This window comes from Hymenobacter negativus (genome assembly GCF_016056375.1).
Classification (GTDB): Bacteria; Bacteroidota; Bacteroidia; order Cytophagales; family Hymenobacteraceae; genus Hymenobacter; species Hymenobacter negativus_A.
In genome coordinates this window covers 114,301-171,316 of the sequence record NZ_JAEDAE010000011.1, presented here as the reverse complement: position 1 = coordinate 171,316, position 57,016 = coordinate 114,301, and the positions used below count along the sequence as shown (strand labels likewise).

Sequence of the window (57,016 nt, the reverse complement as noted above, 5' to 3'; positions counted from 1 at the left end):
CGCTGAAACAGAAAACGTCGTGCCGAGCAATGCTCGGCACGACGTTTTCTGTTTCAGCGGGTCGGCAACCGCGAATCCGGGACTCAGTACGAAAAAAAATCACGTATTTCTACCTTATTCCAGCAACGAAATTTACCGGAGCTTTGGCTGCACGAATTCTAACACTTTCAGCAGCTTATGAAAAAGCAATACCTTCTACCGGCCGTACTATACCTCGGCCTTGGGCTGAGCGGATGCTCCTCGAACAACTCCGAATCGGAGACGCAGACTACCACTGCGGCCCCGTCCACCAGCGAGATGGCCGTGGGTACCGATAAGCAGCCCACCGCGATGCTACAGGCGGTTGAGATGACCAGCGGCCAGATTCCGGGCTACAAATTCCCGGAAGACAGCAGCACCATTAATGGCTGGATTGAGCGGCGCGATGCCGCCAGCATCGACCGCCACGGCTGGGGCATCTGGACCACTTTATCGGCTCCGGCAGGCCAGGGGCCGGATATGCCCCGCGTGTACGAAACCTGGCCCACGGCCGATGAGGTGCAACAGCAGCAGGAGCCCGGCACCGAGCAGTCCCCCACCATGCTCCTGAAGCGGCCCAGGCCGGTGCGGCGGCTACGCATGCCGCGGCAGTTCCTGCGCGACCCAAACCTGGTGAGCCGCCGGCCGGCCCGCGCCGACCTGGCCCAGGCCCATGCCATGACAGGCAGCTCAACGCAAAACGCGTTTGAGTCGGTGGCCTACAACCCGGCCGCCGCCACGTTTATCGCCCAAAATAAGCTTTTTCTGACGGCCACCCTGCAAGGCATGCTGAACGGCCACAAGGGCGAAATTCCGGAACTGCCCCGCGAATCCATCGCCATCAAGCCCGTGTACGAGATAGTGCCGGCCGCCCCGAGCGCCGCCGCGCCCCTGTACGAGATGAAAGTATGGACGGGCACCACCGATAAGCAAATCCCCTACGGCCAGGCGGCGTGGGCAAGCACCATCTACGTCGACATCAAGAACCAGGGCCAAGGCAATGGCGCGGTAGCCGCGGCCGGGGCCAAGCCTACCCCCGCCACCACGTACAACCTGCGCGACTTCGTCTACTACCGCCTCACCCAGGAAGAAGCCGATGCGCTGAACGCCGAGATAAAGGATACCTCGAACCATTACAACCAGGTGCCGGTGAACAAGGGCGACTACGCCATTCTGGTGGCCATGCACATCACCACCAAGGAAATCAAGCGCTGGACCTGGCAAACCATGTGGTGGGCGCCCAACTCGGCCAATGCGCCGCTGCCTAGCAGCAGCGCCATTGCCGCGCACCGCCCCGCGCAGCTGACGGGGGCCCCGCGCCACTACGCCATGTCCATTGCCTACCAGATGCTTGCCCCCGTGCAACCCTACGCGGGCGGCAAAAGCGTGGGCCAGTCCATCTACGCGTTCAACCCCTACCTGGAAGCGGGCTTCAGTCCGCAAACTTTTTCAAACAATAAACACTTCCAGGAACCCTCCCGTGTGCTGACCAAAGGCCTGTGGGTCACCAACAACGTAGGGGTGCGTACCAATTGCATGAGCTGCCATGCCCAGGCCAGTTTCACGTCGGTAGAGGGGCCAAATCCCCGGCTGCCGCTCGGCTACCTCGGCAACACCTACGTGGACATGGGCAGTCCTAAGTTCAAAGGCCGCCTGCGCACCGACTTCCTGTGGTCGATTGCCGACCGGGCTACGCCGTAAACGCCCCGGCCACCCGCTGCCGCCCCGGCCTGTAGCCACTGCCTGGGTCATGGCTGGTTTTCATCCATTTTTTCCACCCGAACGTCGTGCCCCACCGCTTCCCAGCGCGGGGCACGACGTTCTTTTTTTGCCGGGCTATTTGTCCCTGCCTCAACTTCCAAACTAAACCGCACTGAGTCACAAGCCGCGAGCAAGCCCGGGGTAAAGCGTAGCTTTCGGCCCGGCGCTTTATCTTCACCCAAAATTTATTCGCCCGTGGCCTCTTCCCAACAGCTTGCGCAACTCGACCGCCTGGAGCGGCAGATTACCACCTTAGTGGCTGCCTATCAGCAATTGCGTGAGGAGCTGGCCGATGCCAACACCACCGTGCAGCAGCTCCGGGCCGATGTGCGCGAGAAGGACCGGCAGCTAAAAGAGCGCCAAAACCAGGAAAATATCGTTAAACTTGTACACACCATAGCTGGGGAACCCACCCACGCCAACGAACTTAAACTGCGCCTCAACGAATACATCCGCGAACTGGACAAGTGTCTTGCCTATTTGAGAGACTAAACCGACTGACCCCTCACCCCACCGCTGTAACCTTCGCCCTATGAGCGAATTAGCCATTAAAATTCGTATTGCTGACCGGGACTATCCCATGCGCGTTGACGTGCAGGATGAGGAACGGCTGCGCCTGGCGGGCCGCCTGCTGGGCGACAAGCTGCGCGAATTCAGAGAAGGCTACGGCATTCAGGACAAGCAGGACTTGCTGGCCATGGTTGCGTTGGCCACCATGGCCGACCAATTGAAAGTGAGCAAGGAAAAGGATGGCACCGATGCGGCGCTAACCGAACGGCTGGCTCGTTTCGACGAGCTACTATCCGGCGTGGTGCTAGCGGGGTAATACCCCCGACTGGCACGCACACAACTCGTTGGCCCGGCAGGGCGGCGCGGCAATCGGCCGCTTCCGCCCGGCCCGGGCATAATCGTTCTACCTGGTTATGGTTTTTACCCCACCCCAAAAACCATAATTACATGTCACCCACCATATTATACTGTATACTTACTGCGGTAGCTGCCCTTGTGGCGGGCTTCGTAGTAGGTAAACAGCTGGCCGGCAAAGCCCGGCTGGACCACGAGGGCGAGGCCCAGGCCCGCGCCCAGCAAATCCTCCGCGACGCGGAGGAGAAAGGCAACCGCCTTCGCGACGAGAAAATCAAGCAGGCTGATGAGCGCTTGGAGCAGTCGAAGAACAAGTTCAAGTCGCTGCGCAACGAGTTTGACCAGGAAAGCCGCCGCCTCAAGAATGAGCTGGACAGCGAGCTGACCCAGCGCCGCCAGGGCGTGGTGGAGCAGGAACAGAGCATCAAAATGCTCACCGAAACTACCCAGCGCCAGCTCGAACAACTGCAGAAAAAGGAAGCCGACCTTGACCGCCAGCGCGAAAAAAACCAGACCGACACGCAGCAGCTGCGCGATAAGCTGGAAGCCCAGGCCGAAAAACGCCGCCTCGACCACGAGGAAACCATGGCCGAGCTGGAAGCCAAGCAGCGCGAAGCCGACGAGCAGCTCCACAACGTGCAGCGCCAGCTCGAAACCATTGCCAACCTGACTGCCGCCGAAGCCCGCGAGCAACTGGTGGAATCGCTGAAAAACGAAGCCCAGATTCAGGCCAGTTCCTACGTGAAGGACACCGTGGCCCAAGCCCGCCTGACCGCCACCAAGGACGCCAAGAAGATTGTGCTCGAAACCATTCAGCGCACCGCGTCGGAGCACGCCATTGAGAATTGCGTGTCGATTTTCAACATTGAAAGCGACGACGTGAAGGGCAAAATCATCGGCCGCGAGGGCCGCAACATTCGCGCGCTGGAAGCTGCCACGGGCGTGGAAATCATTGTGGACGATACCCCGGAGGCCATCATCATCTCGGGTTTCGACCCGGTGCGCCGCGAAATTGCCCGCCTTTCGCTACACTTGCTGGTGAAGGACGGGCGCATTCACCCGGCCCGCGTGGAGGAAATCGTGGCCAAAACCCGCAAGAACATTGAAGAGGAAATCGTCGAGATTGGCGAGAAAACCATCATCGACCTTGGTATTCACGGCCTTCACCCCGAGTTGATTAAGATGGTAGGCCGCATGCGCTTCCGCTCCTCTTACGGACAGAATCTGCTGCAACACTCACGCGAAGTAGCTAACCTCTGCGCTACGATGGCTGCCGAGATGGGCCTTGATGTGAAGAAAGCCAAGCGCGCCGGCCTGTTGCACGACATCGGCAAGGTCAGCACCGAGGAACCCGAGCTGCCCCACGCCATCCTGGGCATGGAAATGGCCAAGAAGTGGAAAGAGCATCCCGACGTGGTGAATGCCATCGGGGCTCACCACGACGAGATTGAGATGACGGCCATGATTTCGCCGCTGGTGCAGGCCTGCGACGCCATTTCAGGCTCGCGCCCCGGCGCCCGCCGCGAGATGATGGAAAGCTACATCAAGCGCCTTAAGCAGCTGGAGGAAACCGCTAACGGCTTCAAGGGTGTGAATCAGTGTTTTGCCATTCAGGCCGGCCGCGAGCTGCGCGTGATGGTGGACGCCGAGAACGTGACCGACGAGCGCGCCGCCGAGCTGAGCTTCGAGATTTCGCAGAAAATCGAGAAGGAAATGCAGTACCCCGGCCAGATTAAAATCACCGTGATTCGGGAGATGCGCGCCGTGGCCTACGCCAAGTAGCGCGGGCGGCCGTCTTGTTACCGGAAGCCCTTGAAGCAGTTGCTCCAAGGGCTTCTTTTTTGCTGCTGTACCGGCAGCTTCGTTGTTTAATTCGTTTCTGATGAAGGCCTGTTTACCTTCCTTTTGTTTTGCGGCAGCCTTGGCCTTAAGTGCCTGCGCCGCCTCCAAAAATCCCTACGCCGCCACCAACAAGTCGTACAAAGCTCAGGTGAAGGCTTATGCCGATGCCTTGCGTGCTACGCCAGTTATTACACCGGGGGCCGATAGCCTACTGGGCAAATACTGGGTGGGCACCACCAATTTCAACCTGCGCAAGCCCAACTACGTCGTGATTCACCACACGGCGCAGGACTCCACGGCGCAGACGCTCAAGACGTTCACCATGCCGAGCACGCAGGTGAGCGCGCACTACGTCATCGGGCGCGACGGCCGGGTGTACCACATGCTCAACGACTACCTGCGGGCCTGGCACGGCGGCGTGGCCCGCTGGGGCAACACTACGGATATCAATTCATCGTCCATCGGCATTGAGTTGGACAATAACGGTGTTGAGCCTTTCGCCGAAGCCCAGATTACCAGCCTGATGCACATTCTGGCCGGGCTGAAGAAAGCCTACGGCATTCCCACGGCCAACTTCATCGGCCATGCCGATATTGCGCCCAGTCGCAAGAATGACCCCAGCGCATTGTTTCCCTGGAAGCGCTTGGCGGACAATGGTTTCGGCCTGTGGTACGATGCCGGGCCGCTGCCCAGCCCCTTCGTGGCCGACAGCGCCGTTGCCCTGGCCGGCCGCCTGCTCGCCCCGCCCCTGCCGCCGGCCGACGACGTGCCCACGGCCACCCTCCAGCCCGTGGACACCAGTCGGGTAGATGCCCAGCTGGCGCGGCTCAACGGGCCGATTACGGTATTCAGCCCGCGCGAGGCCTTGCGGATTATCGGGTACGACACGCGGGATTTACCGGCGGCCATCCGGGCATTTAAGCTGCATTTTATTCAGCAAAACGTGGGGGCGCCGCTCACCGATGCCGACAACCGGATTCTGTATAATCTGTACAAGAAGTGCTTGTGAGCGACAGTACGCCGTTATATTTAGCCAATTGAGGGGGCTGGCGGCTAGTGCTGCGCCGGTCGGATAATTGATTCTATTGTATGCCAGAAGTATCTAAGCGCGGGCAGGCTATGCCCGTTTCGCCGTTTCGCAAGCTGCTGCCTTATGCCGACGCCGCCCGCCAACAGGGCAAAACTGTTTATCCCCTCAACATCGGCCAGCCCGATGTGCTGACCCCGCCCGAAATGCTGGCCGCCGTGCGCGAGGCCGACATCGCGGTGCTGGGCTACGCCCCCGGCGCGGGCACCGACAGCTACCGCCGCAAGCTGGAAACCTACTACCAGCGCGCCGGCATTCCGGCTCGTTTTGAAGATATTATGGTGACCACGGCGGGCAGCGAGGCCATCCTCTTCGCCATGCTCACCTGCCTGAACCCGGGCGATGAGGTGATTGTGGCCGAGCCGTTTTACGGCACCTATACCGCGTTTGCCATTGCCGCCGGGGTGAGCATTGTGGCCGTAACGGCGCATATTGAGGACGGCTTTGCGCTGCCGCCACTGGCCGATTTCGAGGCCGTGATTACGCCCCGCACCCGCGCCATTCTCATCTGCAACCCCAGCAACCCCACCGGCTATGTGTACCGGCGCGACGAGTTGGATTCCCTGCTGGGTTTGTGCCAGCAGCACGACCTGTACCTACTCTCGGACGAAGCCTACCGCGAATACTGCTACGATGGCGCCCGGGCCACCAGCGCCCTGAGCCTGGTGGACGGCGAAAAGCACGTGGTGGTGCTCGACACCATTTCGAAGCGCTATAGCGCCTGCGGGGCACGAGTGGGCGCCCTGGTCACCCGCAACCCCGACGTGTGGCTGGCCGCCTTCCACTTCGGCCAGATGCGGATTTGCCCACCGGTGCTGGAAATGGTGGCTGCCGAAGCCGCCGCCGACCTGCCGCCCTCCTACTTCGACGGCACGCGGGCCGAGTACCAGGCGCGGCGCAACCTCACGGTGAACGCGCTGCGCGCCATGCCGGGCGTGGTGTGCCCGGTGCCGGGCGGGGCCTTCTACGTGGTGGCCCGCCTGCCCGTAGACGATGCCGAGAAGTTTGGCCAGTGGCTACTTGAGGAATTTACCCTTGACAACCAGACCCTGATGCTGTCGCCGGCCAACGGCTTCTACCACACGCCGGGCCTGGGCCGACAGGAAGTGCGCCTGGCCTACGTCATCAACCAGGTCGATTTGGCGGCGGCCATGCACTGCCTGGCACACGCGCTGCTGGTTTACCCCGGCCGCACCGAACCCGTGCCCGCCACGACCGTAGAAGCCGGCATTGCCCTCCCCGTTTGACCTTTTGCCATTCCGCTCCATGAACGAAACCATTGCCCCCGCCGTCGAAGTACCCATCAAGGATTACCGGGGCTCCATCCGGTTCTGGCACTGGGCCAATGCGTTGCTGATTAGCCTGCAGCTGATGACCATTCTGTTTCAGAAGGTGATTGTGAAGGCCAAAACGGCGGTGCCGGAACTGCAGTCGTCGGGCAAGGAGGTTTCGGTGCCGCAGGCGCGCGAATTGGCGCACATCATCAGCGAGCGCATCTGGGCATGGCACATCTACTTTGGCTGGGCGCTGGTGGCGCTGTGGGTATTCCGGCTGGGCCTGCAGCTCACGGGGCCTTCCGAGCTGCGCTTCTCGGCGCGGCTGATGGAGATTTTGCGCCGCTACCGCCTCGCCCCGCCAGCCGACAAGAGCCAGGCCGGCAAAATCCTGTTTGCCAAAACCACTTACGCGCTGTTTTACTTATTTATCACCATCATGGTGGCCACCGGGCTGATTTTGATATTCGAGGACGTATCGTGGCTGCGGGGCATTCATCATCTGGCCGAGGAAACGCACAACGTAACCATGTTCCTCATCATCGGCTTCATCCTTATTCACGTGGTGGGCGTGGTGTGGGCCGAAAGCAAGGAAGACCACGGGCTGATTTCGCGCATGGTGGGCGGCGAGGCTCCGAATATTGCGCCGAAGGCGTAAGGTCTGTCATTGCGAGTGGAGCGCGGCGGAACGCGGTAATCCATCCTCTCTTCGACCAACTGTAGGATGTGACAAAGCCCTATTTGAAACACAAAAAGCCCCAGCACTACGCAGTGCCGGGGCTTTTTGCATTATCAGGCTGATTGCATTGAGTGGACGGGCTGTTGCGCTCCACTTGCAATGACGGGCGACTAGTTGCCGCTGCTGCCGGGCTTCTGCTCCAGCTTCTGCATGGGGCTGGCCGAAGCTTTGGCGGCTTGTTGCATGGGGTTGGCCGGGGCCTGCGGGCGCTGCTGCTCAAACAGCTCGAAGCGCGAGGCAGCGGGCTGACGTGGGAAGGCGTTATTGCTCAAATCTGTGTCGGCCGTTTGCTGGAATGGGTCGATAACGAAGCTGATAACGGGCTTTTTGGTCACAATGACTTTCGTGACTTGGGCGTTGTTTTTGCGCCAGATTTCGGCCGGGATGGTCTGAATTTCCTGAGTGTTGTCGGCGTAGGTCATTTGCAACACAATGGGCATCACGAGGCCGCCCACGTTGCGGAAGCTCAGCTCGTAGAAGTTGCTCTGCGAGTCGTTGAGGCGCTGCTGCTGCTCGGGCGTGAGGCTGCTCAGCATGGCGGTGTAGCGCTGTTGTTCGGCAGGCGTCACGGCCAGCGGGTCGTAGCTGTTGTAGAAGTCCTTCAGCTCGGGCTTCTCCTCCACCAAGGTTTGCTTGATGTCATTGGCGTTGCGCTGGGCCGTGATGGACTGCGGCGCGGCGGCTTTCTGCTGCTGCAGGCGGGCGTTTTCCACCTGCGGGTTGCGGGTGCTGGCATTGTAGGATTTTACCGATTCGAGGGCCAAATCGGTGTGCTCGGTGGTGTAGAACCAGCCGCGCCAGAACCAGTCCAAGTCCACGGCCGAGGCGTCTTCCATGGTGCGGAAGAAGTCGGCGGGCGTGGGGTGCTTGTAGGCCCAGCGCTGGGCATAGGTCTTGAAGGCGTAGTCGAACAGCTCGCGGCCCATCACCGTTTCGCGCAGGATGTTGAGGGCGGTGGCGGGCTTACCGTAGGCGTTGTTGCCGAACTGCAGGGCCGACTCCGAGTTAATCATAATCGGCGACTGCAGGTTGTCGGCCGTGGCCATGTAGGCGGCGATGTTGCGCGGCTCGCCGCGGCGGCTGGGGTAGTTGCGCTCCCACTCCTGCTCGGTCAGGAACTGCACGAAGGAGTTCAGGCCTTCGTCCATCCACGTCCACTGCCGCTCGTCGGAGTTGATAATCATGGGGAAGAAGTTGTGGCCTACCTCGTGGATAATCACCGAAATCATCCCGTATTTCACCTGCTGCGAGTAGGTGCCGTCCTTCTCAGGCCGGCCGCCATTGAAGCAAATCATCGGGTACTCCATGCCACCCACCGGGCCGTGCACCGAAATGGCCACGGGGTAAGCGTAGGGAATCGTGAATTTCGAGTAGGTTTTGATGGTGTGGGCCACCACCTGCGTCGAGTACTGGCCCCAGAGCGGGTTGCCCTCCTTAGGGTAGTAGCTCATGCACATCACGGGCTTGCCGTTTTGCTTAATCTGCATGGCATCCCAGATGAACTTGCGCGAGCTGGCCCAGGCAAAGTCGCGCACGTTTTTGGCGGCGAAAGTCCAGGTTTTGGTGCCGGTGGCGCGGCTGCTTTCGTTCTTCACGGCCTCGTCCTGCGTCACCATCAGTACGGGCTTGGTAGCCGATTTGGCCTGCTCCCAGCGCTTGAGTTGCGTGCCGGTGAGCACCTGGGCGGCGTTCTGGAGCGTGCCGGTAGCGCCCACGATGTGGTCGGCGGGCGCGGTGATGCTCACTTTGTAGTCGCCGAAGGGCAGCGTGAATTCGCCGTTGCCGAGGAATTGCTTGTGCTGCCAGCCCTGGTTGTCCGAATACACGGCCATGCGCGGGTAGAACTGGGCCATCTCGTAGAGGTAGTTCTTGTCATCGGCGAAGTATTCGAAGCCGCTGCGCCCGCCCTGCTTGTACTGGTCGGTGATGTTGTAGTGCCACTTCACGCTGAACGACACCGACTGACGCGGCAGCAGCGGCGCGGGCAGGTCCACGCGCATCATGGTGTTGTTGGTCACGGTGTGCAGGGCGCGACCGTCCTTGCCGGTCACGGCCTCAATCTTAAAGCCGCCATCGAAATTGGATGTCATCGCATCGACCGACTGAAAAGACATCTTATCCTGCAACTGGCCCACCTGCGTGGCGTTGGCGATGGAGTTTTTCTCGAAAATGTTCTGGTCGAGCTGTACCCAGAGGTAGGGCAGCGCATCGGGCGAGAGGTTGGTGTAGGTGATGGTTTCGCGGCCGGTAAGGGCCTGCTTGGCATCATCCAGGGTGACTTTGATGTCGTAGTCGGCGCGCTGCTGCCAGTAGTCGGAGCCGGGGGCGCCGCTGGCGGTGCGGTAGGAGTTGGGCGTGGGCAGCATCGTTTCGAGCTGCGCAAATTTGTCGGTGCCGGAGTTGGTGGTCTGGGCAGTGGCGGCCTGCTGGCCCGCTACTGCCAGCACCAGGCCAGCCAATAGAATACGACGCATAGAAAAACCGTAAATTGGAAAAATCAGAAAAAGCGAAAGCCGAGAAAGTCGCTAAAGTTACGGCGGAGTTGCGTGAGAGAGCGAAACGCCACACCAGCTAATGACTAGTCCCGTTCTGCTCTTATTTCTATGGCCCCTACGGCCACAACTGTTGCAGCAGCAATACCGTGGCAATGCCCAGGGCCGCGCCGCTGGTGGTTAGCAGCCAGTCGCGGCGCGCCACGCGCAGGCTGCCCAGCAATACCGCCCCAACCAGCAAGATGGCCGATACGATAAGGATTTGGCCCAGCTCCACCCCGATGTTGAACGCCAGCAATTCCTCCACCGGCCGGCTGTTAGGTCCGAGCAAGGCCCGCAGATAGTTGGAAAACCCCAGCCCGTGAATCAACCCGAAACCCAGCGCCAGGGCATTGGGAGCCGCCGCCAGCATGGGGGCCCGGCGCGTGATGAGCCGGCCTGCGCCGCGCAGGTTCCACAGCGCTGTGACCATGATGGTGACCGGAATCAGCGCCTCAATAACAGCCGGCTTGAAAGCCACCAGGCCCAGCGTGGCCAGGGCCAGCGTGAGCGAGTGCCCCACCGTGAAGCTGGTAACCAGCGCCAGCACGCGCCGCCAGTCGGCCAGCACGTAGGGCGCGCACAGGGCCAGCAAAAACGTGAGGTGGTCGGCCGCGTGCGGCGTGCAGATGTGCAGAAAGCCGAGTTGCAGGTAGGTCTGAAAAACGGAAGCCATAAGACAAAGCTAGCGGCTTCAGATTTGGGGGATGCATTTCTAACTTGTGCCGTTTTTCCACTTCCTTTTCTATTTATGCTGAAACGCTACCTGTTGCTTTTTCTCCTGCTTCCCCTCGGCGCGGCGCGGGCCCAGGCCCCGGCCAATCCCGCCCCGGGCACTTTCTACCTCACGCGCCAGGACTCAGCCCGGGCCGTGCACGAATTATTTAAGAGCCGGCGCGGCGGCGGGTTTGGGTGGCTGGCCTTTGGCGCGGCGGGAATGGCGGCCTCCATCATCCCCGCCCAGCAGGCCACCAGCGCCGGCGTCTGGACGCCCGGCGTCGTCATCGGCTCGGCCATGGCGGTGCTGGGCACCAAAAAATTCATTCAGTTCGGGTGGGGGCGCGAGCGGCGCGTGCTGCGAAACCTGGCCGCCACCGGCCACCTGCCCGCCGACGTGCAACGCCGCCTGCACGGCAATTTCGCGCCCCTGCACGGAACAGCCTCTGCACCCAATCCGCTGCTGGCCTACGGCAAAGCCCCCGGCAATGCACCGGTGGCAAACGATGCGGCTCCAGCCACAACGCCGGTTCAGGCTCAGGCCCAAACCCTGGCCGATGCCCGGCAGGATACGCTCGATGCCGTGCAGGGCCTGTTCAACGCCAAGCGTCTGGCCGGGCAGCTCCCCATCCTGCTTGCCCTGCCCGGCCTGCGCCTGATGACCGGGGCCACCAAAACCGGAGTATCGTCGTCGCCCTACGGCCAAACCCAGAGCGCCGACCCGCCAGCGGGCCAGATAGCCCTCGGGCTGGCGTTGATGACGGGCGGCGTGGTGTATATGTTCGTGCACAACGCCCCCTACTCCGACGCGAAGTTTAAGCTGTTGCACGACGATTACCTAGCCGGCCACCCGCTCCCACCCGCTCTGCGCGCCCAGCTCAAGCCCAAGCACATTGAAGCCGGCCGTACCTATCGAGAAAAAATGGAGCGACGCGCCAGCCGCCGCCGATAATTCGGCCCGCCCCGCCGTGGCCGGGGTAGCGAAAGCTTCTCCAAGACGTGAAATAGCAAGACTATTGCGCAGCAGAAAAATGCTTTAAAAGCTTGCCTCGCTTGGAATATATATTCTGCACCTTGAAATAAGGAATAGGGTCACACGCATATATGCCTCCGCCCCCACCATACGCGCCACCTTCCCCGACGCTCATTGTTTCCCCGAAATAACCACTTACAATAACCGTGTCCTCTTGCCCCGACTTTACTAGATGAGCATAGTATTGATGAAACTGGGTTGTGTCTCGATAATGCCCTATTGGATAAGGCACAATAAATTTCTCGTTGCTATGGAATAGTCGAATAAAACTATTGGATGGACTTACGCGAATTACTGGATAGGCTTCATGAAATTCATCACAGCCCCAAGTGCTAGGCCAAGTAATAACTACACGACTAGGCCCTGAAAACCTATAGGCCATGTTAAAAGAACTGTAGTAAAGCACACAAATTAGAATCAGGAAAGTCATTATAGATAAGCACCCAAACCGCCTTGAAATTTTCATGATTTAAATCTACAATTGATAAATAAAAAGCCCCGCCAGCATCACGCCAGCGGGGCTTTCCCATTCAAAACCTAGCAGATTACACCGCCGGCATCTCCACGTTCTCAAATTTCACCTGCCCGTCTTCTAGCACGGCTTCCACCACGGCGTCTTTGCTCACTTTGCCGGCGAGGATGTCCTTGCTGAGTTCGTTGAGAATCAGGCGCTGCAGCACGCGTTTGAGCGGGCGGGCACCGAAAGTCGGGTCGAAGCCCTGCTCGCCGAGGAAGTCGAGCACCTCGTCGGTAGCTTCGAGCTGGATGCCCGACTCGGCCAGACGCTGCTGGATTTGCTTGAACTGGATGTCGACAATCTTGCGGATTTCCTTGCGCTTGAGCGGCTGGAACATCACGATTTCGTCGATGCGGTTCAGGAACTCGGGGCGCATGTGCTGCTTGAGGCGCTCGACGACTTCATCACGGGTGCGGTCCACCACTTCGTCGTGGTTGTACTCGTTCAGCTCCTTGAAGTTCTTCTGGATGATGTCGGCACCTGTGTTGGAGGTCATGATGATGATGGTGTTCTTGAAGTTCGCCACCCGGCCTTTGTTGTCGGTGAGGCGGCCATCGTCGAGCACTTGCAGCAGGATGTTGAACACGTCGGGGTGCGCTTTTTCAATCTCGTCGAGCAGCACCACCGAGTAGGGCTTGCGGCGCACGGCCTCGGTAAGCTGGCCGCCCTCGTCGTAGCCCACGTAGCCGGGAGGGGCCCCGATGAGGCGCGACACGGCGTGCCGCTCCTGAAATTCGCTCATGTCGATGCGGACCATCGCATTCTCGTCGTTGAAGAGGTACTCGGCCAGGGCCTTGGCCAGCTCGGTTTTGCCCACGCCGGTGGTGCCCAGGAAAATGAACGAGCCGATGGGCCGCTTGGGGTCTTGCAGGCCGGCGCGGGAACGACGCACGGCGTCGGAGATGGCCGCGATGGCTTCGGACTGTCCTGCTACTCGTTTGCCCAGCTCGGCTTCGAGGTTGAGCAGCTTCTCGCGGTCTGACTGCAGCATTTTGCTGACGGGGATGCCGGTCCACTTGGCCACCACTTCGGCGATGTCCTCGGAGGTGACGACTTCCTGCAGCATCGAGCCGCCGTCTTTGTTGGCGTTGGCCTGGTCCTGCAGCTGCTTCAGCTTCTGCTCGGCTTCCTGGATTTTGCCGTAGCGCAGCTCGGCCACGCGGCCGTAATCGCCCTGGCGTTCGGCCTGCTCGGCTTCGAGCTTGAAGCGCTCTATTGCTTCTTTCTGCTCCTGGATGCCGGTGAGCACGCCTTTCTCGCTTTCCCAGCGAGCTTTGAGGCTGTCGCGCTTCTCGCCCAGCTCGGCCAGCTCCTTGCTGAGCACGGTTTCGCGGTCTTTGTTGTCTTCGCGGCGGATGGCTTCGCGCTCAATCTCGAGCTGCATGATGCGGCGCTGCACCTCGTCGAGCTCCACGGGCATGGAGTTCAGCTCGATGCGGAGCTTGGCGGCGGCTTCGTCCATGAGGTCGATGGCCTTGTCGGGCAGGAACCGGTCGGTGATGTAACGCGAGCTCAGCTCGACGGCCGCAATCACGGCGTCGTCGGTGATGCGCACGCCGTGGTGCAGCTCGTACTTCTCCTTGATGCCGCGCATGATGCTGATGGCGTCTTCCTGCGAGGGCTCGTCCACCATCACGGCCTGGAAACGGCGCTCCAGGGCCTTGTCTTTCTCGATGTACTTCTGGTATTCCTTGAGCGTGGTGGCGCCGATGGCGTGCAGCTCGCCGCGCGCCAGGGCGGGCTTGAGCAGGTTGGCGGCGTCCATGGCGCCCTCGCCCCCGCCGCCGGCCCCGATGAGGGTGTGCATCTCGTCGATGAAGAGCACAATCTGGCCGTCGGAGTCGGTCACTTCTTTGATGACGGCCTTGAGGCGCTCCTCAAACTCGCCCTTGTACTTGGCGCCGGCCACGAGCAGGCCCATGTCGAGGCTCATGATGGTTTTGTCGCGCAGGTTTTCGGGCACGTCGCCGGCCACGATGCGCTGGGCCAGGCCCTCCACGATGGCGGTTTTGCCCACGCCGGGCTCGCCGAGCAGCACGGGGTTGTTTTTGGTGCGGCGCGAGAGGATTTGCAGCACGCGGCGGATTTCCTCGTCGCGGCCAATCACGGGGTCCATTTTGCCGCTGCGCACCTGCTCGTTGAGGTTGCGGGCGTAGCGGTTCAGGCTCTGGTACTGGTCTTCGGCGCTTTGGCTGGTCACCTTGCGGCCCCCGCGCAGCTCCTGGATGGCGGCTTTGGCGTCCTTCTCGTTGAAGCCGGTGTCTTTCAGCAGGGTGGCCACGGCGTCGCGGCCGCCGAGCAGGCCCAGCAGCAGGTGTTCCACCGACACGAATTCGTCGCCCATGTCCTTCATGGCGGCGTTGGCGCGCTGCACGGCGGCGGCGGCCTCGTTGGCGAAGTAGGGCGAGCCGCCGCTCACTTTCGGGTAGGCGGCCACGATGGCGTCGAGGCGCGGGGTGAGGATGTTGAGGTTGGCCCCGAGCTTGTTGGCCAGAAACGAGAAGACGTTCTCGTCGCTCTGGAAGAGGCCCTTCAGCAGGTGGCCCGTCTCGACGGCCTGCTGCTGGTTGCCCCCGGCGATTTCGGTGGCCTTTTGCACGGCCTCCTGCGCCTTGATGGTGAAGTTTTTAAAGTCCATGTTGCGTAGTCTCTTTAGGTAGGTGCTTCGGGTTAGGAAGTTTGTACGAGGGGACTAGCAAAGGGGGTGCAAATTGCATTTTCCGGTCAAAAAGTCCGAAAAATGCAATCTTGACCTCAACATTTTATGACAAGTTTTCAGCACCTTACATACCACAAGTGCGGTTAGGTCTAACAGTGGGTACAAATTAAAACAGCTTTTTTAAGTCGTCAATCCATTCTGGTATTTCATACGCATCAGAGATTCCTTCCACATATTTTTTTGCAAATGAGAATTTAACGCCTTCTTTATCAAAGAAATTTTCCAAAAGCTGGCTCTTTGTAGGTGATAAGTCCAGTGAGAAGTAACACGCCTGCTCCGACGGATTCGTAATACCCCCAATAATGTTTTCAATTTCAGGATAATCAGGCAAGAAAGTAGACAAAGTGTCAAAGAACAACTTGCCATTTAAAGCGTCTTCAATTTCTGTTTTTGGGGAAACAGGATTAGAATCAATCTTTACTAATATTGTCTTTTTGGTCGCATTATTATTAACCATTCTATAAGAAATCAAATTCTTGTCGTCTTTAGTCGAATAACTAACCAATTCTGCATCAGTATCTGAAAGCAAAATTACTTTCCCTTTGATATCCTTTTTGAAATCCTCAAAAGAGACCAATAGATGATTGTAGATTCTTTTGATTTCAGAAGCACCTCCTACTGGGATAATTCTCAACTTTTTCTCCTGAATTATATCTTTAAAATACTCTTCAAAATATATTTTCTCAGAACTTCCCTCACATATCAACCAATTGTATGGGTCTTCATCGATAACGCTAGTTATCAACGACTGAATAAAATCATTAAGGCTTTTAAGTCTAATATCATAAGGCAATTTACCTTTTGAATCTTTAACTTTTTGCTTAATCTCTTCCCTATAGCTAGAAACATTTATTAAGTCTACCTTATGATTATCATTGATTTTACTCACTATACAGACTGTACCTTTCTCTACAGTTGGCATGAATCCATACCAATGTGTTGTAAATAATAGTTGATGACAGGCAACACTACTGCTAATTTGATAAAGCTTGTCAAATTGGTCATAACATGCTGACATGTGCAATGAAGCCTCTGGCTCATCAATCGCCAGAATTAAGTTTGTAGCGCTTTTCCTATAACCGTTTATGATACGGCTGGCGATTTCAATAATTGCCTTTTGTTTCTCGCCTGAGCTTAATGAACTAACATCTAACCAATGGTCACCTTGCTTCTTATGCAATTTTCTGATTTTAAAATAAGCTTCAATGACAAGCTTGTATACATCGCTTTTTTTGAGGTTTTGCTGCCTGTCCGTTAACGTCCTAAAAGAGTAGTCCTCAAGCACTGAAGACATCCCATCCATAAAACCGTTCAACTTAGTATTCATCTCTTGAATTTTAGCTTGAGGAACGCACGATTCTATAATTTCAATCAATGTCTCTCCCATTAAGGTTTGTATTTCCTTATTCTCAAGCTGACCAAATACTTCTTGTTCAATATCTTTAGGTATATACACATACTCAAACATATGCTTTAGCTCATTATGCAATGGCAAAAACGCGTTTACCTGCTCTTCAGACATCTGTATTGCTGATGAATCAAAATCATCAACTAATGCTTCGCCAAGTTTTTTTGTATTAAAAATACTGAAACTTGGAACCGAATCATTGGATATCCCAATAGGAATTAAAAAATACTTTTCCTTCGAAAATTCTCGCTTAAGAAGCTCCCTTTGTTCTTTAAAAACTTTAAATATCTCCTTGCTTTTTTGGTTTGAAAAGTCAGCCTCATCTATATCCCAAACTACATCACTTATTTTCTTAGCTGTTTGAACTTCATTTATTAATGCGTCGTGTTTAATCAAGTACATTGGGACAACATGAGGGCGTGTCGTTACAAATCCACTCTTTTTAACTATAACATTATAGTTCCAAGGTTTAGCATTAAACAAAGAGTCCAACGCTTCTAGCACAGAGCTTTTACCAATCCCATTATTACCAACAAGCCCACAGAATTTATCTCCATTTGACAATGGGATATAATTGATTCCGGAATAGGTCTTGAAATTCCTCAGTAGTACGCCTGCAATCATTGTGTTTAAAAAAATTAGGTGTGAGTTTGTACAGTTCCATCTAATTTTTTTTGACGAAAACTAAAGGCAAGCTAAGCAGAAGCTTTGGTTTCTTCAGCAGCTTGCGCGCGGGGCGGGGTTTGGGTTACAGCTTACCGGTGTAGTAAAGTCGTTTGGCGGCGCGTCGAGTCGATTGAGGTAAGTAAAGGTCGAGCGACAATGCATGCAGGGTAGGAAGCAGCGCGGGCCATGTTCCCATCTTCCCTACCCATCTCAAAGCCAAATCGACCCAGTAAGCGGAGGGACTAGCCAATCCGAGCAGAATTAAGTCTTGCGTAGGAAAGGCTGTCAGTCGGAGCGCCGATTCTTCTGGTCCTAGATGGGCCAGGCCACGAACAAGGGATTCCTGAAAATCCGCATAGTCTTGCTCCAGCAACGGCAGCCAACTGAGTGTTTTGCCGTTTTTCAACGAGTCAGTGTCGAAAGCCAGAGAGCCCCGTTTCAGAACCCAATCATGGCCTTCAACATATAGGTCGCAGTCACCGAACGTGGCGACGAAATCAGAAGAAGGCAAATACATAAGCCGAATTAAAGGAACAATGGGCATCTCCCCTGCTGCTGACGCTACTAAGAGAAGATGCTGCTTCCGCGGGGCGGGCGCTTCTCACAGGCTACCCCAGCCGGAGGGTGCGCTCCACTTGCAGCTGCTGCAGGAAATACTCGTCGTGCGACACCACCACGAGGGTACCGTGGTAGTCGTGGAGGGCGGCCGTCAGGATTTCCAGGTTCTGGATGTCGAGGTTGTTGGTGGGCTCGTCGAGCACGATGAGGTCGGGCGCTTGGTTGCTTATCATCAGGCAGCAGAGCAGCAGCCGCATTTTCTCGCCGCCGCTTAAGGCACTGCACGGCTTGTCCCAGTAGTCTTGCGGGAACAGGAAGCGGGCGAGGCGAATCTTGACTTCGTGCTCCTGCAGCCCGGCGGCATTGAACTGCTGCGCCTGCTCGTACACCGACAGCTGGTGGTGGAGCAGGGAATAGTCTTGGTCGATGAACACGGCTTGGCTGCCGGCCCGGTGCAGGGTGCCGCGCGTGGGCTCCAGCTCGCCGAGCAGCAGCTTGATGAGGGTGGTTTTGCCGGAGCCGTTGGGCCCGTGCAGCGCCAGCCGCTCGCCGCTGTGCAGCCGGAAGGTGAGGTCGTCGGGCCACAGCAGGCCGGGGCCGTAGTTGTGGTTCAGGCCCTGGGCCTCGAACAGCACCTTGCCTTTGTGCAGGGCCGACTGGTCGAAGTTGAACTTCATTTTGTCGGTGTCGGGCAGTTCCTTGCGCAGCTCGCTCAGCTCCTGGGCCAGGGCGCCCACTTTCTCGGCATGAATGCCCTTGAGGCGGGAGGCGCTGTTTTCGGCGCTGTTGCGCATCATGCCTAGCACAATGGCGGGCAGGCCGGCTTTGTCCTGGCTTTTCTTGCCGCGGGCGTCCTGCTTGTGCTTGCGTTCGAGGGCTTCGCGCTCAGCTTCGCGGGCTTTGCGCAGGGCGGTAGCGCGGGCCTTCACGTCCTGGGTCAGGGCGTGGCTTTCCACCTGCTTTTGCTCGGCATAAAAGGCATAGTTGCCGCCGTAGAGGGCCAGGCCGCGCCGGCTCAGCTCGCACACCGCGTCGAGCAGGTTCAGCAGCTTGCGGTCGTGGCTCACCACCAGCACCGTGCTGGGGCTGCTGGCGATGAAGTCGTAGAGCAGCTGCCGGCCGGCGGTGTCGAGGTGGTTGCTGGGCTCGTCGAGCAGCACGATGTCGGGCCGGTGAATGGCGATGCCAGCCAGGAACACCTTGGTTTTCTGGCCGCCGCTGAGGCTGGCCAGGCGTTGGGTCAGGCGCACGTCGGCCAGGCCCCAGTGCAGCAGGGCTTCCTGGCTGCGTTCCTCAATGGTCCAGTCGTCGTCCAGCGCGGCCAGGTTGGCGTCGGTGGCCTGGCCATCCAGAATTTCCGCCAGAGCAGTGATTTTGCCGTTGATGTGGAGCGCCTGCGCCACGGTCAGGTCGTCGTACTGGCCGAAATGCTGTGGAATGTAATAGGGCGCAGAGCTGGCCACCACGCGCCCGGTGGAAGGCGCGAGCAAGCCCGCCATGATTTTCAACAGCGTGGATTTCCCCGCGCCGTTGTTGCCAATTAGCGCCAGCTTTTGGTGGTCGTTGACAGCCAGGTTCAGGTTGTCGAACAGCACGTCTTTGTTGGGGTGTGCGTACCCGAGGTTTTGTAGCAATAGCATGAGTTCTTTCTCAAAAAAGCGAACGGATGCAGCCGCCCACGTCGCGGGGTGGCTACTCGATTTTTGAAAGAAGTCAGCTATTACATAAAGCAGTGCTTGCAGTTTGCTGGGGCAAATTTACGAACCCAGCTTAAAACGCTGGTGTTTCCGCGCCGCTGCTGGGGAAGCTTTGGTTTCTTCCGCAGCGGGCGCAGGGGGCGGGAGGCACCGTTCGTGTGTAGCCAAGCGCCCCTACCACAACGCTTCGCCCGGGCTAATGCAATGGCATCAGGCCGGGCGAAGTGGTAGAATAGCTACTATTCAGTCTTGGTTTTGGCGTGGAAGCGAATGCTCCCAGCCGCTGGCTCAGTCAACCTTTTTCTCAATTTTGTCGGCCAATGCTCTGCGGGAGTGCAGGATGGGCAGGTTTTTGGTGGCATAGCTTTTCACGGCCGGGCTTTCGGCGTTTTTGCTTTTCACCTCGAACATGGCGATGTCCATCTTGTGGGCCTTCTCCATCAGGTCCATGTAAGACTCGTCGAAGCTTTTGCCCGTTTTGTCCAGCATCCGGTCGGCCAGGTGCTGGTGCACCGGCAGCATGGTGGCGGGAAGCGTGGCGTTGAGCTGCCGGGCCAGGGCTTTCAGCTCCTGGTCGTTCTGCGAGTGGAGGGCCACCATGGACTGCGCGAACTTCCGCACATCGGGGCTGGCCGCCTTTTCCGCAGCCAGCTGGCCTACCTGAATCTCGAGGATGTTGCTGCTGCCCGCATCAATCAGAAACACGGGGTCCGTCATGGTGGCGAAGGTGCCCATGAAGACCGCCAAATCGCCGGCCGGAACGTCGGCCGCCGCCACGCGGCTCATGCTGCCGGTATCGGTATCGCCGGTGCTGGCCATCGCAGCGCCGCCATTGGTAGCGTCGGCGGGCAGATTGCCGGCTGCGTCGGTACTGGTGGGCATTGCGCCCACGCCACTATCGGCCGTGGCATCCGAGCTGGTTTTGGAAGAACTGCAGGCCCCGCCAAGCAGCAGGGCACCCATTACCAGAAAAAGAGGAAGCACTTTCATCGTTTTCATAGGATTGAGGTTTTAAATTATATTATTAAATATACTTATTAATATGTAAACGATTCGAATCTAAATTGCGTACCTACTTTCTGGCAGCGAGTGCTGCCTCCGGATGCCTGAAGCCCCTGGGATTGAGTCCCCGCGTTGCTTATCCAACAGCAGATGGCTGCTGGTGAGGGAAGAGTTCTGGTCGGGGACGGCAGTGGGTTTCACCAAAAGCAGAAGTCAGCAAAAAGCGCTAAATTTATTTTGCTAAATGACGGTATTTTTTTGTCCTGAGCCCGTCTAAAGTGCAAACGTTTGTACGCAACCAAAACAGGCTTGAAAACGTATGTATGCCAACTAATTTCGGGGCTTGCAGGAGTCTAGCCGAATATATGTCCGCATAAATGCTCTTGTTTTGGCGAAAAATTTTACCCCCGGCCAGGTACAATAAAACACAATTCCGCCTTACTTTTGAGTCACAATTCCCAACCAACTTTTTTAAACATTCCGCATTATGAAAAACTCTACGCTTAAGTTTGGCCTTCTCTTGGCCGCCTTGTTCTCGGCATCCGTGTCGATGGCGCAGACGACCAACTACACCACCATTGGCATCATCGGCACGGCTACGAGCCCGACTGGTGCTGCTACCGGCTGGGACAACTCCACGGCCATGACCCGCACAGTGACCGGCGGCCACGACTGGTCGATTACCATGCAGCTGTCGGCCAACGAAGCAAAGTTCCGCGCTGACAATGCCTGGACGGTGAACTGGGGCGGACCTGCCGCTCCGGCATCTGCTTTCCCGGCTGCTGTCGGCACGATGAACGGCCCCAACATTGCGATTCCTACGGCCGGCCGCTACACCGTTCGTTTCAACGACGTAACGGGCGCCTACTCATTCACGGTTGCCACGTCTACCAAAGCAGCCAGCGCAGCCATCCTGCAACTGGCAGTAGCTCCGAACCCTGCTTCGGAGTCGGCCAGCGTATCGTATGAGCTGCCCGCCACGGCTACGGCCGCCATCACGGTGCAGAACCTGATGGGCCAGTCGGTGCGTGAGTTCACGGCTGTGCGCCAGAACGCTGGCCTGCAAAGCCAGAACCTGCCCCTGCAAGGCCTCGCCTCGGGTATCTACCTGGTGAAGCTGGAAACCGGCGCCCTGACCCAGACCACCCGCCTGGTGATAAAATAGTGCTTGACGCCGGGGCGGCTAAAAGCCCCGGCGCTTTTAGCCGCCCCCGCCCCGCCCGGAAACGGATGGAGCGGGGGCGGTTTCATTTGCGGGCAGCCAGTACTTCGCGCACCGGCGTCCAGCGGATTTCGGGGTAGCGGGCGTTGTCGAGCGGGGCGAGCTTGGGGCGGCCCGTGAACATATTGTGCAGGTACTGCATGCCCTGCCAGGGCGGAAATACGTCGTCGGAAGCGGGCATGAGCGTTTTGGTGACTTTTATCATCGTAGCCAGCACCAACAGGCCGCCCACGCGCAGTAGTTTGAAGGGCTGACCAGTGGCGGCGGTAGCGGATTGCTGCAGGCCGCGAATGCTGGCCACTTCGCCGGCTACGCGCAGGTAGCGGGGCGTGGTGGGGTCGAGGGCGGCAGCGGCCGTGAACTCGGCGGTGTTGGCGATGGTGGTGAAGTCGAGCGGTTGGTCGGCATCGCCGTAGTAGAGTACGCGCTTAATGCCGAAGAGCACCACGGGGGCCTGCCCGGTGAGCAGGTCGGTGAACATGCCGTTGAGGATGGACGTGGCTTGGATGGGGGCCTGGTCGAGCCGCTGGTTGAACTCGCGCCGCAGGTCGAGGTTGCGGTTAGAGCCGGCGGGCAGCTTGGTGTAGTCGATGCAGTAGTCAGACGGGATGAAACGAGGCGCCCCGGCCGCCACGGCCGCGTCGAGCAGGCGCTTTTGGGTATCCACAATCACCTCGCGCAGGCCCGAGAGGGCCGACACCACGCAGGCCGCGCCCGCGCAGGCCTTGGTGAGGGCCGTAACGCTATTGAAATCGACGGTTACGATTTCGGCGCCAAGGTCCTGCAGCTCCGTCACCTCGGGCTTGCTGTTGCCCGGGCGCACCAGCGCCCGCACGGTGGCGCCGCGTTTCAGCAGCTCCCGGGCAATGCGGGAGCCGAGGTCACCGGTAGCGCCGGCCAGCACGATGGGAGCCGACGCGGGCGGCGGGGTGGTTGGGTGAGTTGTCAAAACGATGCCGTGGTGGAATTTGGGTTGGGTGAAACCTGCGTGAGGAAGGCAGGGTGTTGCCAGCACGCCAGGGCTATGCTGTGCCCGAACCAGGTGTCTCCATCCTTACTGATTTCCTGCATAGTGGTTGCCCGTCAGCCACATCAGGCCGCGCGGCGGGCCGTTGCCAACGGCTTCGGATTATTCGGAACGACGGGATTTTACCGCAAACGTTTTCGTAGATAAATATGCTAACGCGCTAGCTTCTAGGCACCCCAGCCCAATACCTTTAGCCACCTGTTCGCCTCGTTTGGTCGGTTTCTGCCCGGCCGCGATGCTCCCTCCGGACCGGAGCAATACATAAGCTGCCTGGTTTCGGCTGATGCGGGCTGCGCTGGTTTCAGCCCCTGCTTTTTCTGGTTCCCATTTGCCGCCGATGTTTTTCGACTGGCCGGCTGGCTGCACCCTTTCCGGCACGGCTGCCCATGCCCTTCGCTACAATCAACCAAACTCCCACCCTGATGAAGAAACTGCTATCGATTTTGCTGCTGAGCTGGCTGACGCTGGGCGTTGGCTATGGCCAAGCCATTTCGCCCTACCTCGCCGGCCAGAATGCCTGGCTGCCCACGGCTCTGGGCACGCAGGTGTACAACGGGCTGCTCGACCGACTGTGGCCGGTGGTGAAGCAGTCGAAGGTGCGGATGGTGCGCATTGGCGGCAACGGCGTGAACTCCAACCTGGTGACTAACGCGCAGTACATCGCCCTGATTGACTCCATCCGGCGCATCGGGGCCGAACCGATGGTGCAGGTATCGGAGGGACGCGGGCGGTTCACGGCGGCCCAGGCGGCGCAGGTAGTCCAGTACGTGAACATCACGATGGGCCGCAACATCCGGTACTGGATTATCGGCAACGAGCCCGACCTGAACAATACTTCGCAGCCCAACCCCGTGCCGGTGGCGGGCGTGGCGGCCTACATCAAGGCCTTCGCCTCGGCGATGAAGGCGGTGGACCCGACCATCCTGACGGTGGGGCCGGAAAACGCCTCCTACGGCGGCAGCTACATGCCCTCGCTGGTAGGCGGGGCCAACGACATCACCGGCACCGATGCCAACGGACGCTACTATATCGATGTTATTTCCTTTCACAGCTACGCCTTCAATGGCACCCAGAGCCGCGCCGCCGTGCTGGGAGCCGCCCAGACGCTCACCAACAACGTGACCAATCTGCTGGGTTTGATGGCGGCGGCGAACACCAAAAACAACCGCACCGGCACCAACGCTCTGCGCTGGGCCCTCACCGAATTCAACATCGACTACGCCAACCCCGCCGCCAATACCGTGGAGGGCGTGGGCGTGCATTCGTTTCTGAACGGGCAGTACTGGGCCGAGGTGTTTGGCGTGGGCATGAAGTACGAGGGCGTGTCGATGCAGCCGTGGTCGATTCATGAGGGCAGCGGGGCGCGCGGGACGGGCGATTTGGGCTACCTGGATGGCAGCACCGTGGCTAGCATCAAGCCGCGCTCGGCCTACTGGCACGAGATGCTGGTGTCGGAAAACCTGCACGGCACCAACCTCAACGCCACCGACAACCAAACCACGGTGAAGGTGCTTAGCAGCACCGACAATGGCACCACCGCCGTGATGGTACTGAACGAAAGCGACGTAACGGACTACGACTTTACGGTGCAGCTGGATGGCAGCCCGGCGCCCGGCGCGGCAGCGCTGAAAATCAACGTACCGGCCGGCATCAACGCGGCTTACAACGACAAGATTTACGCGCAGTCAACGCTGGTGCTGCTATTCAATGCGCAGGGCGCGCTGACGCGCAAGATTGTGTACTCGCTGCAACACGCGCAGCAGACGCTACCGCCCAACTACCTCAACCCCGACCAGACGTTTACGCTAGCCAACTTCACGGCCGATAAAACCTTCACCTGCACGGCTCCCGAAGCGGTGACGTATTCGGCCACGGTGCTGGGCGAGTTCACCTCGATAAACTGGAATTTTGGGGCGGGCGCGACGCCGGCCACCGGCACCGGCAAAACCCCGCCGGCCGTGACCTACGCCACCGCCGGCACCCCCACCGTGACCCTAACGCTGGTGAATCCGGACACGACCATCGTGGTCAGTAAATCTGTGGTGCAGGTGAGCGCCTGCGTGCGCACGCCGTACTCGGGCACGGCATCCGTGATTCCGGGAGTAATCAAGGCCGTGGAGTACGACAATGGCGGCGAGGGCGTGGCCTACCACGACTCGGACGTGGCCAACCGCGGCGCGGCGGCCGACCCCACGGTACCCCGGCCCACCGAGGGCGTGGACACCGAAAACGGCGACGCTGGCTATACCAATGTGGGCTACTCGGCCACCGGCGAATGGCTGAAATACACCGTGAACGTGCTGCGCACCGGCCTTTACCGCGTTACGGTGCGGGTGTCGACGGGGGCGACTTCGACGGGCTCGCTGCGGCTGTCGGTAAACGACGTGGACCGGACCGGGGTGGTGCCGGTGCCGACGACGGGCGGCTTTGGCACTTACCAGGACTTGGTGATTAACAACGTGTACCTGGAGGCTTCGCCCAGTGCGACGCTGAAGTTTGACATTGTGAGCGCCAGCCTCAACTTCTCGAAGCTGACGTTTGTGGAGCAGCCCCTCACGGGCATTGTGGTGAACCGGACGTATAACGGCAGCTCGACATCGGACGGCTCGACGGATGCCGTGGAACTGCTCGTGACGCAGGACCACCTCGACATTCGCGGACTGATTGTGAAGGACTTCGAAACCAACCTGACGCTGGACAACGGCGGCAAAATCCAGTTCAAAGACAACGCCTTGTGGAAGGATTTGCGCATTGGCACTACCATCGTGCTGCGCCGCTTGGCCTCGGGCATTACGGGCTACGCGACGGACGTGGACGCCTCGGATTTTACGGTGGATATGCTGATGGAAAACACCACCTACTTGGCAGATTTGTCGAATGCGGGCCAGAATTTCAACCTGACGCAAACCGACATGGTGCTGCTGAAAACCGGCGCGGCCAGCGGAATTGACAACCCGGTGCACGCGCTGGTTTCCAACAACGGCAGCACCAATGCCTTCTACACCGGCCTGACGGGGCCGAAGCTGGTGTTTGCGACGGGCCTGGGCACGGGCGCCTTCCTCTACCCCACGAACCCAGCCCAAAGCACGGCCGACTACAACGGCACCGCCGTGGCCAGCAGCACCAGCGCCACCCGCACCTGGGGCTACGGCTTTGGCACGGGTAACATGAACTACATCAGCACCCTGCGCGGGCTGGCAGTCACGCCCCCGGCCATAGTGGTGAACCGGATTTACAACGGCTCGAACGACGGCACGGGCAACCTCGACGCCGTGGAGATGCTGGTGGTGCAGGACCACCTGGACGTGCGCGGCATGGTGGTGAAGGATTTTGAAACCAACGGCACGGCCGATAATGGCGGCAAATACCAGTTCACGAACACCGCTTTCTGGTCGGATTTGCGCAGCGGCACCACCATTGTGCTGCGCCAGCTGGCCGGCCCCGCCGGCTACGTGCCCGACTACGACGCCTCGGATTTTACGCTGGATATGCTGCTGGGTAGCCCCACTTACCTCACCAACGTGGGCGGCAACAACATCTTTAACATCACGCAGTACGACATGGTGATGGTGAAGGCGGCGGGCTCGCCGGCGGCGGGCGTAACGGGGGCCATCCACACGTTTGCCACGCGCCTGGCGCTGGGCGGCTCGGTGGCGGCCGGCACCACGGCCAACTATACGGCCGCCCCCAACTACAAAATGGCCGCGCCGAACCTGGACAACGGCGGCAGTCCCAGCAAGTTTGTTTACCCGCTGAACCCCACCCAGACCCTGGTCGATTACAATGGCGCGGGCAAAGCAGATGCCTCAGGCAGCACGGCCCTGAACTGGGGCTATGGGTTCGGCCAGCCCAACATTGACTACATCCAGAGCCTGCGCAACGCCGTGACCGGCCCCGATTTGGTGGTGGCCAGCGGCCAGCGCCTCTCGGCCGGCGGCAGCTACAACAGCATCACGGTGCAGCGCGGCGGGCTGCTCACGCTGCTGGGCAGCACCAGCGTGGCCAGCAGCGTGCAGGTGCAGGCCGGTGGCGTGCTCGCCAGCAACTGCCAGGCGCTGAGCGGCGCGGCCAGCTTCGAGGTGCAGGCCGGCGCGGAGTTGCAAATCTGCGACCCGGCCGGCATTTCGGCCACCAGCGCTTCGGGAGCCATTCAGGTTACCGGCAGCCGCACGTTTGATGCGGACGCGACTTACACCTACAACGGCACGGCGGCCCAAATTACCGGCGCGGGCCTGCCCAGCCAGGTGCGCAACCTCACGGTGAATAATGCCCTCGGCCTCACCCTAAGCCAGGGCGTGAGCGTGGCCCAGGTAGCACGTTTGCAAACCGGCGACCTCGCCACTGCTAGCCAGCCGTTCGTGCTGCTTTCTTCAGCTGACGGCACGGCGCTGATTGACAACAGCGGCGGCGTAGTGATGGGCAGCGGCACCATACAGCGCGCCGTGACCAGCAGCGTGACCGGGCCAGCTTACCGCCATTTCAGCTCGCCGGTGGCTGCTGCGCCGTTCAGCAGTTTGGCTACGACGGGCTTTGGGCCCACGCTCAACGCGGCTTACAACACCAGCGCCACGCCCGGAGCGGTAGCGCCGTTTCCCACGGTGTTTGGGTACGACGAAGGCCGCATTGCCACGGTTACTTCAAATTATGGGGCGTTTGACAAGGGCTGGTTCTCCCCCGCTGCGGCTACCGATGTGATGCAGCCCACGCGCGGTTACACCGTGAATATGCCTGTTACAGCCGCGCCCGTGAGCTTTACCGGCACCTTCAACAATGCCGCGCAAAACTCGGGCGCGCTGACCCGCGGCACCGACGCCGACGCCGGCTGGCAGCTGCTGGGCAACCCCTACCCCAGCCCGCTCGATTGGAACACCGTGACGCCCGCCCAGCGCCCCGGCCTCGACGCCGCCGTGTATGTGTACCAGAGCACCGGCCGCTACGCCGGCACCTACCGCAGCTACGCCAACGGCGTGGGCACCTCGCCGCTGGTGGTGGCCGGCTCGGGCTACTTCGTGCGGGTGAGCACCTCCGGCACGCCCGGCGCGGTGAACCTGACCAACGCCAACCGCGTCACCAGCTTTGCGGCGCAGCCCGTGTTTGGGCGCGGCCAGGCCGATAGCCGCCCCCTACTGCACCTGCAGTTGGCCGGAGCGGGCCTGAGCGACGACGCCTTCCTTTATCTGCAAGCCGGAGCTACGGCTGGCGTCGATACCGAATTTGACGCCGCCAAGCTGCCTAACCCCGCCGGCCTCGACCTGGCCACGCTGAGCGGCGCCCGCCCGCTGGCCATCAACGGCCTGCCCTTATTGGGCACCGCTGAAGTGGTGGTGCCGCTGCATCTGCGCGTTCCGCAGGCTGGCAATTTCACGTTTGAAGTGGTCGATTTGGCCAATTTCGGCAGCACCCCCGTCTACCTGCGTGATGCTTTGACGGGCACCCAGCAGCTCCTGACTACGGGCGGGCGCTACGCCTTCACGCTGGCCACAGCCACCAGCGGCACCGGCCGCTTCAGCCTCGTGCTGCGCCCGGCTACGGTGACGGCGGCGCGGGCCGAGCTGAGTGCGGCCACCGTGAGCCTGTATCCGAACCCCGCCCACGGCAGTTTCATGGTGCTACTGCCGCCCCTGGCGGGGCAGCGCGAGGTGCGCGCCACCTTGCTCAACGCCCTGGGCCAGGCTGTGCTCACGCGCACTATTGGGCTGAATGCGGCCGGCGCCACGGCGGAGTTCCAAACCTCTGCGCTCGCCGCCGGGGTGTACACGCTGCGCCTGCAGGCCGAGGGCCAGACGCTGACAAAGCGCGTGGTGCTGGAGTAGCGGGTAGAGGGCAAAACAACCGATGAAGGGACGGGACTTGCCCCGCCCGGGCGTTTCCACTGTTGCGCGAAACCGTTGCAACGGAGCGAACGGCGGGCGGGGGCAAGCCCCGCCCCTACGGTATTCAAACTACGCCTTAGCCCTGCGCCGTGGACCGGCGCTGAAACAGTGTGGACTCCAGTACCACGCTTTGGCTGGGGAGCACGGCTTTCTTCTTTTCGACGGCGCGGAGAAGGATTTTTGCGGCTTCGCGGCCGATGTCATAGGCCGGCTGGGTGATGGTGGACAGCGGCGGGTCGAGCAGCGAAGCGGCTTCGAGGTTGGAAAAACCAATGATTTTGATGTCCTGCGGAATGCGACGACCCAGTTCGTTGCACACGTGGTAGGCACTGATGGCCAGCCGCTCAACGGAGGCAAAGATGCCGTCGATGTCGGGCCGGCGCAGCAGCAATTCGCGGATGAGGCCCACGTTCTGCTGGTTGTCCATCACGCCGTGTAAGATGAGGTCGGGGTCGGCCAGGCGGCCGTGGGCGGCGAGGGCATCGAGGTAGCCCTGCTGCCGGAACTGGCCAATGGACAGGTTATTGGAGATGAGCAGGTGCGCGATGTGCTGGCAGCCGGCCTGGATGAGGTGCTCGGTGGCCTGGTAGCCACTTTCGTAGTCGTTGGTGGTGACTTTGGCGGTGGCCACTTCGGCGCACACGCGGTCGAAAAATACGATGGGAATGTTGGCTTCGCGCAGGCTTTTGATGTGGGCAAAATCCTCGGTGCCGCTGGCTACCGACATCAGGAGGCCATCGACCCGGCCGCCTTTCAAATGCTGCACAATGGAGACCTCGCGGGCATAGTCGTCGTGGGTGAGGTAGATGAGGACGTGGTAGCCGGCCTGCCGCGCCGCTTCCTCTATCCCGTTGATGGCCAGCGCGAAGAAGTGGTTGGCCACTTTAGGAATCACCACACCGATGGTCTTGCTGATGTTGCGGCGCAGGCTGCTGGCGTAGGCGTTGGGCTCGTAGTGGCGGGCGGCGGCCAGGGCGCGCACCCGCTGCTTAGTGGCTTCGGATACTTCGTGGCTGTCGCGCAACGCCCGCGACACCGTGGCGATGGACATGTTCAGCTCTTCGGCCAGCGACTTCAGGTTCACAGGCGTCATGACGGACAACTTTCGGACAGAAAAAAGGTGAAACAGCCTTTTTGGGGGCTGATGAATGTCTGGCAAGTTACAAAGCCCGGCCGCTAACCGCCCAAAATGGCCCGATTTGCTGCAAACGTTTACGTAAATAAAGGCCTGCCATTGCATTAGATAGCAGATTACAATCCGGTAATTCGCAGAGCAAAGCCCCTTTTTTAAGCTCCGCTATCGAGCTCCGGGCCTGCATCAGCCCCCGATGAGTACGCCCCTTGTGCGGTGCGCCGGCCGGCTTCGTCTCTCCTTGTCACCAAACTCCCACCCCCATATGACGGTCATTCTACGACTTGATTTTCGGCGCTGCCTGCGGCCCCTGGTGCTGCTCCCAGCCCTGAGCCTGGGCCTCGGCCTGCACTTGGCCTCGGCTGCCGACCTTGCCCCCGCCGCCCGCGCTGTGCGGGCCGACATCACGATTACGGGCCGCGTGGTGGATGAAAAAGGCGCGGGCCTGCCCGGCGTCAATGTCATCGTGAAGGGCACCAGCAACGGCACCCAGACCGATGCCGACGGCAAATACAGCATCAAGGCCGCTGATGATGCCACCCTGATTTTCACCTTCGTGGGCTACCTGCCTAAGGAAGAAGCTGTAAACGGCCGCACGGCTATCAACGCGGCGCTCGCCCCCGACGCCAAGAGCCTCGACGAGGTGGTGGTGGTAGGCTACGGCGTGCAGGAGAAGAAAATGCTGGCCACGTCCATCTCCACCATCTCGGCCAAGCAGGTGGAGCTGCTGCCAGTGGCCTCGCCCTCCGAGGCGCTGGTGGGCCTGGTGGCCGGCGCGCAGATTACGGAACCCTCGGGCGAGCCGGGCGCGGGCGCGGTGATTCGCATTCGCGGGCTGGGCTCGATTTCGGCCGGCAACAACCCGCTGTACGTGGTGGACGGCTACCCGCTCAACAACCCCGACAACTACTATCAGATTCCGCCCTCTGACATTCAGAGCATTCAGATTCTGAAGGACGCGGCGGCCTGCGCCATCTACGGCTCGCGCGGCGGCAACGGCATCGTGATTGTGACCACCAAACGCGGCGCGACCGACGGCAAAACCCGCTTCAACTTCACGGCCAACACCGGCATTCAACAGGTGGCTAAACGCGTGGAGCTGCTCAACCGCGACCAGTTTCTGGAGTATTTCAAGGAGTCGTACACCAACGCCGGCCGCGCCCTGAACGCCGCCCAGACGGCCCTGCTGAATGCCGACCCCAACACCCTGCCGGATACCGACTGGCAGAAGGAAATTTTCCAGACCGGCGTGCAGCAGCAGTACCAACTGTCGGCTAGCGGCGGCAACGAAAACTCGCGCTTCTACATCTCGGGCGGCTATTTCAAACAAACCGGCATCGTGAAAGGCTCGGGCTTCGAGCGGTTCTCGCTGCGCGCCAACTACGATGCCCAGCTGAGCAAGAAGCTGAAGCTGGGCCTGAGCCTGGCCCCCAACTTCAGCCGCACCGACGTGGTGCCCACCTCGGGCAGCTACAACGGCGGCAACATCACGGGCGGCGGCCCGAGCGGCGAAACCGGTGGCGTGACGGCTGCCCTCATCATGCCGCCTGTGGTGCCCGTGTTCCTGCCCAATGGCGACTACGCCAACATCAAAACCGGCACCAACCAGGCCATCACCAACCCCGGCGACCTGCTGAGTCCGGTGGCCCCGCTGGACCTGTACCAGGACCGCACCAACGCCGTGCGCGCCCTGGGCTCCACCTTCCTCGATTTTGAGCCAATCACCGGCCTGCACCTGCGCACCAACTTCGGGGGCGAGCTGATTGATTCGCGCCGGGGCATCTACGTGCCGGCCACACTGGGCACCGCCAGCAACCAGGGCGCTAACCTCTCCACGCCCGTGCTGAACAACGTGGACGCCCGCCGCCTCAATAGTACCAACCTGAACTGGGTGTGGGAAAACACGGCCACCTACAACCACACCTTCGCCACCAACCACAACCTGACCCTGCTGGCCGGCTACGCCGCTCAGTACAACACCTCAGAAGGCAGCACGGTGCTGGGCCAGAGCGGTACCTACACCAACACCAACATTGAATACCCCACGGCCGCCGGCCAGGTATTCGGCAGTGCTTTGTCGAACCCGTCGAGCGCGCTGACGTCGGTATTTGGCCGGCTGGACTACGCCTTTAAGGAGCGCTACATTCTGACCGCCGCACTGCGCACGGACGGCTCCTCGCGCTTCGGTCCCGACAACCGCTACGCCACGTTCCCCTCGGTGGCGCTGGCCTGGCGGGCGGCCGAAGAGCCTTTTATCAAGCAGTTTTCGGCCATCAGCGAGCTGAAGCTGCGCGCCAGCTACGGCGTGACGGGCAACAACAACATCGGCGACTACAACTACCAGAGCTACCAGCAGGCCGCCAACTACGTGTTTGGCACCGGCAACGGGGGGCGCGTGTATGGCTTCTCGCCCAACGGCGTGGCCATCCGCAACCTGGGCTGGGAAACCAACACGCAGTACGATGCCGGCTTCGACCTGGGCCTGTTCCGCGACCGCATCTACCTGACAGTGGCCGCCTACCAGCGCAACACCACCGACCTGCTGCTGAACCGCAACATTCCGTCCATCCTGGGCTTCTCGTCGCGCACGCTGGCCAACGTGGGCGAGGTGCGCAACCGCGGCCTCGAATTCCAACTGAACACAGCCAACATCCAGGGCACGGGCTTCACCTGGGGCACCTCGGCCAACCTGTCCATCAACCGCAACCAGGTGATTGCCCTCGCCGGCGCCAACGAGCAGCTCACGTTTGATGCCGTGTTTGGCTACGCCAGCTCCATCCGGGTGGTGCCGGGCCAGCCGCTGGGCGTGTTCTACGGCTACCAACAGGAAGGCATCTACCGCAACCAGGCCGACATCGACAGCAGCCCGAAATGGAATGCCAGCACCCAGAAAATTGTGCCCGGCGACTTCAAGTTTAAGGACGTGAACGGCGACGGCTTCATCAACACGGCCGACATCGGCGTGATTGGCAACCCCTTCCCGAACTTCACCTACGGCCTGCAAAACACCTTCGGCTACCGGGCCTTCTCGCTGGCCGTGACGCTGCAAGGCTCGCAGGGCAACGACATTCTGTACGGCGGCGACCGCTACGTGGTGAACGGCCAGGGCGGCACCAACGGCCGCGTGAACCTGCTGAACCGCTGGCGCTCGCCCGACAACCCCGGCGACGGCATGACGCCCCTGGCCACCGCCGCCACCACGGGCTCGCTGAAATCGGTGTTCAACTCCTACTACGTGCACGATGCCTCGTTTCTGCGCATCCGCAACGTGACGCTGCGCTACAATGTGCCCACCGCCCTGGTGCAGAAAGCCAAGCTGCAAAGCCTGGGCATCTACACCAGCATCCAGAACCTGTACACGTTCACGAAGTATTTCGGCTACAACCCGGAGGCCAACAACTACGGCAACTCCACCACCCCCACCTACGGCGTGGACCAGGGCGCCTACCCCATGGCCCGCACCATCACGCTGGGCGTGCAGCTGGGCTTCTAAAGGCAGTGATTGATGAGTAGTGCTCAATGGTTGATGCCAAGTGCCGGGCGAAGGCCGCACCTGCAACCACCCGTTTCCCTATTCACTGACCGCTAACCACCAACCGTTAATCTAATTCCCACCATGACTTTCAATCAATTTTTCTCGGGAGCGGCCGTGGCCACGTTGCTGGGCCTGGCCACGCTGGGCACCACTTCGTGCAGCAAGGACTTCATCGACCTCAACGACCCCACGCGCCTGCCCACCACCCTGGGCTACACCGACTCGCTGAGCATCGTGACCGGCGTGACGGCTGCCTACGCCTCTTTGCAAGACATCTACGGCAGCGCGCCGGGCAACAACCGGGGCATGTTCGTGTTCACCGAAATTCCTTCTGATAACAGCTTTGCGCTGACTTCGGGCGAGCTGCTGAACGAGTTCAACGACTTTTCCATCTCCACCATCAACCCGCGCCTGCAAAGCCAGTGGCAGGTGACGTACCGCGCCATTGCCCGCTGCAACATCATCCTGAGCCGGGCCGGCGGCGTGAAGCTCACCGATGCCACCCGCAACCGCTTCTTTGGCGAGGTGCGCTTCATTCGGGCGCTGGCCTACTTCAACGCCGTGCAAATCTGGGGCGATATTCCGCTGGTGAAAGACGAAATTGCTTCCATCGCCGACGCCTACAAGTTTGGCCGGGAGAAGAAGGAGAATGTGTATGCGCTCATTGAGGAAGACCTCACGTTTGCTGAAAACAACCTGCCCACCGCCCAGGCCGGGGCCAACCTGGGCCGCGCCACCAAAGGCGCCGCGCAGGGCCTGCTGGGCAAGGTGCTGCTAACCGAAAAGAAGTACGCCGCCGCCGCCCTCGAGCTCAAAAAGGTGATTGACGCCAACAACTACGCGCTGCAGGCCACCTACGCCAACATCTTCCTGACGAGCAACGAGATGAACACCGAGATTCTGGCCGCGGCCCGCTACACCAAGGGCGGCCTGGGCATCGGCAGCGCGTTCAACACCTGGTTTATGCCCGTGCTGCCGGCAGCGGTGGCCACCACCATCAACGGCAACATCGGCACCGGCCAGCAGTTCAACTCCGTGGACCCGGATTTGGTGGCCGCCTTCACGGCCAGCGGCGCTACCGACGTGCGCGCCGCCGCTTCGTTTGGCACCTACGTGAGCGGCACCACCACGCTCTACTACACCAAGAAGTACATCGACCTGCCCACCAGTTCGACCGATGCCGAAAACGACTGGATTATCCTGCGCTACGCCGACGTGCTGCTCATGTATGCCGAAGCCGTGAACGAGACGGGCGGCACCATCACCTCCGCCGCCCTCGACGCCGTGAACCGCGTGATTCGCCGCTCGCGCAACCTGCCCGTGGCCACGCCCAACGCCACCGTCGACCTGCCGGCCACCATCAGCCAGGCCGACCTGCGCGCCCGCCTGGCCCTGGAGCGCCGCCTGGAGCTAAACTTCGAAGGCCACCGCTGGTTCGACCTCGTGCGCACCGACCAGGCCATCCCCGTGATGAATGCCTTCTTCACGCGCACCGGCTCCGTCAGCCGCATCGACAGCCACAACCTGGTGTGGCCCATTCCGCAGCAGGAGCGCCAGACCAACCCCGTGCTGACGCAGAACGACGGGTATCCGTCGGCGCTGTAACCCGCAATCTGGTGAGTGCGTGAGGAGATGAAGGCGGGCACAGCGCCCCAAAGCCACTGCAATGGCTGGTGCCGCGCAAGCCTTCGCCCCTCCGCTTTCGCCCGGTTGCCTTTTCCTTCCCTCCTCCCCTTTGCTATGACCCCACCCACCCCGCTGAAGCTGCTGCTGGCCCTTGTGCTGGGCGTGGCCGGCCTCTTCGCTGGCTCGTCGGCGCTGGCCCAAACCAGCCTGATTCAGAATGCACCGGCCCGCCGCGTGCTCAGCCTCAACGGCAGCTGGAACTACATCATCGACCCCTACGAAAACGGCTTTTATGACTACCGCCGCGAGGCTTTTGACAAGTCGGCCAGCGGCAAAGGCGGCTACTACGACAACCAGAAGCCCAGCACCGCCCAGGAGCCCGAGCTGATTGAGTATGACTTCGACCACTCGGCCGCCCTGCAAGTCCCCGGCGACTGGAACTCGCAGGACCCCAAGCTGCTGTACTACGAAGGCACCATCTGGCTCAAAAAGAGCTTCAGGATTACGCCCACGGCCGGCAAACGCTACTTCCTCTACTTCGGGGCGATTAACTACGAAGCGCACATTTACCTGAACGGCAAGAAGCTGGGCATGCATCAGGGCGGTTTCACGCCCATTCAGTACGAGGTGACCGGCAAGCTGAATCCCAGCGGCGACAACTTCGTGGTGGTGAAGGCCGACAACACCCGCCACCTCGACGCCGTGCCCACCATCAATACCGACTGGTGGAACTACGGCGGCATCACCCGCGACGTGTTTATTGCCGAAGCGCCCGAGACGTTCATCGTCGACTACAAAGTGCAGCTAGCCAAGGATAACATGAGCCAGCTGACCGGATACGTGCAGCTCGATGGCGCGGGCAAAAGTGGCCAGTCGGTGACGCTGAATATTACCGAAGCCGGCATCAAACAAACGCTGAAAACCGACGGCGACGGCCGCGCCACGTTCAGCCTGCCCGCTAAAAAACTGAAGCTGTGGTCGCCGCAGAACCCTAAGCTGTATGTAGTGGCGCTGAGCAGCGGCAGCGAAACGGTGCAGGATAAAATTGGCTTCCGCACTATTCAGACCCGCGGGCAGGACATTCTGCTGAACGGTAAATCCACGTTTCTTCGCGGCATTTCCATTCACGACGAGAACCCGCTCATCCCCGGCCGGGCGCGCGGCGAGGGCGACCTGCGCATGCTGCTTACCTGGGCCAAGGAACTGGGCTGCAACTACGTGCGCCTGGCCCACTACCCGCACAACGAAACCATGCTGAAGCTAGCCGACGAAATGGGCCTGCTGGTGTGGTCCGAAGTGCCCGTGTACTGGACCATTGCCTGGCAAAACCCTGCTACTTATCAGAACGCCGAAACCCAACTCTCCGACCTGATTTCGATGGGGAAAAACCGGGCCAGCATCGTGGTGTGGTCCGTCGGCAACGAAACGCCCCTCGGCGACCCGCGCCTCACCTTCATGACCAACCTCGTGAAAAAGGCCCGCGCCCTGGATGACACCCGCCTCATTGCCGCCGCGCTGGAATTGCATCGCACGCCCGACAACGTCATCCACGTGGACGACCCGCTGGGCGAGTCGCTCGACCTTACCAGCTTCAACGAGTACGCGGGCTGGTACTGGGGCGGCAAGCCCGGCGAAATCACCAAATACACTTTCGACATCAAGTACAACAAGCCGGTGATGATTAGCGAGTTTGGTGGCGACGCGCTGGCCGGCTACCACGGCGACGCCGACACCCGCTGGAGCGAGGAATACCAGGAGGCCCTCTACATAAACCAGCTCAAAATGCTGAGCACGATAAAAGGCCTGCGCGGCATGACGCCCTGGATTCTGGCCGACTTCCGCGCCACCCGCCGCCAGCATCCGGTGTATCAGAACGGCTTCAACCGCAAGGGCCTGATTTCGAGCACGGGCGTGAAGAAGAAGGCGTTTTACGTGCTGCAGGAGTACTACCGGCAGCAGGTGGCTAAGTACGACACCGGGAAATGAGAAAGTCAGTAACCCGTAGAGACGCATACTTGCGTCTCGTCGTCTGCGTCAACCAGACGAACCGTTCAACGACGAGACGCAAGTATGCGTCTCTACATCGTTCGCTTTTCAATCCTCTTCTAGCTGCTGAGTTGTTAATCGGATTAGCGTCTGCCGCCCACGCCCAAACCGTCCCATCCCGCGACAGCGCCGAATACACCCTGCGCGTGGCCGCCAAAAAGACCATCAACAATTCCACCGTTGACGGCAAGGCGAGCTTTTCGGAGTATAAGAACTACCCCACGCGCACCATTGCCACGCTCCAGGGCTTTAAGCCAGCAACCGTGAAGCTGGACAAATACGGCGGGCGGCTCGACAAAAAGACCAAAGCCACCGGCTTCTTCCACGTGGAGAAAATCAACGGCCGCTGGTGGGCCGTGGACCCCGACGGCTACTACTTCCTGCACAACGCCCCGAACGATGTGCAGCCCGGCGGCTCCGAACGCACCCAAAAGGCGCTGAAAGCCAAGTACGGCGACCGCGCCGGCTGGATGGCGGCTACCCGCAAGTTCTTCTTTGCGAATGGCTTTAACGGTGCGGGCGCGTGGTCGGCCACCAGGGAAATACAGGCGGAGAATGCCAGGGCCGACCAGCCACTGGCCTACACCATCAACCTGGATTTCATGAGCAAGTACGGCGACAAGCGCGGCGGGACCTACGTGCAGCCCGGCCACAAAGGCTACCCGAACGACGTGATTTTCGCGTTCGACCCCGGCTTTGAGGAATTTGCCGAGCAGCACGCCAAACAGTTGGCGGCGAACAAGAAAGACAAGAACCTGTTCGGCTACTTCTCGGACAACGAGATGCCGCTGCTGCGCAAGAACCTCGACGGCTACCTGAAGCTGCCCGTGACTGAGCCCGGCTACGTAGCCGCTAAAAAGTGGGCCGACGAGCGCAGCATCACCCTCGAAACCATCACCGACCAGAACCGGGCCGATTTCCTGGCCTACGCGGCCGACCGCTACTTCAGCATCGTGGCCAAGGCGATGAATAAGTACGACCCCAACCACATGTACCTGGGCTGCCGCTTCCACGGCGCGCAGCGCTACTACCCGGAGCTGATGAAGGTGGCCGGCAAGTACCTCGATGCCGTGAGCATCAACTACTACAACAACTGGACGCCCGAGAAAACCTGGGTGCGCGACTGGGAAGTTTTCGCCGGCAAGCCGTTCATTGTGACGGAATGGTACGTGAAGGGCGAAGATGCTCCCGGCCTGGCCAACACCGCCGGGGCCGGCTGGGTGGTGAAAACGCAGGCCGACCGCGGCCTTTTCTACCAGAATTTCACGCTGGGCCTGCTTGAATCGAAGAATTGCGTGGGCTGGCACTGGTTCAAATACCAGGACAACGACCCCACGCTAATCGGAGCCGAGCCCTCGAACACCAACGCCAACAAAGGCATCGTCGACAACAACCTGGAGCCCTACCAGCCTCTACTGGAGAAGATGAAGGAACTGAACCAGCAGATGTACCACCTGGCCGATTTCTTCGACCAGCGCCAGCCGCAATAGCTACTGCCTAACCAAAGTAGAGACGCATCCTTGCGTCTCGTCGGCCGCACCGTTCGTACGTCACCATTCAATTACGAGACGCAAGGATGCGTCTCTACTGCCATGAAACCCACCCGCTTGTTCCTGCTCAACCTCCTGCTGCTGGCCCTGTTGCCAGCGGCTGGCTTGCGGGCGCAAGTGCTGAAACCACGACTCCGCCAGGTAGTAAGCTCACCGGCCCGTAAAGAGAAATTCCATCTCTACCTGCTGATTGGGCAGTCGAATATGGCCGGACGCGGCGCAGTGGAAGCTCCGGATACCGTGCCCAACCGCCACGTGCTGCGCCTGAACCCCGCCGGGCAGTGGGAAGTGGCCCAGGACCCGATTCACTTTGATAAAACCATTGCCGGCGTGGGGCCGGGGCTGACGTTCGGCCGGTTCATGGCCGCGGCGGACACCAGCCTTACCATTGGGCTGATTCCGTGCGCGGTGGGTGGCTCGGGTATTGATGTCTGGATGCCCGGTGCCTACTTCGCAGACACCAAAACGCACCCTTACGACGACGCCCTGGCCCGTGCCAAAACCGCGCTGCAGACGGGCACGCTGGCCGGCATCATCTGGCACCAGGGCGAGTCGGACAGCAGCCCCGAAAAAAGTGCCCTGTACCAACAGAAACTTAAAATTCTCATCAAAAAGCTGCGCGAAGACTTACAGACGCCCAATGTGCCCTTTGTGGCCGGGCAGTTGCCGGCTTTTCAGCTTAACAAAACCAGCCCCGACGGCCGCCCCCAAATCAACGACTCCGCCGTGCGCATCAACGAAGCCGTGGCCGGGCTGCAAAAGCAGGTACCGAATTATGCCTTTGTAACCGCCGAGAGCACGGCCGATATCGGCGACCACACCCACTTCAACGCGGTTTCGGCGCGGCTGATGGGGCAGCGCTACGCGGCGGCCATGCAGCGGCTGCAACACCCGGCCCGACGCAGGCCCTGAGCCCAATATCTTTTCGCAAAACCTACTCTTTCCCCATTTCTTGATTCCCCGGGTCCGCCCGGAAATCCCTGTGCTTATCTGGTGGCCGCTGGCCGTACCGGAGTCCAAAAAACAGCCCTCCCGGCCGGAACTGCGCCTCACGAGAATGGTGGGAACGTACAACTGAGGCCCCGGCCGGGGCGGCTGTGGCCGGTGGCCGCCAGAATGCACAAACCCATTTTTCCAGCTGCTACGGCGGCTCTTCATCGCAACTAAATGACTCTTTCGTTTCCCAAGCCCCTGTTGCCGCTGCTGTTGCTGGGCCTGTTGCCCGGCCCGGCCGCCGTCGCGCAAAAGAAAAAACCCGTGCCCGAGGCCACCACCGCCAGTCCGGCCGATATCGAGCAGCGCATCAGCGCCCTGCTTGCCCAAATGACGCTGGACGAAAAAGTGGGCCAGCTCAACCAGTACTCGGGCCGCGAGGTGACCGGCCCGGCCAGCGACCGCAAAAACACGCTGCTTAGTAGCATCCGCAGCGGACAGGTGGGCTCGATGCTGAACGTGAAGGGCGTGAAGGACACCCGCGAAATCCAGGCCGTGGCGCTAGAATCGCGGCTGCACATCCCGCTGCTGTTCAGCCTCGACGTGATTCACGGCTACCAGACCACCTTCCCCATCCCGCTGGCCGAAGCCGCTTCCTGGGACCTCGACGCCATCCGGCTCGGCGCGCACGTGGCCGCCAAAGAAGCCGCCGCGTCCGGCATTCACTGGACCTTCGCGCCGATGGTGGACGTGGGCCGCGACCCGCGCTGGGGCCGCGTGATGGAAGGCGCTGGCGAAGACACCTACCTCGGCTCCCAGATTGCCAAAGCCCGGGTGCTGGGTTTTCAGGGCGAGAAATTGGGCGGCACCGACGCCGTGATGGCCTGCGCCAAGCACTTTGCGGCCTACGGAGCGGCCACCGCCGGCCGCGACTACAACGCCGTGGACATTAGCGAGCAGCAGCTTTGGGAAACCTACCTGCCGCCCTTCCGCGCCGCCGCCGAGGCCGGCGTGGCCACGTTCATGAACTCGTTCAACACCCTGAACGGCATTCCCGCCACCGGCAACGCCTACCTGCAGCGCGACATCCTGAAAGGCCAGTGGAAATATCCCGGCTTCGTGGTGAGCGACTGGGGCTCCATCGGCGAGCTGGCCAACTGGGGCTACGCGGCCGACAAAACCGACGCCGCCCAAAAGGCCATCACCGCCGGCTCCGACATGGACATGGAGAGCGACGCCTACCACCAGAAACTGGCCCAGCTGGTGCAGGCCGGCAAGGTTAATATCAGCTTGGTGGATGAGGCCGTGCGCCGCATTCTGCGCAAGAAATTCGAGCTGGGCTTGTTCGATGACCCGTACCGATTCTCGGATGAGAAGCGTGAGAAGCAGGTGCTGAGCGACCCGCAGAACCGGACCGCCGCCCGCCAGATGGCCCAAAAGTCCCTGGTGCTGCTGAAGAATGAAAACGCCACCTTGCCCCTCGCCAAGGCCCTGCGCCGCGTGGCCCTCATCGGCCCGCTGGCCAAAGCCAGGCGCGACCTCAACGGCAGCTGGACCGTGGACACCGACACCACGCGCATCACCTCGCTCTACGACGGCCTGCGCCAGCGCGCCGGCAAAACCACCGAGCTGCTCTACGCCAAGGGCTGCGCCGTGAGCGACGACAGCCGCGCCGGCTTCGAGCAGGCCGTAGCCACTGCCAAAAACGCCGACCTCGTCATCCTCACCGTAGGCGAAGCCTGGGACATGAGCGGTGAAGCAAAATCCCGCACCGACATCCATTTGCCCGGCGTGCAGGAGGAGCTTTTTAAAGCGCTCAAAGCCACTGGCAAGCCCGTAGCGGTGGTGGTTTTTGGTGGCCGGCCATTGATTTTTGATGCCATTGCCGAGCAGGCCGACGCTATTCTATATGCCTGGTGGCCCGGCTCGGAGGGCGGTGCCGCGCTGGCCGATGTGCTCTACGGCGACTACAACCCCGCCGGCAAGCTGCCCATCACCTTCCCGCGCAGCGTGGGTCAGATTCCGATTGCCTACAACCAGCAGTACAACACCGGCCGGCCCGTCACCAAGCCCGGCGATATCCGCTACAAGTCGGCTTACATCGACTCGCCCAATACGCCACGCTACGCCTTCGGCTACGGCCTGAGCTACACCACGTTCAAGTATTCGGACCTGAAAATCAGCCAGGCGCAGTTGAAAGCCGGCGAGTCAGCCCAGGTCAGCTTCACCCTCACCAACAACGGCAAAGTAGCGGGCGAGGAAGTGGCCCAGCTCTACCTCCGCGACCCCGTGGCGTCCGTGGCCCGGCCCCTCAGGGAGCTCAAGGATTTCCGCAAAATCAGCCTCAAGCCCGGCGAAAGCAAAACCGTGACGTTCACCATCGACAAGGACAAGCTGGCCTTCTACAACTCCAAGCTGGAGTGGCTGGCCGAGCCCGGCAAGTTCAACCTCATGGTCGGCAGTGCGTCGGATGACATCCGGCTGGAAGGGGTGCTGGAATTACTGCCGTAACCCCCGGCCCCTCCTATTATCAACTCTACCCAATCCCATCCCAACTATGCCTTCCCTTTCCCAATTCTCATTAAAGGATAAAGTCGTCATCATCACCGGGGCCACCGGCGTGCTGGGCGCTTCCATGTCGCTGGCCGTGGCCGAGGCCGGGGCTAAAGTGGCCATTCTGGGCCGCAACGCCGAGCGGGCCGAAGCGCGGGCGGCGGCCATTCGGGCCATTGGCGGCGAGGCGCTGGTGGTGCTGGCCGATGTGCTCGACGTGGCCCAGATGAACGCGGCCTGCGATAAAATCATGAGCGCCTGGGGCCGCATTGATGGGCTGGTGAACGCGGCCGGCGGCAACATGCCCGGGGCCACCGTCGGCCCCAGCCAGAACCTGTTCGACGTGGGCATTGAGGACACGCGCCGGGCGGTTGACCTAAACCTGTTCGGCACCGTGATTCCGACCACCGTATTCGGGCGGGTGATGGCCGAGCAGGGCACGGGCTCCATTGTCAATATTTCCTCGCTCACGGCCCAGCGGCCTCTCACCCGCGTGATGGGCTACACGATGGCCAAAACCGCAATCGAAGGCTACACCCGTTGGATGGCTACCGAGCTAGGCCTGCGCTACGGCGGCGGCATCCGCATGAATGCCATCGCGCCGGGCGTGTTCCTCACCGAACAAAACCGCGACCTGCTCATCGCCGCCGACGGCTCGCCCACCGAGCGCGCCACCAAATTCATCAGCCACACGCCCTTCCAGCGCTTCGGCGAGCCGGAGGAACTCACCGGTACGCTGATTTACCTGCTCAGCAACGCTTCGCGGTTTGTGAACGGCGAAACGGTGGTGGTGGACGGCGGGTTTAATGCATATAGTGGGGTGTAGAGACGCAATATTTTGCGTCTCGGCGTTAAATAGTTTGCCTTGAACGCCCATAATCTTAATTAAAATTATCAGCAACGACGAGACGCAAAATATTGCGTCTCTACATCTATTCCACTCATGCCCATTATCCAAAGCTGGCGCTGGTACGGCCCGAACGACCCCGTGAGTCTCGCCGACATTCGCCAGGCCGGCGCTACCGACGTGGTGACGGCCCTGCACCACATTCCCAACGGCGAGGTGTGGACGGTGGAAGAAATCAAAAAACGCCAAGAAACGGTGCGCGCCGCCGGCCTCACGTGGAGCGTGGTGGAAAGCGTGCCCGTACACGAAAACATCAAAACCCGCACCGGCAGTTTTCAGCACTACATCACCAATTATCAGGAGTCGCTGCGCAACCTGGCGGCCTGCGGCATCTACACGGTGACGTATAACTTCATGCCCGTGCTGGACTGGACGCGCACCGATTTGGCCTACGGAGTGGAAGACGGCTCCAAAGCCCTGCGCTTCGAAAAAGCAGCTTTCGTAGCTTTCGACACGCAGCTGCTGAAACGCCAGAATGCCGCTCAGGACTACACGGCCGAGGAATTAGCCCGCGCCGAAGCCCGCTTTGGTGCCATGAGCGTGGAAGAGAAGCAGCTACTGCAACGCAACATCATCGCCGGCCTGCCGGGCAGCGAGGAAAGCTTCACGCTGGAGAGATTTCAGCAGGCGCTGGATGCCTACGAGGGCATCGATGCAGCCAGACTGCGCGAACATTTGATACTGTTTCTGCGGGAAATTGTACCCGTGGCCGAGCGGGTGGGCATTAACCTCGCCATTCACCCCGACGACCCGCCCTACCCCATTCTAGGCCTGCCGCGCGTGATGAGCACTGCTGCGGACGTGGCCGCACTAGCGGCGGCCGTGCCTTCGCCGGCCAACGGTCTGTGTTTCTGCACCGGCTCGTTCGGCGTGCGGGCCGATAACGACCTGCCCGCCATGGTGCGGCAGTTTGCCGGGCGCATCCACTTCATCCACCTACGCAGCACCCAGCGCGACGCGGAGGGCAATTTCTACGAAGCCAACCACTTAGAAGGCGACGTGGACATGTATGCCGTGATGCGCGAGCTGGTGCTGGCCATGCGCCAGCGCAACGTGAGCCTGCCCATGCGCCCCGACCACGGCCACCAGATGCTCGACGACCTCCACAAGAAAACCAACCCCGGCTATTCGGCCATCGGCCGCCTGCGCGGCCTGGCCGAGCTGCGCGGCCTGGAAATGGGCATCACGCGCGGTCTGGCGTAGGGATTGAGGCTTCCCGGCGCGGGCTGCCGTAATTTGGCCGGCCCGGCCACAGTGGCCGGGCTCCCCTCTACTCCAATTTGCGCCGCATGCTGAAGCGAAACTGGCATTATCTCCTGCTGCTCTTTCTCATTGGCGACTTAGCGTATTCCGGCTGGCAATATTTTCAGTTTCCCCTCGACGGCGACCTGGCCCCCATTGTGGCCCCCGGCAAAGCATATAGCACCGTACTGCACGACCCGTTTGGGCTGCGGGCACTGCTGGAGCACAAACTTTACCCAGCCCCCAACCGATTTTTCGCGCATCTGTTTTTGCACGAATATTTCCGGCACGGGCCTCGGCTGCTGCAAGGCGTGCTGAGCCCCCTCGACAGTGTGTACGCGGCGTGCGCCCTGCTAAAACTGGCCGTGCACACGCTGCTGGTGTATGTGCTGGCCGTGGCCATCAGCAATTCGCGCAAGGTGCTGGGGCGGAAATTCCTATTGGCGGCGGTACTGATTACGCCGCTGCTCCAGGCCGAGGGCTACGGCGGCCAGATGGGCGTTATCGACTGGTCGGTGACGTACACGGCCTTCTACGCGCTTCCCATGAGCCTGCTGCTGCTGTTTTTCCTGCCGTTTTTGCGGGCGGCGCTGCACGGCACGCCGTTGCGCCTGTCGGCGCTGGAGTACGCGGGGCTGCTGGGGCTGGCGGTGGTGCTGGCGCTGAATGGACCAATTATTCCGGCCGTGGTGCTACTGGTATGCCCCACGGCGCTGCTGCTGGCCTGGCGCGGGCACTTCGCTGGGCTGGCCAATGGCATGAGCTGGTTCCGGCGGGCCACGGTGGCCATCGGCGCGCTGCCCTGGCGCAAGCTCAGCCTATTCGTTCTCTTCAGTGCCTTGAGCCTGTATTCGCTATACATCGGGCGGTACAACTCCGAAAACGAATGGGCCAGCATTTCCCTGCCCGAGCGCTACGCCCGGCTGCCGCTGGGGGTTTATGATGCGCTCTCGGGCAAGCTGGGCCTGCCGCTGCTATTGGTTATGCTGCTGGTGAATGCCTGGCTGATTGCCCGCTCTGTACGCACACCCCTGGGGGCCAAAGCCCAACAAGCCCTACAATGGCTGGGCGTGTTTGCGCTGGTGTATATGCTGCTGCTGCCGCTGGGCGGCTACCGCGCCTATCGGGAAAACGTGGTCCGGCGCGACAGTATTCTGCCCATCCTTCTGGGCATGATTGGCTGTTTTGCCTTTTCGAGCTACTATCTGCTCACGCACCTGCCGGCGGTGGCCCGGCGGCGCTACGCGGCAGCCGTGGCAGTTTTCGCGGCCATTTTCACAATAGCCGACAAGCCCAAAGCCCGCGACTTCAATACCTGCGAACGGCAGCTTTTCGCCACGCTGGCCCAGTCAGCCGAGCCGGTGGTACTCCTGCCTTCCGACTGCACCATCATGGATTGGAATGTACTCACCGACTACCGCAAATCGGACGTTAATACCGAGATGATGTACTTCTGGGGCATTATCAAAACGCCCCGGCTGTACTATCAGCAACCCTTACCGGCCGGCAATTGAACCCTACTTAGCGACACTCACGCGCCAGATTTTATCGGCTGCGTCATCGGCCACCAGCAGCGAGCCATCGGGCAGGGTCGTCACGCCCACGGGGCGGCCGTAGGCGTCCTTCGAGTCGCCGCCGGCCAGAAAGCCGGTGAGAAAATCCTCCGGCTTGCCGGGCTTGCCATTGGCGAAGGGTACGAACACCACTTTGTAACCCGAGTATTGCGTGCGGTTCCAGGAGCCGTGCTCGCCGATGAAAGCGCCGTTGCGGTACCTGGCGGGGAAGGCGTCTTTATCATAAAATGCGAGGCCGAGTGCGGCCACGTGCGCCCCCAACGGCACGTCGGGTACCAAGGCTTTCTTGACGAGGTCGGGCCGCTCGTTTTTGCGGCGGGGCTCCTCGTTCTGGCCGTAGTACGAGTAGGGCCAGCCGTAGAAACCGCCCTCCGTCACGCTGGTGAAATAGTCGGGCACCAGCTCATCGCCCAGCTCGTCGCGCTCATTCACCACGGCCCAGAGCCGGCCGGTGCCGGGCTGCCACTGCAGGCCAATGGGATTGCGCAGGCCGCTGGCGAAGATTTTCTCGCCCGTCCCATCGGGGTTGAACTGGAGAATATTGGCGCGGCGCACTTCTTCCTCGGCCCCGTGCTCCTGCACGTTGCTGCTTGAGCCCACCGTCACGTAGATTTTGGAGCCGTCGGGCGCGGCCAGCAGGTTGCGGGTCCAGTGGTTGTTGTAGCCGCCCTTGGGCAGGTCGAGAATGCGCTGGCCCGAGCCCGTGATTTTGGTAGCGCCGGACTGGTAGGGAAAGCGCAGCACGCCATCGGTGTTGGCCACGTAGAAATTATTGCCCATAATCAGCATCCCAAACGGCTGGCTGAGGCCCGCCAGAAAGGTGGTGCGCAGGTCGGGCGTGCCGTCGTGGTTGGTATCGCGCAGCAGCGTGATGCGGTTGGCGCTGTGGTCGCGCAGCGACCGGGACTTATCCAATTTAAGCTCAGCGGCCACTTTCTTGGTCATGCTCATGGGCACGGTGCTGGCTTCGGCCACCAGCACGTCGCCGTTGGGGGCCACGTACAGCCAGCGCGGGCTGTCCAGCTTCCCGGCATACTCGGCCACCGCGAAGCCAGCGGGGGCCACGGGCGTTTTGCCGGCCGGCCAGGGCTGAATATTCACCCGATTGGTAACGGATTTGGTGGCGTAGGGTGCGGGCAGGCTCACCGAGTCGGCGGCGGGCGTGGCTACGGTTTGGGCTGGCGTGTTGGCAGCAGCATCCTGTTTTTCCTGTTTGCTGGGGCCACCGCAGGCGGCCAGCAGGCCCAGGCCGGCCAACAGGAACGGAACGTTTTTCGACATCATAGCGGGAAGGTGAATGAGCCCGCGCCGCCGTAGGAGGCCAGGCAAGGGCAGTCGGTTTTACTTCCGGATGGCGAATTGGTTACGACTCAGCTTATCAACGGCCTCATTCGGCGAGCAAGCCCTGTTCCTTCAGCCAGTCAAAAATCAGTTGGTCCACGGCCGACACCTGCGCCCGGTGCCGATAGGTCAGCCACGTCACTTCCGCAATTTCGGCGGCCGGCTGCAGCATGCCGGTGTAGCGGGCGTAGTAGCAGGCCATGCGCACCAGTACGCCCGCCGGGTGCCCGTGGGCGGGGGCCTCAAACGTGCCGGCGTAGGCCAGGCTGGCCGGGTCGAGGGCCACGGTTAGCTCCTCTTCTATCTCGCGCAGCAGGGTTTGGGCATCGGTTTCGCCGGGCTCGCGCTTGCCGCCGGGAAAGTAATACCGGTCTTTGCCGTGGCTGCGGGTGCTCAGCACTTCGCCGTTGCGCAGGTGCAGCCAAGCTATTTTGTCGATGATGGGCATAAGAAGTGAAGTCGGTTCAGGCCTGTTTAATCTCGCCTTTATCGGGCCAGTGCGGCCACGGGCCGGGCCGGTTGGCGCAGCACGCGCCGCAGCCAGTGGTTGAGCGGCTCCTCCACCAGCCGGTACAGGCCAATGGATACCGCGTAAAGCGCCAGCACAGTCAGCACATCTTCTGCAAGGCATTATGAATCAAGTGCTGCAGCACGCCCATGTGCAGCAAATAGAATACGTAGGAGCTTTTGCCCAGCAGCAGCAGCGGCGGGCTGCTGAGCAGGCGGCTCAGCCAGGTAGTTTCCCGCACCAGCCCCCACAGCAGCGGGCCGATGCCGAGCAGCGGCAGCAGGACATTGTTGAGCAGCATTCCCGCCGGCTGCATCACCCCAAACGCCCCGATTGCCGGGCCATGCAGCAGGCTCAGCCCCGTCAGGCACAACGCGCAGCCGGCCAGCCCGGCATAGGTGAGAAAGCGCGGCGCCGCATGCGGGCCCGGCCGCCGCAGCCACCACGCCAGCGCCACGCCCACAAAAAACTCCACCGCCCGGCCCAGGTAGGTGAACTGAAATAGAAAATCGAATGAGCCGAAAAACCCGTGCCACGCCTGCCCCCGGCATGCTAGCACCAGCCCCACACCCAGCAGCACCAGCCCCAGCGGCAGCGCTCCCAGCCACCGCGCGTTGCGCCGGATGAGCCAGAAAGCCAGCGGCGCCGACACATAGAACATTTCCTCCACCGTCAGCGACCAGCCCTGTTTGATGCCGGTGTACAGAAACTCCTCAAACAGCCCCCGCAGGAAGGTAATGTTGAGCAGGTAGGTTTTGAAATCGCCCAGGTTGCTGGCCGGGTCGGCCTGGTGAATGATGAGAAACGTGGCCGCGGTCAGCAGGAAATACATGGGGTAGATGCGCGCAAACCGATTGGCGAAGTAGGTGCGCAGCGGCACCCGTTCCTGGCCCAGGTAGCGGTAACCAATCAGAAAGCCGCTCAGCACAAAAAACACCGTCACGCCCACGTGCATCTCGGCCACCAGGCTATGCATCCGCCAGCCCACTCTTTCCGGATTCAGCGGGTTGAAATGGTGGGCCAGCACCAGAGCGGCGGCCACTGCCCGCAAGCCGGTCAGGGCCGGGAAATACTGCTTACTTGTTTTGTTCATACTTGCTCGGCCTGCCGGCTTCCGCAAGGTAGCACGGGCCTCCTTCAGTGCCCGAAGGCCTGAAGGAAAAGCTCGGTCCCGTCCTCTTCCAGCTGCTACCCAAAGCGGCCTACACCGAGGAGTTGCTCCAGCGCCTGCTCGATAGCCTCGACCTGGCTTTTCAGAACGTAATCGAATTCCGCCACCCCAGCTGGTGGGACGGCGAGGTGCAGCGCAGACTCGCCCGGCCCCGCATTGCTTTTGTGGGCCAAAGCTACCCGCCGCCCCTGGAGCTGCCCGACGAGGTAGTGGCCAACACCGATGTTATTTACTACCGCTTCCACGGCGTGCCCGAGCTGTATAAGTCATCCTACAGCCCGGACTTTCCGGCGCGCATCGCGGCCGAGATTAAAGCCGCTAAAAACATGCGCGAAGTGTACACCTCTATTTCAACAATGGCATCGGGGCCGTGGGCGTGGAAAACGCCTGGCAGATGCAGGCTCTTTTCGTCTGACTGCCCCTTGGAACCAGGGCTTGCAGCTGCCGAAAGCCCTCCTGCTCACGTGGTCTATTTAATCAATTTCCGGCGATACACTTGCCCATCCGCCGTTACTTGTAAGTAATAGGTTCCTTTTGCCCACTGGTGAGCATCCAGCACCAAGCTACCGCCAGCACTGGAGGCCAGCACCGGGACTACCCGCCCCAGCACATCGTACAAGACCACATTGGATGGCTGAATTGGCACATTTGTACGCACGTACAGCAAAGCGGCATCATCAGCCGGGACAGGCCACACCTCCAGCCCGGGCCCGGCCGCCGCAACGGCCGTGAGCTTATCAAGCCTGTAGCGGCGCAGGAAACGCCATATTTCGACGCTCGCACTGATATCAAAGTTGGTGACCCCGGTAAGAACCGGCGCGCCGGGCCAGGTATGTTCCCCGCCCACTACCCGAAAATGCTCCACAACAGCGCCGTTGCGACCATTTGCCCACACCAGATGCTCAACCGTTGAGTTATCGGTCTGGGAAATATCCGGCAGCGCGGTAACTGTTGACGTGGGCGTACAGCCGTTATACTTAACCCAATAGTTGAGTATGGAGGAAACCGAAGCCCAGTGATTGACCTGATTGGTCCCTTCGTACGGAACCGCACCGTCGGCAGTGCCGTGAATGGCTAAAATGGGCGTTGGGTGCTGGGGGGAACACTCCACCAGCCGAACAACGTTTTGCGTACCCGCTACGGAGGCAACCGCGGCAATGCGCCCATTTAGCTGACAAGCCAGCTCGTAGCTCATGAAGCCGCCGTTGCTCATCCCGGTGCTATAAATCCGGTTCTTGTCGACGCTGTAGCGCGCACAGATGGTGTCGATAAGCGCTGACAAATACGCCACATCATCGATGCCCCCGGCACTGGGCGCGTCAAACACATTCCACATGCGGTCGCCATTGCCATTCACCACTCCATTGGGGTGGAGAATAAGAAAATTTGCAGTATCGGCAATTGGCCGAAAATCCCCGTAGTATTCCTGGAAGCCGTCGTTGGAGGCCAAGGCGTGAATATTGAGCAGAAGCGGCACCGGCTTGCCCGGCTGGTACGAAGCCGGCACATACAGCCGATAATGGCGCAGCAAATTACCGCTATGAACCTGGCTATCTACTGTTTGCTGCGCCATTGCCGGCCCAAAACCCAACAAGAACAAGGCAATGAATAGCGTAGTAGAACGCCGTATAAAAGCAACCATAACAGCTCGATGTTGAACCCGCTTTTGGGAAAGCAAAAGCGTCAATCAAATGTACTTGATTCCAAGCGCTTGCGGTAGATGAAAAAGTTGGCTTCGCGCCCATTATTTAACTTGGGTAGCCCTCCCTGTATCATTGTCTCATGAAATCCCTCCTGCTGCCCACCCACTCCTACCGCCTCAACGGCCGCCTCTGGCTCGAAACCGACGAGGGCCGCTTCCTTGGCATCGGCCGGCTGGAGCTGCTGGAACAGATTGCGGCACTGGGCTCCATCTCGAAGGCCGCGCAGGCCATGGGCATGTCCTACAAGCGCGCCTGGGATTTGGTGAGCTCCATGAATGCGCAGGCCGCCACGCCATTGGTAAGCACCCAAACCGGTGGCACCAAAGGCGGCGGTGCCGTTGTGACGGAGGCCGGCCAGGCAGCCATTGTGGCGTTTAAAGCCCTGCAAACGCGTTTTCAGGAATTTATGGCGCTCGAAACAAATCGATTGCAGGCGTAGCGGCCGGGGAGCTGTTCGTTATATCTTTGCGAACATAACGAATTCCCCGGCCCGCTTCTATGCTCGTCATCGCTACCCTGGCTTCACGTCGTCTCCTGCGTTTATGCCTGTTGCTCAGCGTTGCCACAGTGCTGAGTGGTGGCTGGCCCCTAACGGCGGCGGCCCAGACGGCTGCTCTGCAAACGGGCGTGCAGGTAATCAGCGCCAATCTTGCCCAGCCCGTGCTGTTGGGGCCGGCGCAAATGGCCAGGCTCCCGCGCCAGCAAGTGACGCGGCCCGACCACGACGGTAAAAACCGCACCTACTCCGGCGTGTCACTCTGCGCCGTGCTCATGGCGGCGGGCGCCAAGATTGGCCCCGACCTGCCCCGCAAAGGCATGGCCCACTACGTGCTGGTGAGCGCCGCCGACGGCTACCAGGCCGTATTTGCCCTGGCTGAACTCAATCCGGATTTTGCCCCGCGCCCCGTGCTGCTGGCCGACCGCTGCGATGGCCAGCCCCTGCCCGCCACCGCCGGCCCCTACCAAATTATTGTGCCCGATGAGAAGAAAATGGGCCGCTGCGTGCGCCAGGTGCAAAGCTTGCGCGTAGTGGCCGCCCAGCCCCAATCCTGATACCACCCCGTTTCCCCTCACCTTGCTGCATGTCTGCATGTCTACCGCGCCGCGCCCGCCCAGCGCTGCTTGCGGCTGTCGCCCTCCCGGCGATGGCCGCCCATAGCCAAACCGTGGCCCCGGCCGATACAACCCGTAAGAAAGTCGATTTGGAGGAAGTGGTGGTGTCCGCTTCCAAAGTCGAAGAAAGCTTTTTGCAGTCGCCGGTGACGGTGGAAAAGCTGAACGCGCGCGCGCTGTGCCTCACGCCCGCGCCGTCGTTTTTCGATGCCATCGAGCACCTCAAGGGCGTGCAGGTGATTACGCCCAGCCTGGCTTTTAAGGTGATAAACGCCCGCGGCTTCACCAATACCACCAACGTGCGCTTTGCCCAGCTGGTGGATGGCGTGGACAACCAAGCCCCGCACATCGGCGGGCCGATTGGAAATGTGCTCGGGCCGAGTGATTTGGATATCATGTCGGTGGAAATCGTGCCGGGCACGGCCGCCGCCCTCTACGGGTTGAACGCCATCAACGGGCTGGCCAATTTTCGGACGAAAAATCCTTTTGATTCCGAAGGCCTCAGCGTGCAGCAAAAAACCGGCGTGAACCACGTCAGCGACCCGTATAGCGGGGCCAAAATATTCTCCGAAACCAGCTTGCGCTACGCCAAAGCGCTGAGTACGAAGCTGGCCTTTAAAGTGAACGGCACCTACCTGCGAGGCTACGACTGGATTGCCAGCGACCAGACCGACATCAACCCCAACGGCAACGCCAACACCGGACTATTCAGGGCCGATAACCCGGCCCGCGACCCCGTGAACGGCTACGGCAACGAGTCGTCGGACCGCAGCACCCTGAACCTGGGCGGCAAAAACTACCAAGTGGCCCGCACCGGTTACGCCGAACAGGACGTGGTGGACTACCGCCTGCGCACCCTGTGGGGCGATGCCGCGCTGCACTACCGCTTCCGGCCCGGCACCGAGCTGGCCTATACCTACCGCGTGGCCAGCTTCGACAACGTGTACCAGCGCTCGAACCGCTTCCAGCTGCAAAATTACCTGCTGCAACAGCACGCCCTGAGCCTGACCACGCCCGTGGTACAGGCCCGCGCCTACTTCACCCAGGAAAACACCGGCCATAGCTACAACCTGCGCTCCGCCGCCGAAAATATAGACCGCGGCTACAAGCCCGACGCCGCTTGGAACCGCGACTACACCGCCGCCTGGAACGCCGCCACCCAGGCCGGCCAAACCATTGCCCAGGCCCATGCCACCGCCCGCGCCGCTGCCGATGCCGGCCGCCCCCAGCCCGGCACGCCCACCTTCCAAAATGCCCTCAGCACCGTGCAGAGCATCAACAACTGGGACGTGGGCGCGGCCCTGCGCGTGCGCGCCAACCTGCTCCACGCCGAAGGCCAGGTGAACATTGCCGAGGCCCTGCGCCGCGCCGGCCACCGCCTGCCCACTGCCCTGGATGTGCTGGCCGGGGCCGACCACCGCACCTACATTGTAGTGCCCGATGGCAACTATTTCATCAACCCCGAAAAGGGCAAAGACCCGCTCGGCGACAACCTGACCTATTCCAAAACCGGCGGTTTCGTGCAGGCCGGGGCGCGACTGCTGAACGAGAAAATCCGCCTCACGGCCACGCTGCGGGCCGATAAAAACGACTACTTCGACCTGAAATTCAATCCGCGTTTCACAGCCGTGTACTCGCCCGGGCAGCGGGCCAACTTCCGGATGAACTACCAAAGTGGCTACCGGTTTCCGAGTTTGTTTGAGGGTTTCAGCAACGTGAACAGCGGGCAGGTGAAGCGCATCGGCGGGCTGCGGGTGATGTCGGACGGCGTGTTTGAGAACAGCTACTTGCGCACCAGCATCGATGCTTTTACGGCGGCCAACACGGCCTATATCAACGCCAACACGCCCGCCAACGCTACAGCTGCCCAGAAGCAGGCCATTCAAAACCAGGCCATCACGCAGAACAAGGGCCTACTGGTGAAAAACCCCTATACCTACCTCAAGCCCGAGCACATCAACTCGCTCGAAGTGGGCTATAAGGCTGCGCTGCTGCCTAAAGGCCGCCTACTGGTCGACATTGATTTTTACTACAATACTTACCGCGACTTCATTGCTCAGGTAGAAGCCTACGTGCCCAAAACGCTAAATCCCGACTCCACAGCCATCTACCTGAACTCAAAAAGCACCCAGAACCGCTACCGCCTCTGGACCAACGCCCAAAGCAAGGTGTACAACTACGGCGGCTCATTGGGCCTGCGATACGAACTGGGCGGCGGCTACCTCGCGGGGGCTAACACCACCTACACCCGCCTCGACCGCACCGAAAACGGCGATGGGCTCGAGGACGGCTTCAACACCCCACGCTGGGCCTATAACCTGAGCCTGGGCAACGAAAACGCCTATAAAAATCTCGGTTTCGGCCTTAATTACCGCTGGCAGCAAAGCTATTATTCCCAGACCTTCCTGGTGAATGGTACCGTGGCTGCCTACCACACCCTCGATGCCCAGCTCAGCTACACTGTGCCCGCGCCCAACCTGCGCTTTAAGCTCGGGGCCAGCAATGTGCTCAATAATTACTACGTGTCCTACCTCGGCGGTCCCAGCGTGGGCGGGCTGTATTATTTGTCGGTCATGTACTCACTACCATAGCGCGGTAAGGTGAGGGGGCAGGCCCCGCGCTCTACTGACTGCATGTTGCCGTTGGAACAAATCAGGCCGGAAAACGTGCCTCTCAGCCACAAAAAAAGGCCCGCTCTCATCAAGCGGGCCTTCTTCATCTATCAGCCACCTGGGCTGAGCCTTGCTGGCTACTTGCGCTTGGCCGGGGCCTTGCGGGCGGGAGCTTTCTTGGCGGGCGCCTTCTTCACCGGAGCGGCTTTCGGCGGAGCAGGCGCGATGGTCGGGGCCGGGCCATACTTCACTTCGGCGGCGTTGGGGTCGCCAGTGAGGTAGAGGTCAAACTCAACGCGACGGTTCAGGGCCTGGCCAGCTTTGGTGGCGTTGTCGGCAATCGGCTTGGTTTCGCCGAAGCCGTGCGACACGATGCGGTCAGCGGGCACAGCCTGGCTCAGCATGTAGGCGCGGGCCGAAGCAGCGCGGTCATCCGAGAGGCGCAGGTTGTAGTCGTCGGCACCTTTGCTATCGGTGTGGCCGGCAATGCTCAGCGTGTAGTCAGGATACTCTTCCATGATTTTGGCGAGGTCCTTCAGCGTGGGATACGAGCTGGGCAGCAGCACGGCTTTGTCGAATTCGAAGTTGATGTACTTCGTGGCCTCTTGCAGGCGCTTCTTGGTTTCGGCTTTCACCTCGGGGCAGCCTTTGTTGCTGGCCGGGCCGGGGCGGTTGGGGCAACGGTCCTGATAGTCGGGTACACCGTCGCCGTCACGGTCAAGCGGGCAGCCATTGGCATCTACCTGCACACCGGAAGGCGTGTTGGGGCACTTGTCGTTCTGGTCAATCACGCCGTCGTTGTCGGCATCGGGGCAGCCTTTCAGCTCAGGCTTGCCGGGGGTATCGGGGCAAGCGTCGTCGGCGTCGGTCACGCCGTCACCGTCACGGTCGGGGCAGCCCTGCAGAGCGGCCACGCCTTTCACGTCGGGACACTTATCCTGGTAATCCGGAACACCGTCGCCGTCTTTGTCCAGCGGGCAGCCGTTGGGGTCAACCGCTACGCCGGCCGGGGTACCGGGGCACTTGTCCTTCTTGTCCGATACGCCGTCTTTGTCCTCGTCCTTCATCTTGCCCAGGGCCACCGTGATGCCGGCCTGGTGCAACAGGAACCGGTCGTACAGCTTGTCGCTGGGGGCGCTGAGGTGGTCAACCCGGTCGGTGAAGGGGTAGTGCTGGCTGGTAGTAAGGTCCAGATACACGGCATCGCTAAGACGGAACCGCAGGCCGGCCAGGCCAAATACCTCGGGCCGACGAATCTGGTCAACACCAAAGCCTACACCGCGCACATTACCGGAGGTATTGGAGAGGAACATGCCCCCGCCACCCATCAGGTAGGGCTGAATGAAGGCATCTTCTTTTAGAATCTTGCCGTTGTTGAGCTTGAGCTTAATGCCCAGGTCCACCATGCCGATGCGGGCGTCGAAGTTGCTACCCGAGTAGATTTCGCTGCTGTACTTGTAGGTCTCGTAGTACCCAAGCAAGGCCAAGTCGAACGACGGCGACAGGTAGCGGGTAATGGCTCCGCCGCCGCCCACCATCAGGTCGTTGCCGGAACGGTTCCAAAAGTCGGAACCCATGTTGCCGTTGTACTGCAGCAGGCCAATATTGGCGCTGAGCGCCGTTTTGCGGTCGGCGGTTTGGGCCTGAGCATGTGGAGCGGCCATGCCAAGCACGACTGCTCCCAAGGCGAGGCCACGTAGGAGATTAGGTTTTGAGACCATAATTTTTAGGTGTGGGGATAGATGCGAAAATCCGCCGCAAGCCATTTGGCCCATCATCGCGTTGGATGAGCAGCTATACCCTTTCCAGCTAAAAAAGTTGCTCACTTATTGCCGAATGCATTCAGCATAAAAATAATAATTATTTAAAAATCAACCAATTATGAAATAAAATGTTTTGCTTTCTTCTGCTCCCAACCGTTTAATCTACCTCACCAGCGTTACTCTTAAATCGGCTATTCGGGGGAGGGATGGCACAAAAAAGCCGCTTGTTTTCACAAGCGGCTTTTCCGATTATTATCCTAAAAACCCAGGCTCTAGAACCGGACAAAATTTAGTCCCAGAATTAGCACAATCCCGATAACCATCAATATCAGATAGGTTTCCACTGCCCCGGTCTGCACGTAGCGCAGCAGCGCCCCGCCACCGTTCACTGCGCGGCCGAAAACGCCCACCACGGGGTTTATAACGCCGTTTTCCACGAACTTATATAGGCCAGTCGACAGCGCCATGATGGGCCGTGTGAAGACGTTGTTGTACAGCTCGTCGATGTAGTATTTGTGGTACACCAGGCTTTCGGGCGCCGAGCGGTGGGCCTCGTCCTCGGCCGGGCGTGTGGCGCGGGCCACGTACATCACGTAAGCCAGAATGATGCCGAGCAAACCGGCGGCAACCGAGGCAATCATGAGCATCAGCTCAGTATGCTCATCGGGTTTGGCCGAGAAAGCCTCGGGCAGAATGCGTTGCGAATAGGTAAAAATAGGGGCCAGATATTCGGCCAGGTAGTGGTGCCCGCCGGTGAACATGGGCGCGCCCATAAAGCCGCCCACGGCCGCCAGAATGGCCAGCACGATGAGCGGAAAGGTCATCGAAGCCGGCGACTCGTGCAGGTGGTGCTTCTGCTCCTCGGTACCCCGGAACTCGCCGAAGAAAGCCAGGAATAGCAAACGGAACATATAGAATGCCGTCAGGAAAGCCGTAAGCAGGCCCATGGCCCACAGCACTTTGTTGTGCTCGAAGGCGTGCGCCAGGATTTCATCTTTGGAGAAGAAGCCCGAGAACGGCGGAATGCCCGAAATGGCTAGGCAGCCGATAAGGAATGTGAGGAAGGTGATGGGCAGCGCCTTGCGCAGGCCGCCCATGCGGCGCAGGTCCTGCTCGTTGCTCATAGCGTGAATGACGGAGCCGGCCCCAAGA

39 protein-coding genes (1 of these 39 cut by a window edge) are annotated in these 57,016 nt (G+C 60.6%); 23 read left to right on the top strand and 16 right to left on the bottom strand.

All coding sequences use genetic code 11. From position 1 onward, the window contains the following. Positions 1-177: 177 nt before the first annotated feature. The 7 genes from I7X13_RS19265 to I7X13_RS19235 all read left to right on the top strand — a co-directional run bounded on the left by I7X13_RS19265 (position 178) and on the right by I7X13_RS19235 (position 7,504). On the top strand, positions 178-1,719 hold the full coding sequence (locus I7X13_RS19265; protein ID WP_198076729.1) for a hypothetical protein: 1,542 nt from the start codon (positions 178-180) through the stop codon (positions 1,717-1,719). A 255-nt stretch (positions 1,720-1,974) separates the two neighbouring features. Then, entirely contained in the window at positions 1,975-2,271 is a 297-nt protein-coding gene (locus I7X13_RS19260; RefSeq protein ID WP_198067158.1) for a hypothetical protein, read from the top strand. A gap of 40 nt (positions 2,272-2,311) precedes the next feature. Further along, on the top strand, positions 2,312-2,605 hold the full coding sequence (locus I7X13_RS19255) for a cell division protein ZapA (protein WP_190922794.1): 294 nt from the start codon (positions 2,312-2,314) through the stop codon (positions 2,603-2,605). 131 nt (positions 2,606-2,736) lie between these two features. Continuing rightward, entirely contained in the window at positions 2,737-4,425 is a 1,689-nt protein-coding gene (rny, locus tag I7X13_RS19250) for a ribonuclease Y (RefSeq protein WP_198076728.1), read from the top strand. A 139-nt stretch (positions 4,426-4,564) separates the two neighbouring features. Further along, positions 4,565-5,494, top strand: coding sequence for an N-acetylmuramoyl-L-alanine amidase (locus I7X13_RS19245; protein WP_233454856.1), 930 nt, complete (start codon positions 4,565-4,567; stop codon positions 5,492-5,494). A gap of 80 nt (positions 5,495-5,574) precedes the next feature. After that, a complete protein-coding gene (locus tag I7X13_RS19240; protein ID WP_198076726.1) occupies positions 5,575-6,819 on the top strand; it encodes a pyridoxal phosphate-dependent aminotransferase in 1,245 nt (414 codons plus the stop codon). Positions 6,820-6,838: 19 nt separating this feature from the next. After that, positions 6,839-7,504: a cytochrome b/b6 domain-containing protein gene (locus I7X13_RS19235; protein WP_198076725.1), complete on the top strand. Its 666-nt coding sequence runs from the start codon at positions 6,839-6,841 to the stop codon at positions 7,502-7,504. Positions 7,505-7,695: 191 nt separating this feature from the next. Here I7X13_RS19235 and I7X13_RS19230 read toward each other — a convergent pair whose 3' ends face one another. Both I7X13_RS19230 and I7X13_RS19225 read right to left on the bottom strand, forming a co-directional pair. Beyond that, positions 7,696-10,059 (bottom strand): M1 family metallopeptidase, encoded by a 2,364-nt coding sequence (locus tag I7X13_RS19230; RefSeq protein WP_198076724.1) that lies wholly within the window; start codon positions 10,057-10,059, stop codon positions 7,696-7,698. A gap of 136 nt (positions 10,060-10,195) precedes the next feature. After that, positions 10,196-10,792, bottom strand: coding sequence for a HupE/UreJ family protein (locus tag I7X13_RS19225; protein ID WP_198076723.1), 597 nt, complete (start codon positions 10,790-10,792; stop codon positions 10,196-10,198). A gap of 75 nt (positions 10,793-10,867) precedes the next feature. On the opposite strand from I7X13_RS19225, the gene I7X13_RS19220 reads away from it, so the two are divergent. Next, complete coding sequence (locus I7X13_RS19220) at positions 10,868-11,785, top strand: hypothetical protein (RefSeq protein WP_198076722.1); 918 nt, start codon at positions 10,868-10,870, stop codon at positions 11,783-11,785. Between the two features lie 626 nt (positions 11,786-12,411). Here I7X13_RS19220 and clpB read toward each other — a convergent pair. The 5 genes from clpB to I7X13_RS19195 form a co-directional block, all read right to left on the bottom strand. Next, a complete protein-coding gene (clpB, locus tag I7X13_RS19215) occupies positions 12,412-15,021 on the bottom strand; it encodes an ATP-dependent chaperone ClpB (protein ID WP_198076721.1) in 2,610 nt (869 codons plus the stop codon). Positions 15,022-15,208: 187 nt separating this feature from the next. After that, the gene (locus I7X13_RS19210; protein WP_198076720.1) at positions 15,209-17,134 is read right to left on the bottom strand and encodes an AAA family ATPase; all 1,926 of its coding nucleotides are present in this window, start codon (positions 17,132-17,134) and stop codon (positions 15,209-15,211) included. Between the two features lie 124 nt (positions 17,135-17,258). Beyond that, complete coding sequence (locus I7X13_RS19205) at positions 17,259-17,693, bottom strand: hypothetical protein (RefSeq protein ID WP_198076719.1); 435 nt, start codon at positions 17,691-17,693, stop codon at positions 17,259-17,261. 91 nt (positions 17,694-17,784) lie between these two features. Then, positions 17,785-19,374, bottom strand: coding sequence for an ABC-F family ATP-binding cassette domain-containing protein (locus I7X13_RS19200; RefSeq protein WP_198076718.1), 1,590 nt, complete (start codon positions 19,372-19,374; stop codon positions 17,785-17,787). Positions 19,375-19,719: 345 nt separating this feature from the next. Then, on the bottom strand, positions 19,720-20,430 hold the full coding sequence (locus tag I7X13_RS19195) for a DUF4142 domain-containing protein (protein ID WP_198076717.1): 711 nt from the start codon (positions 20,428-20,430) through the stop codon (positions 19,720-19,722). Between the two features lie 490 nt (positions 20,431-20,920). Between I7X13_RS19195 and I7X13_RS19190 the strand changes: the two genes are divergently transcribed. Then, positions 20,921-21,598 (top strand): T9SS type A sorting domain-containing protein, encoded by a 678-nt coding sequence (locus tag I7X13_RS19190; protein ID WP_198067170.1) that lies wholly within the window; start codon positions 20,921-20,923, stop codon positions 21,596-21,598. 82 nt (positions 21,599-21,680) lie between these two features. Here I7X13_RS19190 and I7X13_RS19185 read toward each other — a convergent pair whose 3' ends face one another. Then, positions 21,681-22,604: an NmrA family NAD(P)-binding protein gene (locus I7X13_RS19185; RefSeq protein WP_233454855.1), complete on the bottom strand. Its 924-nt coding sequence runs from the start codon at positions 22,602-22,604 to the stop codon at positions 21,681-21,683. A gap of 500 nt (positions 22,605-23,104) precedes the next feature. On the opposite strand from I7X13_RS19185, the gene I7X13_RS19180 reads away from it, so the two are divergent. Further along, positions 23,105-28,495, top strand: coding sequence for a carbohydrate-binding protein (locus I7X13_RS19180; RefSeq protein WP_198076716.1), 5,391 nt, complete (start codon positions 23,105-23,107; stop codon positions 28,493-28,495). Positions 28,496-28,631: 136 nt separating this feature from the next. Here I7X13_RS19180 and I7X13_RS19175 read toward each other — a convergent pair whose 3' ends face one another. Next, complete coding sequence (locus tag I7X13_RS19175) at positions 28,632-29,648, bottom strand: LacI family DNA-binding transcriptional regulator (RefSeq protein ID WP_198067172.1); 1,017 nt, start codon at positions 29,646-29,648, stop codon at positions 28,632-28,634. A 304-nt stretch (positions 29,649-29,952) separates the two neighbouring features. On the opposite strand from I7X13_RS19175, the gene I7X13_RS19170 reads away from it, so the two are divergent. The 9 genes from I7X13_RS19170 (at position 29,953) to I7X13_RS19130 (ending at position 45,593) form a co-directional block, all read left to right on the top strand. Beyond that, entirely contained in the window at positions 29,953-33,180 is a 3,228-nt protein-coding gene (locus I7X13_RS19170; protein WP_198076715.1) for a SusC/RagA family TonB-linked outer membrane protein, read from the top strand. A gap of 123 nt (positions 33,181-33,303) precedes the next feature. Further along, the gene (locus tag I7X13_RS19165) at positions 33,304-34,827 is read left to right on the top strand and encodes a RagB/SusD family nutrient uptake outer membrane protein (protein WP_198076714.1); all 1,524 of its coding nucleotides are present in this window, start codon (positions 33,304-33,306) and stop codon (positions 34,825-34,827) included. A 135-nt stretch (positions 34,828-34,962) separates the two neighbouring features. Beyond that, on the top strand, positions 34,963-36,834 hold the full coding sequence (locus tag I7X13_RS19160; RefSeq protein WP_198076713.1) for a glycoside hydrolase family 2 protein: 1,872 nt from the start codon (positions 34,963-34,965) through the stop codon (positions 36,832-36,834). A 131-nt stretch (positions 36,835-36,965) separates the two neighbouring features. Next, positions 36,966-38,384, top strand: a complete 1,419-nt coding sequence (locus I7X13_RS19155; RefSeq protein WP_198076712.1) for a hypothetical protein — start codon at positions 36,966-36,968, stop codon at positions 38,382-38,384. A 102-nt stretch (positions 38,385-38,486) separates the two neighbouring features. Continuing rightward, the gene (locus I7X13_RS19150) at positions 38,487-39,356 is read left to right on the top strand and encodes a sialate O-acetylesterase (RefSeq protein ID WP_198076711.1); all 870 of its coding nucleotides are present in this window, start codon (positions 38,487-38,489) and stop codon (positions 39,354-39,356) included. 255 nt (positions 39,357-39,611) lie between these two features. Further along, on the top strand, positions 39,612-41,888 hold the full coding sequence (bglX, locus tag I7X13_RS19145; protein ID WP_198076710.1) for a beta-glucosidase BglX: 2,277 nt from the start codon (positions 39,612-39,614) through the stop codon (positions 41,886-41,888). A 46-nt stretch (positions 41,889-41,934) separates the two neighbouring features. Further along, on the top strand, positions 41,935-42,756 hold the full coding sequence (locus I7X13_RS19140; RefSeq protein ID WP_198076709.1) for an SDR family oxidoreductase: 822 nt from the start codon (positions 41,935-41,937) through the stop codon (positions 42,754-42,756). 117 nt (positions 42,757-42,873) lie between these two features. After that, positions 42,874-44,040: a mannonate dehydratase gene (gene uxuA, locus I7X13_RS19135; RefSeq protein ID WP_198076708.1), complete on the top strand. Its 1,167-nt coding sequence runs from the start codon at positions 42,874-42,876 to the stop codon at positions 44,038-44,040. 86 nt (positions 44,041-44,126) lie between these two features. After that, positions 44,127-45,593, top strand: a complete 1,467-nt coding sequence (locus tag I7X13_RS19130) for a hypothetical protein (protein WP_198076707.1) — start codon at positions 44,127-44,129, stop codon at positions 45,591-45,593. 3 nt (positions 45,594-45,596) lie between these two features. Here I7X13_RS19130 and I7X13_RS19125 read toward each other — a convergent pair whose 3' ends face one another. From I7X13_RS19125 to I7X13_RS19115, 4 genes are all read right to left on the bottom strand, one after another. Then, positions 45,597-46,934 carry a PQQ-dependent sugar dehydrogenase gene (locus tag I7X13_RS19125; protein ID WP_198076733.1) on the bottom strand — a complete coding sequence of 446 codons (1,338 nt, stop codon included), beginning with the start codon at positions 46,932-46,934 and terminating at the stop codon, positions 45,597-45,599. A gap of 106 nt (positions 46,935-47,040) precedes the next feature. Continuing rightward, complete coding sequence (locus tag I7X13_RS19120) at positions 47,041-47,442, bottom strand: NUDIX hydrolase (protein WP_198067181.1); 402 nt, start codon at positions 47,440-47,442, stop codon at positions 47,041-47,043. A gap of 38 nt (positions 47,443-47,480) precedes the next feature. Beyond that, positions 47,481-47,609, bottom strand: a complete 129-nt coding sequence (locus tag I7X13_RS21810) for a hypothetical protein (RefSeq protein ID WP_262895119.1) — start codon at positions 47,607-47,609, stop codon at positions 47,481-47,483. Beyond that, entirely contained in the window at positions 47,603-48,595 is a 993-nt protein-coding gene (locus I7X13_RS19115) for an acyltransferase family protein (protein WP_198076706.1), read from the bottom strand. Before I7X13_RS19115 ends, I7X13_RS21810 begins: the two co-directional genes overlap by 7 nt. A 47-nt stretch (positions 48,596-48,642) precedes the next feature. On the opposite strand from I7X13_RS19115, the gene I7X13_RS19110 reads away from it, so the two are divergent. Beyond that, on the top strand, positions 48,643-49,197 hold the full coding sequence (locus I7X13_RS19110) for a DUF72 domain-containing protein (protein WP_198076705.1): 555 nt from the start codon (positions 48,643-48,645) through the stop codon (positions 49,195-49,197). Here I7X13_RS19110 and I7X13_RS19105 read toward each other — a convergent pair. Continuing rightward, positions 49,143-50,273 (bottom strand): extracellular catalytic domain type 1 short-chain-length polyhydroxyalkanoate depolymerase, encoded by a 1,131-nt coding sequence (locus I7X13_RS19105; protein ID WP_198067184.1) that lies wholly within the window; start codon positions 50,271-50,273, stop codon positions 49,143-49,145. The genes I7X13_RS19110 and I7X13_RS19105 overlap by 55 nt on opposite strands. Positions 50,274-50,455: 182 nt before the next feature. Between I7X13_RS19105 and I7X13_RS19100 the strand changes: the two genes are divergently transcribed. The 3 genes from I7X13_RS19100 to I7X13_RS19090 are packed head-to-tail and all read left to right on the top strand — an operon-like array spanning position 50,456 to position 54,080. After that, on the top strand, positions 50,456-50,815 hold the full coding sequence (locus tag I7X13_RS19100) for a winged helix-turn-helix domain-containing protein (RefSeq protein ID WP_198067185.1): 360 nt from the start codon (positions 50,456-50,458) through the stop codon (positions 50,813-50,815). Positions 50,816-50,874: 59 nt separating this feature from the next. Further along, positions 50,875-51,429 carry a molybdopterin-dependent oxidoreductase gene (locus I7X13_RS19095; RefSeq protein ID WP_198076704.1) on the top strand — a complete coding sequence of 185 codons (555 nt, stop codon included), beginning with the start codon at positions 50,875-50,877 and terminating at the stop codon, positions 51,427-51,429. Positions 51,430-51,458: 29 nt separating this feature from the next. Beyond that, on the top strand, positions 51,459-54,080 hold the full coding sequence (locus I7X13_RS19090) for a TonB-dependent receptor (protein ID WP_233454854.1): 2,622 nt from the start codon (positions 51,459-51,461) through the stop codon (positions 54,078-54,080). Between the two features lie 158 nt (positions 54,081-54,238). Here I7X13_RS19090 and I7X13_RS21960 read toward each other — a convergent pair whose 3' ends face one another. Together I7X13_RS21960 and nuoL are read right to left on the bottom strand one after the other, a co-directional pair. Next, entirely contained in the window at positions 54,239-55,765 is a 1,527-nt protein-coding gene (locus tag I7X13_RS21960) for an OmpA family protein (RefSeq protein WP_317191592.1), read from the bottom strand. Positions 55,766-56,136: 371 nt separating this feature from the next. Then, positions 56,137-57,016, bottom strand: the 3' portion of a protein-coding gene (gene nuoL / locus I7X13_RS19080; RefSeq protein ID WP_198076703.1) for an NADH-quinone oxidoreductase subunit L. Its footprint extends 1,073 nt past the window's final position; only the last 880 of its 1,953 coding nucleotides appear in the window; the start codon falls outside the window, past its right edge; the stop codon is at positions 56,137-56,139.

Excerpts from the sequence above, each read along its gene's own strand:
- I7X13_RS19225 (WP_198076723.1), bottom strand. The coding sequence starts at position 10,792 with ATGGCTTCCGTTTTTCAGACCTACCTGCAACTCGGCTTTCTGCACATC.
- I7X13_RS19120 (WP_198067181.1), bottom strand. The coding sequence starts at position 47,442 with ATGCCCATCATCGACAAAATAGCTTGGCTGCACCTGCGCAACGGCGAA.
- rny (WP_198076728.1), top strand. The coding sequence starts at position 2,737 with ATGTCACCCACCATATTATACTGTATACTTACTGCGGTAGCTGCCCTT.
- I7X13_RS19160 (WP_198076713.1), top strand. The coding sequence starts at position 34,963 with ATGACCCCACCCACCCCGCTGAAGCTGCTGCTGGCCCTTGTGCTGGGC.
- I7X13_RS19125 (WP_198076733.1), bottom strand. The coding sequence starts at position 46,934 with ATGTCGAAAAACGTTCCGTTCCTGTTGGCCGGCCTGGGCCTGCTGGCC.
- I7X13_RS19150 (WP_198076711.1), top strand. The coding sequence starts at position 38,487 with ATGAAACCCACCCGCTTGTTCCTGCTCAACCTCCTGCTGCTGGCCCTG.
- I7X13_RS19235 (WP_198076725.1), top strand. The coding sequence starts at position 6,839 with ATGAACGAAACCATTGCCCCCGCCGTCGAAGTACCCATCAAGGATTAC.
- I7X13_RS19095 (WP_198076704.1), top strand. The coding sequence starts at position 50,875 with ATGCTCGTCATCGCTACCCTGGCTTCACGTCGTCTCCTGCGTTTATGC.
- I7X13_RS19190 (WP_198067170.1), top strand. The coding sequence starts at position 20,921 with ATGAAAAACTCTACGCTTAAGTTTGGCCTTCTCTTGGCCGCCTTGTTC.
- I7X13_RS19090 (WP_233454854.1), top strand. The coding sequence starts at position 51,459 with ATGTCTGCATGTCTACCGCGCCGCGCCCGCCCAGCGCTGCTTGCGGCT.
- I7X13_RS19240 (WP_198076726.1), top strand. The coding sequence starts at position 5,575 with ATGCCAGAAGTATCTAAGCGCGGGCAGGCTATGCCCGTTTCGCCGTTT.
- I7X13_RS19100 (WP_198067185.1), top strand. The coding sequence starts at position 50,456 with ATGAAATCCCTCCTGCTGCCCACCCACTCCTACCGCCTCAACGGCCGC.
- uxuA (WP_198076708.1), top strand. The coding sequence starts at position 42,874 with ATGCCCATTATCCAAAGCTGGCGCTGGTACGGCCCGAACGACCCCGTG.
- I7X13_RS19130 (WP_198076707.1), top strand. The coding sequence starts at position 44,127 with ATGCTGAAGCGAAACTGGCATTATCTCCTGCTGCTCTTTCTCATTGGC.
- bglX (WP_198076710.1), top strand. The coding sequence starts at position 39,612 with ATGACTCTTTCGTTTCCCAAGCCCCTGTTGCCGCTGCTGTTGCTGGGC.
- I7X13_RS19205 (WP_198076719.1), bottom strand. The coding sequence starts at position 17,693 with ATGTATTTGCCTTCTTCTGATTTCGTCGCCACGTTCGGTGACTGCGAC.
- I7X13_RS19265 (WP_198076729.1), top strand. The coding sequence starts at position 178 with ATGAAAAAGCAATACCTTCTACCGGCCGTACTATACCTCGGCCTTGGG.
- I7X13_RS19195 (WP_198076717.1), bottom strand. The coding sequence starts at position 20,430 with ATGAAAACGATGAAAGTGCTTCCTCTTTTTCTGGTAATGGGTGCCCTG.
- I7X13_RS19140 (WP_198076709.1), top strand. The coding sequence starts at position 41,935 with ATGCCTTCCCTTTCCCAATTCTCATTAAAGGATAAAGTCGTCATCATC.
- I7X13_RS19165 (WP_198076714.1), top strand. The coding sequence starts at position 33,304 with ATGACTTTCAATCAATTTTTCTCGGGAGCGGCCGTGGCCACGTTGCTG.
- I7X13_RS19180 (WP_198076716.1), top strand. The coding sequence starts at position 23,105 with ATGAAGAAACTGCTATCGATTTTGCTGCTGAGCTGGCTGACGCTGGGC.
- I7X13_RS19170 (WP_198076715.1), top strand. The coding sequence starts at position 29,953 with ATGACGGTCATTCTACGACTTGATTTTCGGCGCTGCCTGCGGCCCCTG.
- I7X13_RS19200 (WP_198076718.1), bottom strand. The coding sequence starts at position 19,374 with ATGCTATTGCTACAAAACCTCGGGTACGCACACCCCAACAAAGACGTG.
- I7X13_RS19210 (WP_198076720.1), bottom strand. The coding sequence starts at position 17,134 with ATGATTGCAGGCGTACTACTGAGGAATTTCAAGACCTATTCCGGAATC.
- I7X13_RS19230 (WP_198076724.1), bottom strand. The coding sequence starts at position 10,059 with ATGCGTCGTATTCTATTGGCTGGCCTGGTGCTGGCAGTAGCGGGCCAG.
- I7X13_RS19255 (WP_190922794.1), top strand. The coding sequence starts at position 2,312 with ATGAGCGAATTAGCCATTAAAATTCGTATTGCTGACCGGGACTATCCC.
- I7X13_RS19175 (WP_198067172.1), bottom strand. The coding sequence starts at position 29,648 with ATGACGCCTGTGAACCTGAAGTCGCTGGCCGAAGAGCTGAACATGTCC.
- I7X13_RS21960 (WP_317191592.1), bottom strand. The coding sequence starts at position 55,765 with ATGGCCGCTCCACATGCTCAGGCCCAAACCGCCGACCGCAAAACGGCG.
- I7X13_RS19115 (WP_198076706.1), bottom strand. The coding sequence starts at position 48,595 with ATGAACAAAACAAGTAAGCAGTATTTCCCGGCCCTGACCGGCTTGCGG.
- clpB (WP_198076721.1), bottom strand. The coding sequence starts at position 15,021 with ATGGACTTTAAAAACTTCACCATCAAGGCGCAGGAGGCCGTGCAAAAG.
- I7X13_RS19220 (WP_198076722.1), top strand. The coding sequence starts at position 10,868 with ATGCTGAAACGCTACCTGTTGCTTTTTCTCCTGCTTCCCCTCGGCGCG.